Below are 57,671 nucleotides of genomic sequence, written 5' to 3'. Positions count from 1 at the left end.
GAAGCCGTTGACGAATTCGAAGCCGAGCGCGATCAGCAGCGCGGCGCCGAGCAGCAGGTACGGGAACAGCGTCCCTTCGCGGACCGGCGCCAGATCGTCGACCAGGTGCGTGGCGATATAGACGGCGCCGAGCACGAGCACCAGCAGGAACGCGGCATAGCCGATCTGCCGGGTGCGTGCGACGGAACCCGGATCGTTCGGGGCGGATGAAGCAGGTTGATTCATGACGGCATCTCGTGAGGGAACCGCGTCCGATCCTAGCTGCGGCTAGCAGTCAGTTTGATGACAGTCGGGACGACGAACGGTGTGTCTTACAGAGGTGTAAGGCGAGCGGTGGCATGCGACGCGTCGGCGCGCATCGTGCGCTCACATAGTGAACAGCACAGTGACCTACGCGCCGGCGTCGCGCGGGTCATTGCCCGTCTCGGCCAACGTCCAGCCGGCCGACGATGCGACGAATGTCGTGCACGACAGCGGCGCGACGTCGACACGCGCGGCCGCCTCGAGGCTCGTCCGCCGCACGTGCGCGATGGCCGCGCGGACGATCGGCGCATGCGTGATCGCGACGACATCGCGATCGGTCGGCAGCATGCTCAACCACGTGCCGACCCGATGCGCGGCGGCGTCGAACGATTCGCCGCGATGCGGCGACGCGGACGGCGTGCCGATCCACGCAGCAAGTTCGTCGGGCAGGTCGCGCGCGAGATCGTGCAGCCGTTTGCCGCGCCAGTCGCCGTAGTCGATGTCGCGTAGCGCATCGTCGATGTCGGCGTGCAGCCCGAGCGCTTCGGCGGTCTGCGTTGCGCAGCGTGCCGGGCTGCACAGCACGAGCGAGCCGGCAGCACCCGCCCACCGGCCGCGCAGCGCAGCGGCTTCGGCGAGCCCGTGCGCGTCGAGCAGGTCGTCGTCGGGAAACGTGCCGGTGCGCATCGCGCGGGTCGATGCGTGTGCGATCAGGCAGAGCGAGGCAGGCATGGTCATGTCGGTTGTCGGATGATCCGGAACGGGCCGCGCCGACTCGTGTGTCATCGCTTCAATACGCGAACGTTCGCGCGTACAATTCGCCCGATACGAAGCGCGGAAGCCGGTGCAATTCCGGCGCGGTCGCGCCACTGTAACCGGGGAATCGACGATCCCGGAAGCCAGACCTGCCTTCGTACCCATCCATCATTTGTCGGGGCGCGATTCCCCTGAGGTGCATCCATGAGCGAAGCAGTGCTGAAGCCGGCGGTCGTGCCGGCACCCATCCCCGTCCGTGAGCTGTTGCCGTGGGCCGTGTTCGTCGGCCTGATCCTGCTGCTCGCGCTGTATTTCGTCGGTGCGGAACAGGGCGCGACGTCGCTCGTGCCGGGCATGGTCGTCCACGAATTCGTCCACGACGGCCGCCATCTGCTCGGCTTTCCCTGCCACTGACGCGGAGCCTACGATGGTCGGAAAGCTGCTCATGCGCGGGATGCTCGCAGGCATCGCCGCGGGCCTCCTCACGTTCGGTTTCGCCAGGATCGTCGGCGAACCGCAAGTCGATCAGGCAATCTCCCTCGAAGAAAAAACCGCCGCCGCTCAAGGCGAGGCGCCGGAACCCGAGCTGGTCAGCCGCCATACGCAGGCCGGCCTCGGGCTGCTGACGGCCGTCGTGACCTACGGCGCGGCATTCGGCGGGCTGTTCTCGCTGGTCTTCGCGTATGCGTACGGACGCGGCAGCCGCCTGCCGGCACGGCCGCTGGCCGCGTGGCTCGCGCTGGCGGCGTTCGTCGCGCTCGTGATCGTGCCGAACCTCAAGTACCCGGCCAATCCGCCGTCGGTCGGCGACCCCGACACGATTGGCTATCGCACGGGGCTGTTCTTCCTGATGATCGCGATCTCGGTCGCGACGATGGTGTTCTCGGTCAGCGTGCGCCGCCATCTGCTGGCGAAGCTCGGCCAGTGGAACGCATCGATCGTCGCCGGGCTCGTGTTCGTTGCGATCATCGCGGCCGTGCAGATCGGGCTGCCGTCGGTCAGCGAGCTGCCCACCGATTTCCCGGCGGCCTTGCTGTGGAAGTTCCGCGTGGCGGCCATCGGCATGCAGGTGATCATGTGGACGACGATCGGCCTGCTGTTCGGCGCGTGGGTCGAGCGCGGCGAACGCGCCGGCATGCGCGCCGCCTGACGCGCAGGGCAACCGGGCGCGCCTAGCGCAGCATGCGCGGCGCGCTCCAGGTCGACTCGCGCGCCAGCGCGACGAACGCGGCCAGATAGTCGATTGCTGCGTCCGCCTCGCGGATGCCGAGGAAGATCTGCTTCGCGATGCCGTTCTTGCCGAGCTTGACCGGCACGACGGGCATCCGGTCCGCATACTCGTCGGCAAGCCACCGCGGCAGCGCAGCTACGCCGCGCCCGCTCGCGACCATCTGCAACATGATGTCGGTCGTCTCGATCGACTTGTGCCGCCGCGGCACGATGCCGGCCGGCGTCAGGAACTGGTTGTAGATGTCGAGCCGGTCGGTTTCGACCGGGTACGTGATCAGGATCTCGTCGGTCAGTTGCTCGGGCGTCACGTAGTCGACGTTCGCGAACCGGTGCGAATCCGCGACCACCAGCACCTGTTCGTAGTCGAACACCGGATCGAAGCGCAGCCCCGGCTTGTTCAGCGGATCGGGCGTCACGAGCACGTCGATGTCGTAACCGAACAGCGCGCCGATGCCGCCGAACTGGAAGCGCTGCTTCACGTCCACGTCGACGTCGGGCCAGCGCGACAGGTACGGCGACACGACCTTCAGCAGCCACTGGTAGCACGGGTGGCACTCCATCCCGATGCGCAGCGTGCCGCGCTCGCCCTTCGCGTACTGCTTCATCCGTTCCTCGGCGAGCTCGAACTGCGGCAGCAGGCGGTTCGCCAGCTTCAGCAGATACTGGCCGCCCTGCGTGAGCCGCAGGCCGCGGCCTTCCCGGTCCCAGATCGGTGTGCCGAGCTGCTGTTCGATTTTCCTGACGGTATGGCTGAGTGCCGATTGCGTGAGGTGCAGCGCGTTGGCCGCCGCGGTCAGCGAGCCCTGGCGCTCGACTTCACGAATGACGACGAGATGGAATCGTTCGAGCATGGATCGCGTGCATCCCATCGATACATGAAAAATGTTAATGGATGAATGAAATAATGCCATTTTATTTCATGGTTTGAAATCCCTATGATGGCTGCCGGATCTTCATTTTTTCTCTGGACGGCAGCTTCATGGTCACGACACACAACCTCGGTTTTCCGCGCATCGGCGCGAAGCGCGAACTCAAGTTCGGTCTCGAACGCTACTGGAAGGGCGAATCGTCGCGCGACGAACTGAAGGCGCTTGGCGCCGAGTTGCGCCGGCGTCATTGGCACGACCAGCGCGATCTCGATCTCGCGCCGATCGGCGACTTCGCGTTCTACGACCAGGTGCTCGACATGAGCTTCACGCTTGGCAACCTGCCGAAGCGCGTGCAGGATTTTCACGGCGATGCGCTCGACAACGCTTTCCGCGTCGCGCGCGGCCGTTCGGCGCAGTCGACGGAAGAGCATGCGGCATGCTGCGGCGGGGTGGCGGCCGGTGAAATGACGAAGTGGTTCGACACGAACTACCACTACATCGTGCCGGAGTTCCATGCGGACACGAACTTCTCGCTCGATCCGGCGCGTCTGCTCCAGCAACTCGCCGAAGCGAACGCACAGGGCGTGCGCGCAAAGCCGGTGATGCTCGGCCCCGTCACGTACCTGTGGCTCGGCAAGGCGAAGGACGATTTCGATCGCCTCGCGCTGCTGCCGAAGCTGCTGCCGGTGTACGGCGCGCTGCTCGACACGCTGACCGCGCAGGGCGTCGAATGGGTACAGATCGACGAGCCGATCCTCGTGACCGAGCTCGACGCCGAATGGCGCGATGCATTCCGCACCGCGTATGAGGCGCTGGAAACGCGCCGCATCAAGCTGCTGCTCGCCACGTACTTCGGCCAGCTTCAGGACAACCTGGCGCTCGCGGCGTCGCTGCCGGTCGACGGCCTGCATATCGACGCGATCAACGCACGCGACGAAATCGACGCGCTGGTGCGCGAGCTGCCGCCGGAGCGCGTGCTGTCGGTCGGCGTGATCAACGGCCGCAACGTCTGGAAGACCGACCTGAACGCCGCGCTCGACTGGCTCGAGCCGCTTGCGAAGCAACTGGGCGACCGGCTGTGGCTCGCGCCGTCATGCTCGCTGCTGCACGTGCCGGTCGATCTCGCGAGCGAGGAGACGCTCGACGCGGAAATCCGCTCGTGGCTCGCGTTCGCGCTGCAGAAGCTCGACGAGCTGAAGGTGCTCGCGACCGCGCTGAACGAAGGCCGGGACAAGGTGGCCGACGCGCTCGCCGCGAATGCCGCCGCGATCGATTCGCGCCGCCGCTCGCCGCGCGTGAACAACCCGGCGGTGAAGGCCGCGCTCGCGCGCATCGACGCGCAGCTCGGCAACCGCGCGAGCCCGTATACGCAGCGTGCATCGAAGCAGTCGGCGCGCCTGAACCTGCCGGCGTTCCCGACGACGACGATCGGCTCGTTCCCGCAAACCGCCGAAATCCGCCAGGCGCGCAGCCGGTTCAAGGCCGGCGCGCTGGACGAAGCCGGCTATCGCGCGGCGATGCAGGCCGAGATCGAACGCAGCGTGCGCGAACAGGAATCGCTCGAACTCGACGTGCTCGTGCACGGCGAAGCCGAGCGCAACGACATGGTCGAATACTTCGGCGAGCAGCTCGACGGCTATGCATTCAGCCAGTTCGGCTGGGTGCAGTCGTACGGTTCGCGCTGCGTGAAGCCGCCGATCCTGTTCGGCGACATCAGCCGCCCGAAGGCGATGACGGTCGAATGGATCGCCTATGCGCAGTCGCTGACGGACAAGCCGATGAAGGGCATGCTGACCGGCCCCGTGACGATCCTGAACTGGTCGTTCGTGCGCGACGACCAGCCGCGCTCGGTATCGTGCTACCAGCTTGCGCTGGCGATCCGCGACGAAGTGCTCGATCTCGAGAAGGCCGGCGTGCGCGTGATCCAGATCGACGAAGCGGCGCTGCGCGAAGGGCTGCCGCTGCGCCGCGCGCAATGGAGCGACTACCTGAAGTGGGCGGTCGAGTCGTTCCGCATCACCGCGAACGGCGTGCAGGACGATACGCAGATCCACACGCACATGTGCTATTCGGAGTTCAACGACATCATCGCGTCGATCGCCGACATGGACGCGGACGTGATCACGATCGAGACGTCGCGCTCCGACATGGAGCTGCTCGATGCGTTCGACACCTTCAAGTATCCGAACGAAATCGGCCCGGGCGTGTACGACATCCACTCGCCGAACATCCCGACGCAGGATCATATCGTCGGGCTGATGAAGAAGGCGGCCGAGCGGATTCCGGCGGAACGTCTGTGGGTGAACCCGGACTGTGGGCTGAAGACGCGTCAGTGGGCGGAAGTGATTCCGGCACTGACGAACATGGTCGCCGCCGCGAAGACGCTGCGCAGCGAGGTGCGGTAACCACGCAGCGAACGCCGTGCGGTGCCGTCGCGATCGACGATCGTCGATCGTCGATCGGATGGAAAAAAACGACCCGCGGAAGCGGGTCGTTTTGCGTCATGCATGCCTTTGCGACAGGCGCTACGCGGTGCGCGTGCCGCGCGGCAGCGCGTCGTCCGCCTTGCCGGGCGCGCCCGCATCGTCGATGCCGACGCGGCGCGAGATCAGCCACACGCACAGCGACGACAGCATGGCGGCGCTCGTGTACTGGAGCGCGAGCGGCCACCATTGCGGCGCGGTGTTCTGCGCGATGATGGTCGCGACGAGCGGCGTGAGACCACCGGCGAGCGCGCCGCACACCTGGTACGCGATCGAGATCGCCGTATAGCGGATTCGTGCGACGAAGATGCCGCTGACGAAGCCCGCGACGACCGAGTAGTAGCCCGATTCAGCGAGCGTCGCGAGGCCGACGCCGACCGTGATCGACACCGGCGTGCCCAGGTGCACGAGCGGCAACATCACGAACGGGACGATCATCGCCCATGCGCCGGTGATCAGCAGCACGCGCGTGGTGCCGAAGCGCTGCGCGAGGAACGCGGCCGCGAGCTGCACGACGAACTGCAGCACCGCGACGATGGTCATGCAATGCAGCACCATCGACCGGTCGAGCGACAGGAACTGGGTCGCGTAGCTGATCATGAAGATGTTGCTGAAATACACGCCGGCGATCCCGTACACGTTTGCGCCGATCGCGAGCAGCAGCAGCGGCCAGACCTTGAGCGCTTCGCGCAGCGGCTTTTGCGCGATGTTGCCGCTCTTCCTGACTTCCTCGAACTCGGGCGATTCCGACACGCTCGCGCGGATCACGAAGCCGACGATCAGCAGCACCGAGCTCGCGAGGAACGGCACGCGCCAGCCCCAGCTCATCATGTCGTCCTTCGACAGCGTGCTGATCGCGCCGAACGCGAGCATCGACAGGATCAGGCCGCTCGCGCTGCCCAGCTGCGCGAACGACGCGAAGAACGTGCGCTTGCCTTCGGGCGCATGCTCGCCGGCCAGCAGCACCGCGCCGCCCCATTCGCCGCCGACCGCGATGCCTTGCAGCACGCGCATCAGCACGAGCAGGATCGGTGCGATCACGCCGGCTTGCGCATGCGTGGGCAGCAGACCGATCGCGACCGTCGACACGGCCATCAGCATCAGCGTCGCGAGCAGCGACCGCTTGCGGCCGAAGCGGTCGCCGAGATAGCCGAACATCACGCCGCCGAGCGGCCGCGCGAAGAAGCCCACCGCGAACGAGCCGAACGACGCGAGCAGGCTGATGAAGCGATTTTCGCCGGGAAAGAACAGCGGCCCGAACACGATGGCGGCGGCGGTCGCATAACTATAGAAGTCGTACCACTCGATCGTCGTGCCGACGAACGAAGCGAGCGCCGCCCGCTTCGGTTGCTTGACGGAAGTCCCCATCTGTTATGTGCTCCTCTGGAATCCTCTGATTTGGAATGGGTCGTGTGGCGGGATCGGTCGTCAGTCGCGGTAAGCGACGCCCGGCAGCACGCACAGCAGCTCGTACGCGAGGTTCGCGCCGAGCAGCGCCGTGGTGCCGAACGGGTCGTACGGCGGCGCGACTTCGACGAGATCGCAGCCGACGATGTTCAGCCCCTTCGCGCCGCGGATGATCTCGAGCGCCTGCGGCACCGTGAGGCCCGCGATTTCCGGCGTGCCGGTGCCCGGTGCGTAGGCCGGGTCGATGCCGTCGATGTCGAACGTGATGTAGACGGGCGTGTCGCCGATGCGTGCGCGCACTTCTTCCATCAGCGGCGCGAGCGACTTGTTCCAGCATTCCTCGGCCTGGACCACGCGGAAGCCCTGCTCGCGGCACCAGTCGAAATCCTCGGCCGCGTAGCCGGTGCCGCGCAGGCCGATCTGCGTGACCTTGTCGCCGTGCAGCAGGCCTTCCTCGACGGCGCGGCGGAACGGCGTGCCGTGCGCGATCTTTTCGCCCATCATCGTGTCGTTCACGTCGGCGTGTGCATCGACGTGGATCAATGCAACCTTGCCGTGCTTGCGGTGGATCGCGCGCAGGATCGGCAGCGCGATCGTATGGTCGCCGCCGAGCGTGATCGGCTTGCAGTCGTGCTCGAGAATCGCGTCGTACGCGGCCTCGATGCGGGCGATCGAATCGTGCAGGTTGTACGGGTTGATCGCGACGTCGCCGATGTCGGCGATCTGCAGCGAATCGAAGGGTGCCGCGCGCGTGGCCATGTTGTACGGGCGCAGCAGCACGGATTCGGTGCGGATCTGGCGCGGGCCGAAGCGCGCGCCGGTGCGGTTGGACGTGCCGAGATCGAACGGCACGCCGACGAAACACGCGTCAAGGCCTTCGGCGCTCGACACGTGCGGCAGGCGCATCATCGTCGCGATGCCGCCGGAGCGCGGCATTTCATTGCCGCCGAGCGGCTGGAAATGGATGGGGTCGTTCATGGGGTCGTCTCTTCCGGTGTGGGGTTGCCGTATCATGCGACGCGGCCTGGCGCACAGTTTTACGCGCTCCGCCGGGAAAGAAGAATGCGAAGATATCGACGTAAACATCGATCTTCATCGATGTATGGAAGGGGATGAACGTGCTGGGGAACCTGTCGACCCTCGATCTGCGGTTGATCCGCGTGTTTCTCGCGGTCACGGACGCGGGCGGCGTGTCGGCCGCGCAGGCGATGCTGAACGTCGGCCAGTCGACGATCAGCGCGCAGTTGTCGTCGCTCGAGACGCGGCTCGGCTACCGGCTCTGCGAGCGCGGCCGCAGCGGCTTCCGGCTCACGCCGAAGGGCGAGCGGTTCCATGCGATGAGCCGCAAGCTGCTCGCGGCGCTCGACGAATTCGGGATGGCCGCGCGGCACATGGATCGCCAACTGGTCGGCACGTTGAACATCGGCCTGATCGGTCATACGCCGGTCAGCCAGAACGCGCGGATCGCCGAAGCGATCGCCGCGTTCCGCACGCGCGACGAGGCCGTGCGCTTCTCGATCTCGGTGCGCGCGCCCGGCGATCTCGAGGAAAAGCTGCTGAGCAACGAGATCCAGATCGCGGTCGGCTATTTCTGGCATCGCGTGCCGACGCTGCACTACACGCCGCTGTTCATCGAGCGGCAGGTCGCGTACTGCGGCCGCGGCCATCCGCTGTTCGATCGCGCCGGCACGCTGACACCGGCCGACGTCGCCGGCTTCGAGTGGGCCTGGCGCTCGTATCCGTTGCCGGAGGCGCAGATGTCGACGACGCCCGATCGCGTGACCGCGACCGCGGACAACATGGAGGCCGTCGCGCTGCTGATCCTGTCCGGCCATCACCTCGGCTACCTGCCGCAGCACTTCGCGGCGCCGTATGTCGCGCAGGGGCTGCTCGCGCCGCTCAATCCCGATCGACTGCGCTACGAGGTCACGTTCCACATGGTCGTGGCGCGCGACGGGCGTGGCGATCCGGTCGTCGAAGCGTTTCTCGAGGATCTCGAACGCGCGCATCAGGCGCCCGACGTGGTGTGACGCCTGCGCGGCCGACACCGTGAACGAGCGTTGCGCGCGGGCGGCTTGCCGGCCCGGCGTGCATCAGGGCACCGGCAACCCGGCGTCGTGCTTCACCTCGCGCAGCGACAGCGCCGATTCGATCGACGTGACGCCCGGCAGCATCCGCAGCGAATCCCGCAGGAACGTGCCGTAGTCGTCGAGATCGCGCGCGACCACCTGCAGCAGGTAGTCGGCCGTGCCCGCGACGTTGTGGCACGCAAGGATTCGCTCGATGCCGAGCACTTCCCGTTCGAACCTGTCGGCGACCTTGCGGTCGTGCGTCGCGAACCGCACGAGCACGAACGCGACCACGCCGAAGCCGAGCGCCTGGCGCGACAGCTGCGCGCGATAGCGCTCGATGTAGCCGTCGTTTTCGAGACGTTTCAGGCGCCGCGCGCAAGGCGTCTCGGACAGGCCGACGGATTCGGCGAGCCGCGCGATCGGCAGGCGGCCGTCGCGTTGCACCGCGGTGAGGATCGCGCGGTCGGTTTTGTCGAGGTCGGTCATATTGGCGGAATCCTTGTCGTGATTCCGTGATTGTGGCGGATTCCCCTATGAATCGCCATTCCTGAGCCAAAGTTGGCCAATAATCCCTCTGCCTTCAGCGGCAACATATCGTCATTGAAGGACGGGGCAGACCATGATTTCCACGCATTTGCTGTTGATTTATCTCGCCGCGCTCGCGGCCATTTACGCGGTGCCCGGGCCCGACATGGCGCTCGTGCTGCAGACCAGCATCGGCCGCGGCGTGCGCCCGGGAATGGCGGCGGCGGCCGGCCTGTCGCTCGCGCGCACCGCGCACGTGACGCTGTCGGCGTGCGGCGTCGCGGCGCTGATCCGCAGCGCGCCGTGGCTGTACGAGGTGATCCGCTACGGCGGCGCGGTCTATCTCGCGTATGTCGCGATCCAGGTGTTCCGCTCGCCGGTGTTCGCGCTCGGCGACGGCGACGCGGCGGCGGGAGCGTTGCGGCAATCGTTCGTGAAGGGGCTGCTGACCAACCTGCTGAACCCGAAGGCGCTGCTGTTCTGCTCGGTGCTGCTGCCGCAGTTCGTGCGGCCCGAGGCCGGGCCGGTCGTCTGGCAGATGTTCGAGCTCGGCGCGCTGCTGGTGGCGACCGGCGTGTGCTTCGACCTCGCGTGTGTGTTCGGCGCGTCGCGCATCGCGGCGTGGATGCGCGCGCATCCGCTCGCGCAGACGGTGCAACGCTGGACCTTTTCCGCTGCGTTGATCGGTTTCGCACTGCGGTTGTCGATGGACTGAGATTGAGCGCCGCTGCATGGCCGCCGCGCGGGTAGGTAGGCCGCGCGGGCACGCCATGCGTGAATCGACACAGGCCGCGCGCGATGCCGGCCTTCGCGCGTGCGCGTTGCCGCAGAAGGGCGTGCGCGCAAATCGTCTGACTGTTCTAAACTTCCTCTAGCTTCGCGATCGCAAACGCGCCGTCGCAAACGCGCCGTCGCGAGTCGACTGACCGAACGGAACCGTCTTCCGCGGGCTATGTCCGATTTCCTGGCTGTTCCGTGCAACGCGGTACCAAGGAGGGTCTGAACATGGCAAGGCATCTTCAAGCCGACCGTGAACCCCGTATCGTCGCCGAGTCCAAGTGTCTCGGCCGGTGCGATCCGGCAGAACGCATCCACGTCACGATCATGTTGCGGCGGCAGGAAGAAGGGCAACTCGATGCATTGGTCCACCAGCTCGCCACCGGCGACGCCGGCGCGAAACCGCTGTCGCGCGACACGTTCGCGCAGCGTTTCTCCGCCAATCCCGACGACATCCGCAAGACCGAGGACTTCGCACACCGTCATCAACTGACGGTCGATCGCGTCGACCCGGTCGAAAGCGTCGTCGTGCTGTCCGGCACGATCGCGCAGTTCGAAGCCGCGTTCAGCGTGAAGCTCGAGCGTTTCGAGCATCGGTCGATCGGCCAGTATCGCGGCCGTTCGGGCCCGATCGCGCTGCCCGACGAGCTCGGCGATGCGGTGACGGCCGTGCTCGGCCTCGACAGCCGGCCGCAGGCGCGGCCGCACTTCCGCTTCCGTCCGCCGTTCAAGCCGGCGCGCGGCGCGGCGGCCGTCACGTTCACGCCGATCCAGCTGGCGTCGCTGTACGACTTTCCGCCCGGCGACGGCGCAGGGCAATGCATCGCGATCGTCGAACTCGGCGGCGGCTATCGCGCGGCCGACATCCAGCAGTATTTCCGCGGGCTCGGGATCACGACGCCGCCGACGCTCGTCGACGTGAACGTCGGCACCGGCCGCAATGCGCCGACCGGCGAGCCGAACGGCCCGGACGGCGAAGTCGCGCTCGACATCGAGATCGCCGGCGCGATCGCACCGGCCGCGAAGATCGCGATCTACTTCGCGCCGAACAGCGACGCGGGCTTCATCCAGGCCGTCAACGCGGCCGTCACCGACAAGACCAACCGGCCTTCCGTGATCTCGATCAGCTGGGGCGGCCCGGAAGCGATCTGGCAGGCGCAGTCGGCGCACGCGTTCAACCGCGTGCTGCAGGCGGCTGCCGCGCAGGGCATTACCGTCTGCGCGGCGTCGGGCGACAGCGGCTCGGGCGACGGGCTGCAGGATGGCGCCGATCACGTCGATTTCCCCGCGTCGAGCCCGTACGTGCTCGGCTGCGGCGGCACGCAACTCGACGCGCTGCCCGGGCAGGGCATCCGCAGCGAGGTCACGTGGAACGACGAGGCGGCCGGCGGCGGGGCGGGCGGCGGCGGCGTCAGTTCGCTGTTCGACCTGCCGGCATGGCAGCAGGGGTTGAAGGTCGCACGCGCCGACGGCACCACCACGCCGCTCGCCAAGCGTGGCGTGCCGGACGTGGCCGGCGACGCGTCGCCGCAGACGGGTTACGAAGTGTCGGTCGCCGGCACGCCGGCCGTGATGGGCGGCACCAGCGCGGTCGCACCGCTGTGGGCCGCGCTGATCGCGCGGATCAATGCGGCGGCCGGCGCGTCGGCCGGCTGGATCAATCCGGTGCTGTACAAGCATCCGGGCGCGCTGCGCGACATCACGAAAGGATCGAACGGCACATATGCGGCCGCGTCCGGCTGGGACGCGTGCACCGGCCTCGGCAGCCCGAACGGTGCGCAACTCGCCACGATCCTCGCGCGCAAGCCGTCGAGCTGACGCGCCGGCGCGCGCCTTTCCGTTCGACGCGGGTGGTCTGCCCGCGTCTTTTTTCACCTCCAGGAGCAGCACGATGGGCATCGATTCCGCATCTTCCGGCGGCGTGTATCCGCTGCATCACGGCGATCACAATTCGCATGGCGTGCCGCCGACCATCAATCCGGTCGCGCTGAGCCACGGCCGCGACCAGCCGTTCTTCGATCCGGTCGCGTACGGCAACGGCCCCGACGACTCGGTGACGGACACGACCGAGGCGGCCGCGATCACGCATCACACGATCCTGATCGACGGCAAGCGCATCGCGTACACGGCGACGGTCGGCCACCTCGTGACGGTCGATCCGAGCAGTTCGCAGCCAGCCGCGAAGATCTTCTACGTCGCGTTCACGGCCGACGGCGCGAAGGAGGAAACGCGACCCGTGACGTTCTTCTATAACGGCGGGCCCGGTTCGTCGTCGGTGTTCGTGCTGCTCGGCTCGTTCGCGCCGAAGCGCATCAAGACGTCGATGCCGGGTTTCACGCCGCCCGCGCCGTACCAGATCGAAGACAACCCGGACAGCATGATCGACCACAGCGACCTGGTGTTCATCAACCCGGTCGGCACCGGCTATTCGGCGGCCGTCGCGCCGAACAAGAACCGCGACTTCTGGGGCGTCGACCAGGATGCGGATTCGCTGAAGCAGTTCATCAAGCGCTACCTGACGAAGAACAACCGGTGGAATTCGCCGAAATACCTGTTCGGCGAATCGTACGGCACCGCGCGCAGCTGCGTGCTCGCATACAAGCTGCACGAGGACGGCGTCGACCTGAACGGCGTCACGCTGCAATCGTCGATCCTCGATTACCGGCAGGCCGGCAACCCGGTGGGCGCGCTGCCGACCGCCGCGGCCGACGCGTGGTATCACAAGAAGCTCGGCATCAAGCCGGCGCCGAGCGATCTCGGCGCGTTCGTCGAGGAAGTCGCGCAGTTCGCGCGCACCGACTACCTGAGCGCGCTGCGCGCGGTGCCGCATGCAAACCCGGCCACCGTGCAGAAGCTGTCGGCATACACGGGCATCGATACGGCGACGCTGCAATCGTGGGGGCTCGACATCGCCGGCTACGACACGCGCGGCAATTCGCTGTTCCTGACGACGCTGCTGCATGCGCAGGGGCTCGCGCTCGGTTCGTACGACGGCCGCGTGACCGGGATCTCGTCGGGCATCGCCGGCAAGATCGACCCGAATTCGGGCGGCAACGATCCGACGATGACGGCCGTGACGGGCGTCTATACGGCGATGTGGAACAGCTACCTGAACGAGCAGTTGAAGTTCACGTCGAACTCGGCGTTCACGGACCTGAACGACCAGGCCTTCAAGAACTGGGATTTCAGCCACATCGACCCGACCGGCGCGCAGCAGGGCATCGATGCGCAGGGGAACGTGATCCTCTACACGGCCGGCGACCTCGCCGCGGTGATGGCGCTGAACGTCGACCTGAAGGTGCTGTCGGCGAACGGCCTCTACGACTTCGTCACGCCGTTCTACCAGACCGTGATCGATCTGCAGCAGATGCCGCTGGAGGACCAGAAGGTGCGGCAGAACCTGTCCGCGCGGTTCTATCCGTCGGGGCACATGGTGTATCTCGACGGCGGCTCGCGTACGGCGCTCAAGCGCGATCTCGCGACGATGTACGACGCGACGGTCAGCGATACGGGCGCGCGGCTGAGGATTCGTGCGCTGCAGGCGAAGAAGACGGGCGGGAACGCATAGCGTTGCCCGGCGCCGATGTGCCGCGCGCAGCCCTGACGGAGCGCGCGGCGATATGCCGGTAGCGGGGCGGCCGGCTTATGCAGCCGGCCAGTCGAACATCGTGTACGGCAGTGCGCGCTTGTGGCGCGAGCCGTCGTAGAAGCGCAGCACCGTTTCGTAGACGCGATCGGCGACCGGCTTGCCTTCGAGGAAATCGTCGATCTCGTCGTAGGTCACGCCATACGCGTGCTCGTCGGGGCGCAGCGGGCGCAGCTCCTCGAGGTCGGCGGTCGGCACCTTCATCACGATCAGTTCCTCGCCGCCGAGCGCGCGTGCGACACCGCGCACGCGACGCTTGCTCAGGCCCGCGAGCGGCAGGATGTCCGCGCCGCCGTCGCCGAACTTCGTGAAGAAGCCCATCAGCGATTCGGCCGCGTGATCGGTGCCGATCACGATGCCGCGCCGCGCGCCGGCCACCGCGTACTGCGCGATCATGCGCTCGCGCGCCTTGATGTTGCCGTGCACGAAATCCTGCTGCGCGGGAGTGTCGAATGCGTGGCCGGACGCGACCAGCGAACGGAGCATCGCATCGGCGGCCGGCTTCACGTCGACCGTCAATACCTCGTCCGCGCGCACGAACGCGAGCGCGCGCTGTGCATCCTCTTCGTCGTTCTGCACGCCGTTCGGCAAGCGCATCGCGATGAAGCGTGCGTCGTAGCCACCGGCGCGCAGCTGTTCGACCGCGAGCTGTGCCAGCCGGCCGGCCGTCGACGAGTCGACGCCGCCGCTGATGCCGAGCACGTAGGTCCGCAGGCCAGTCGAACGAAGGTATTGCGCGAGGAAATCGACGCGGCGGTCGATTTCGGCCTCGGCGTCGAAGTGCGGGGCGACGTTCAGTTCGGCAATGATCGCGCGTTGGCGGCTGGCGTAATCGGCGGATGTCATGACGGGAAGTTCCGGGACGAAATGCAAGGCGCTCATCATAAGCGCAATCGCGGCGCGCCGCCGCGCCGGGCCGGCGATCCGGCGGTTTCGCGTTGCATCGGCGAGACGCGCGCATCGCCGTGGTGCGCGGTGCGCCGGACGGGTGCGGGAGTGCCGCGCGAAGGGCAGCCGTGCGCGCGGCTTCGACGAGTCGGGATGGAGGCCCGATGACGGGCGTGGCCGGGCGTGGCCGCTCGATCCCGCATGGGTCTTCGCCCCGTCAGCGCCGCGCGAGCACGACGCCCACCAGCGCGAGCGCGAAGCCGGCGAGCTGGATCGTCGCGAGCGTTTCGCCGAACAGCGCGTAACCCTGCAGCGCGGCCAGCGGCGGCGCGAGAAACAGCAGCGACGTCGCGCGCGCCGCATTGCCGCGCCGCAGCATCCACATCAGCATCGTGACCGCGCCGCCGGACAGGAACACGACGCCCCACACGAGCGACACCCACAGCGCCGGCGCGTCGATCCAGCGGGTCTCATGGAGCAGCACGACGAAGACGGCCGCGACGATCGCCGCGCCGAAGTTCTGCACGGCGACCGCCGTGCGCAGGTCGCTCTGCGCGAGCTTGCCTTTCTGGTACAGCGAGCCGGCGGTGATCGCCCCGACCGCCAGGACCGACACGGTGACGACGAGCCACGCAGGCGCGGCACCCGGCGGCGGCGCGACGCCGCCGGTGACTTTCGGCGCGAGCACGAGCGCGACGCCGGCCAGCCCGAGCGCCATCCCGAGCCAGCCGCGCGCGGGCAGGCGTTCGTTGAACAGCGGAACCGCGAGCACGGCGGTGGCAAGCGGCTGCAGCGCGCCGAGCAGCGCCATCACGCCCGCATTCAGCCCTTGCGCGACGGCCCAGTAGCTCGCGCCGAGATAGACGCCTTGCAGCAGCGCGCCGGCGATCAGGTGGCGCGGCCATTCGCGGCGGGCCGGCCACGGTGCGCGCGCGGCGAGCGCCACCACGCCGAACAGCGCGGCCGTGCCCGCGAAGCGCGCGAGCAGGAACAGGTTCGGATCGGCGTAGGGCTTGATTGCCCGCGCAACGATGAAGCCGGTGGACCAGAGCGCGACGAAAACGGCGGCGACGATCGAGTTGAGCATGCGTGACGGGCCGCGACGCGGCCGGACAGAACCGGAAAGTCGGCCAGTATCGACCGAAGCGGCGTCGGCGTCTTGTCGAATCCTGCACTCATGCCGCGCGGCGCGTGAGCGGGCCGGCGGTCATCGCGCGCCGGTGCGCGGGGCGGCGGGGACGATTGTCCGTGGCACCGCACCGCACGGCGCTGCGCGGATGGGCGCGCAGCAGCGACGCTCAGTCGATCGAGAACGTGTCGAGCGGCTGGTTGGCGCGCGCGTCGGTCGCGAAGCGCGCGGCGAGCTGCTCGTAGAGCCGGCGCGCTTCGTCGAGCGTCAGGTCGATCCAGTACGGATCGCCTGCCGCGTCGTTGAGGCGTTCCGGCGGAAACTGGATTTCGATCACACTGCCTTTGCGATACATGGCGCAAGCCCCTTTGTCGGTCGGTCGTTCGGCGAAGCGCCAAGTGTAGCAACCGGCGCCACGCGGATTCGCGCGCGCCGGGCAATACAGAATTTCGCTTTCGGGCAACGCGCGCGGCCGCCGCCCGGCCGTGATTCCCGGCCCAGTCAAATGGTCGTCAAACGTCCGTAATACAATGGCCGGCTTACCCATTACCAGTCGCCTCGGGCGCACACGCGATGCTGGCGGAACAACGTCATCAATACATCCTGTCGGAGCTCGGACGCTCGGGCGCGCTGTCGGTCGCGGAACTCGTCCGTTCGCTCGACGTGTCGCGCGAAACCGTGCGACGCGACCTGAACGCGCTGGCCGCGCGCGGCCTGCTCGTGATGACGCATGGCGGCGCGCTGGCCACGGATCGCCGCGAGCCGAGCCTGTCCGAGCGCGAAGCCGCGAACGCCGACGCGAAGCGCACGATCGGGCGGCGCGCGGCGGAATTCGTGCCCGACGACGCATCGGTGCTGATCGATTCGGGCAGCACGCCGCACGCGGTCGCGCTGGCACTCGCCGACCGGCACCGGCTGTCGATCTACACGAACGACTGGCGCACCGCGTTCGTGCTCGCGCGGCGCAACGGCAACCGCGTGACGCTGCTCGGCGGCGAGCTGTCCGATGACGAGGACGCGACGTTCGGGCTCGACACGATCCACCAGCTCGCGCAATACCACGTCGATTTCGCATTCGTCGGCGCTGGCGGCATCACACCCGACGGCGAGTGCACCGACTACTCGCGGCTCGCCGCCGAAGTGCGCAGCAGGATGATCGCGGCGGCGGGCACGGCGATCATCGTCGCCGATCATTCGAAATTCGGCCGCGTGACGCCGGTGCGGATCAACGGCACGGCCGCCGCCCGCTATCTGGTGACCGAGCGCGCACCCGACAAGGCCGTGCGCCGCGCGCTGACGGCGCGCGGGATCGAGCTGCTCGTGTGCGACTGACGCGCGTCGGACATACAAGGTTCATCGAACGGTCATCGCGCGGGAAGAACCGCCATCAAGACTGACGCATTCATCTCGACCGGCCGCGAGGCCAGGGAGCAACGAATGACCGTCAGCGTGCGCAGCTATCTTTCCCCCACCCTGGTCCTGCTGGCTTTCGACTGGCCCGATGCGGCGTCGCGGTCGGATTTCCTCGGCTTCGCGATCCGGCGCACGCCGGGCTTCTGGTCGGCCGACGGCAAGACGCGTGCGCCGGACAGCTGGCTGCCCAACCGCCTGACGTTCGACGGCCCGGCCGCCGACACGCAGGGCGATGCGCCGACCGACCAGGCGCCGATCCAGAAATTCATGTGGTGGGACGCGCGCATCGATCCGCAGGACCGCGGCGCGTCGTTCCGCTACGACGTCTATCCGGTCGTCGGCACGCCGGCGAACCTGCAGGTGCTCGACGCGCAGGCCGGCGTGTGCGACGTCGTGCTGCCCGCGCACGTCGAGGACGGCATCGGTACGTGGTTCAACCGCGCGGTGGTCAGCTCGCAGGCGTTCGCGAAGCAGGTCGCGGCGCTCGGCCTCGCGCCGAACGCGGCGCCGAGCGCCGCCCAGGCGCTGAAGCTGCGCACGTGGCTCGCGAACGACATGGAACAGGTGTTCGCTCAGATGCTCGATCCTGCGTCACGCGCGGTGTCGGCCGTCTATCACCTGACCGACACGCTGTGGGCGCTGCCCGCGTTCGACGCGTTCGGCCGCAAGCACGGCGCAGCGTCGCTCGCGATCGTCTACGATGCGCACACCACGGCGCGCAAGGGCGGGCCGCCGCTGCCGTCGCCGAACCAGCCGGCCGTCGAGGCGCTGCAGGGCCTCGCGACGCTCGCGCCGCGCGACCGGACGCACATCATGCACGACAAGTTCATCGTGACCGATACGCCGTCGAGCCCGGCGCCCGCGCGCGTGCTGACCGGTTCCGCGAACTTCACGACCGAGGGGTTGACCGAGCAGGCCAACGTGCTGCATGCATTCGACTCGTCCGCGCTCGCCGCGCTGTACAACGATCGCGCGCATGCGCTGGCCGCGAATCCGTCGATTGCGGAGACCGCGCGGCTGTCGGCCGGCTGGTCGGCGCCGATCACGATCGGCAGCGCGCAGGTGCGCGTTGCGTACTCGCCGGAGCCGGCGGGGCAGCGTACCGAGATCGATACGATCGTCGCCGCGATCGCCGCCGCGAAGCATTCGGTGTCGTTTTGCCTCTTCATGCCGACCGACGCGGGGCTGCGCGATGCGTGCTTCGCGGCCGGCGACCGCGGGCTGATGATGTTCGGCCTCGTGAACCGGATCAACGTGGGCAGCGCGACGAAGGCCGACACGGCTCGGCAGGACGGCCGGACGCTCGATGCGGCGACGCTCGCGAACCTCGAGCTGTACCACCGCGGCCGCGACAACCACGACGTGATCGACGCGTCGTATTTCTCGCCGGCCACGGTGCCGCAGGGTTTCGAGCCGGAGTTGCGGCTTTTCCCGGGCGAACCGGCGCCGGCTTTTCCGCCCGTCGTGATCCATCACAAGTTCATCGTGATCGACGCGGAAGGCGCGAATCCGGTCGTCTATACGGGCTCGGCGAACATGAGCCGCAATTCCGAGCAGTACAACGACGAGAACCTGCTCGAGATCCGCGACAAGCGGATCGCGGCGATCTATCTCGCGGAATTCCTGCGGCTGTACGAGCACTACCGCGCCCGCGCGCTGGCGATCCATGCGAAGCAGCAGCACGGCACGGGTACGCATGGGCGGCTCGCGCTTGCGCCCGATTCGAGCTGGGCGAAGAAGTATTACGTGGCGGGCAGCCCGGAAGAGAAGGCGCGGATCGCGCTGGCGTCGACCGCACCGACGGACTGATGCGCTGACGTGCTGAATGAAGTGCGCGGGGGCGCGGATGCCGCGTGCCCCGGCCGGCGACTACCGCCGCTTACGCGGCGACGTAGCGGAGCACCGCGTCGGCGATCGTGTCGCGATGTCGCGCGCGCAGGCGCGGCGCCGACGGGTCGCGGCCGAATGCGGCGCCGAACGTGTAGCGGTTCGACACGCGGTGGAAGCAGAACGAGCTGATCAGCAGATGCAGGTCGAATGCGTCGATGTCCTTGCGGAACGCGCCGCTGGCCGCGCCGCGCTCGACCAGTTCCTCGAGCGTCTTGATGATGCTGACGTTGCGGTTCTTGAACGATTTCAGCTGTTCGAGATATTTCGCGCCGTGGATGTTTTCGATCGACACGAGGCGAACGAAATCGCGATGCTTGTCGTGATAGTCGAACGTGAATTCGACGAGACGGCGCATGCCTTCGCGCGGCTCCATGTCGCCGACGTGCAGTTCCTGCTCGAGCGCGCGGATGTCGCCGTACACCTTCTCCAGCACGGCCTCGTACAGGCCCTCCTTGCTTTCGAAGTAGTAATAGAGCATCCGCTTCGTCGTGTTCGTGCGCTCGGCGATCGCGTCGACGCGCGCACCGGCGAGACCCATCGCGGAGAATTCCTGCGTGGCGACATCGAGGATGTTGCGCTTGGTTTGCTCGGGATCGTATTTACGCCGCGCATCGGACGCAAGCGCGCGGGGGTCGGACGTGGCGGCCTTGCTTCCTGCTTTCATGTGACTTTGTTGTGGTTCGCGGCGGCTTGGAAAAGGCATTCTAGCATGTGGAAAATGCCCGCCCGGCCGACCTTCCGCTCTAATCGGCACGGCCGCGGCGGGCGCTCAGCGGCGGCAGGACGCGAGCGCGTCGCGGGCCTGGTACGCCGTATACGTGAGCTGCGCGGCGGCGAGGCCGGCCAGCCCGAACGTGCGTGTGAGCCCGAACGCGGCGAAGCCGTCCGGCACCGGCCGGCCCTCGGCCAGCGCGGCGGCGAGCGCCTCGCCGGCCACCGTGGTCGGCGCCATCCCGTGGCCGCCGAATGCGATCGCGTGCCACACGCCGTCCGCGTCGCGGCCGATTTGCGGCATCTTGTGCCGCGCGTAGCTCATCAGTCCACCCCACGCGTAGTCGACCTTCACGCCCTCCAGTTGCGGATACACGCGCAGCAGGTCGCGCCGCAGCAGGCGCTCGATCGCGCCGGGACCGCGGTCGAGCACCGAGATCCGGCCGCCCCACAGGATCCGCGTGTCCTTCAGCGGACGGTAGTAGTCGAACGCGAAACGCGTGTCGTAGATCGCGTACGGCGCATCGATCGCGTCGGGCAGGCGCGTGCCGAGCGGTTCGGTCGCGATCACGTAGGTCGCGATCGGCAGCACCGCGCGCTCGATGCGCGGCGACACGCCGCGCGCGTAGCCGCCGCCGGCAAACACGACGTCCTTCGCGCGCACCGCGCCCTGTGCCGTGCGCACGACGTAGCCGGCGCCGTCGCGCGCGATGCCGAGCGCGGCCGAGCGTTCGTACACGCGTGCGCCGCCGCGTGATGCCGCCGCCGCGACGCCGAGCACGTACTTGAGCGGATGGAAATGGAATGCGTTCGGCTCGAACAGGCCGCCGTAATAGCGCCGCGTCTTCAGCCGCTCGCGCAGCGCGCCGGTCGGCACGGGTTCCCAGTCGACGCCGAGCTCGTTCTTCATCAGCGTGCGCACGCTGTCGAGCCGCGACGGATCGTCGAACCAGTTCGCGAGCATCACGCCCTGGTCGACGATGTCGCAGTCGATCCCGTAGCGGGCGATGCGCGCGCGGATCAGGTCGACCGCGTCGACGGTGAGCCGGTACAGCCGGCGCCCTTCGTCGCGGCCGAGCGTGCGCAGCAGGTCGGCGTTGTCGAGGCTGTAGCCGCCGAACACGAAGCCGCCGTTGCGGCCCGACGCGCCGAAGCCGACCCGTTCGCTGTCGAGCACGACGACGTCGTGCACGCCGCGCTCGACGAGACCGAGCGCCGTGCACAGCCCGGCGAGGCCGCCGCCGACGATGCAGACCTGCGTATCGATCGTGTCGGTCAGTTGCGGGTAGGGCTGGCGGGTAACGGTGGCTTCGTAGAAGTTCTGCATGCGTGTTCGGTGACTCGTGACGGCGGAAAAGCGGACGGCGCGCGTCGATCTTGCCTGAACGCGCGCGCCGCGTCGAATGGGGTTTTCGGTGCGCCGGCCGCCGCGAAGGGCGGCCGGTGCGTTACAGGGCGTCAGGCGCCCGGCGTCGGGTTGGCCGGACGGACGACATAGGCCGGATAGCCGGCGTCGGCCTTTTCGGCAGCTTCATGCGTCGCGTTGCGTTCGATCCACGGCGCGATGTCCATGTCCTCGTAGCGCACCAGCCGGCATTTGCGCGCGAGCGCGTAGCCGAGCCAGATCGCGAGGAAGAACGGCAGGCCGATGTAGGTCGCGGCGACGCCGGTCCAGTCGATCTTGTCGGCGAGGAACGCCTGGTAGTCCTGGCCGAGCGCGACGGCCGCGCACAGCGCGAACGCGAACAGCGGGCCGAACGGGAACCACTTCGACCGGTACGGCAACTGGTCGAGCCGGTAGCCCTGCTTCAGGAAACCCTTGCGGAACCGGTAGTGGCTGACCGCGATGCCGAGCCACGTGATGAAGCCGGCCATGCCCGACGTGTTCAGCAGCCACAGGTAGACGGTCTTGTCGCCGTACAGCGACGTGAGGAAACACAGCGCGCCGATCGGGGTGGTCGCATACAGCGCGTTGCGCGGCACGCCGCCGGGCGACAGCTTCGCGAACAGCTTCGGCGCGCGGCCTTCGACCGCGAGGTTGTAGAGCATCCGCGTCGACGCATACATGCCCGAGTTGCCGGCCGACAGCACGGCCGTCAGGATCACCGCGTTCATCACGCCGGCCGCGAACGCGAGGCCCGCGTGGCGGAACACGAGCGTGAACGGGCTCACGCCGATGTCGGTTACGTCGCTCTTCAGCAGGCTCGGATCGGTGTACGGAATCAGCACGCCGATCACGAAGATCGCGAACACGTAGAACAGCAGGATGCGCCAGAAGATCTGGCTTACCGCGCGGGGAATCGTCGTGCGCGGGTTTTCCGATTCGCCGGCCGCGACGCCGATCATCTCGGTGCCCTGGAACGAGAAGCCCGCGATCATCGCGACGCCGAGCATCGTCGCCCAGCCGCCGACGAACGGCGCGTCGCCGATCGTGAAATTGCCCCAGCCGGCGCTCGGGCCGCCCTGCATGATCCCGAAGATCATCAGCAGGCCGACGCCGACGAATGCGAGCACCGTCAGCACCTTGATCAGCGCGAACCAGTATTCGGCTTCCCCGAAGCCGCGCACCGACAGCGCGTTGAGCGCGAAGATCAGCGTGAGGAACAGCGCGCTCCACCAGACGCCCGGCACGTGGGGGAACCAGTAGTGCATCACGAGCTGCGCGGCGACGAGCTCCACCGCCAGCGTCACGGCCCAGCTGTACCAGTAGTTCCAGCCGAGCGCGAAGCCGAAGCCTTCGTCGACGAACTTCGCGCCGTAGGTCGCGAACGAGCCGGACACCGGCATGAACGCGGCCATCTCGCCGAGGCTCGTCATCAGGAAATAGACCATCAGGCCGATCAGCATGTACGCGAGCATCGCACCGCCGGGCCCGGCCTGCGAGATCGACGCGCCGGATGCGACGAACAGGCCCGTGCCGATCGAGCCGCCGATCGCGATCATCCGTAGATGGCGGGCCTGGAGCGCGCGGTGGAGGGACGGCTTCGCGGGCGGCGGGCCGGACGGGCGGGACGAATCGGGGCGGGCGTCTGAATGCATGGCGGGCGCTGGGCGCTGTCTCCGGGATTGTTTTTCGGTGACGAAGCACGACGCGCTGCCGGCCGCGGGCCGGGCAGCGGTGATGCGGTGCGACGCGGGCCCGCTGAGCCGGGCCGTGGTGCGTGTCGCCTTCGTCGGTCGTCCGGCGGCGGTCGTGGCGGCCGGCGGCGCGCCGGGTGCGTTGCACCTCGACGTCGCACCGATTGTGTGGGGTCGAATGCGCGGGCGGCAAACGATATTTCCGCACAGGGTGATGCGGGATCGTCATCAACTTGTGTCGGATCGGGACGTGTCCGCGTACCCGTCCGTCGGCTTTGGAAGCGTCCAATATCGGCGCGGGAACCGGCCCGTCCGCGCGGCGGACTTCTTGCGTTTTTGGAATGAAGTCGTGAGTTAATATCAATAGCGGCCGGACTTGTGGCCATCGACAATGTGTTTCATGGATCGTGCCTCGCGAGGCTGGGGCGCGCCGTCCGGCCGGGCCTGCCGGCGGCGGCGGCGCAGCGCGATGCGCCGGATGGCGCACCGGGCCCGCCGCACGGCGCATCCGCTTGCACGAGGCGCTCGAACGCGCTCCAATCGAATCACGCGGGCGGCGCTGCCGCCGCACCGATCAATCTGTCCCTGAAGAGGAAGTGATGCAATTCAACGACATTCTTGCCGCGCTCGACATCGATCTCGCCCAGTGGAAAGGCAATGCGCTGACCGCGCGTTCGCCGCTCGACGGCGCGACGCTCGCGACGCTGGCCGTCGACTCGCCCGCCGACGCCGAGCGCAAGATCGACGCCGCGCACGACGCATTCCTCAAGTGGCGCACGGTGCCGGCGCCGGTGCGCGGCGAACTCGTGCGCGTGTTCGGCAACGTGCTGCGCGAGCACAAGGCCGAGCTCGGCCGCCTCGTCACGCTCGAGGCCGGCAAGATCACGTCGGAAGGGCTCGGCGAAGTGCAGGAAATGATCGACATCTGCGATTTCGCGGTCGGCCTGTCGCGCCAGCTTTATGGCCTCACGATCGCATCGGAGCGCCCGGGCCACCGGATGATGGAAACGTGGCACCCGATCGGCGTGTGCGGCGTGATTTCGGCGTTCAACTTCCCGGTCGCGGTGTGGGCGTGGAATGCGGCGCTCGCGTTCGTGTGCGGCGATTCGGTCGTGTGGAAGCCGTCCGAGAAGACGCCGCTCACCGCGATCGCATGCCACGTGCTGCTCCAGAAGGCGCTCCGCGAGTTCGAGAAGACGCATCCGGGCGTCGCGCCGGCGGAGCTGAGCCAGCTGGTGCTCGGCATGCGCGATGTCGGCGAGGTGCTGACGGCGTCGAAGAAGGTGCCGGTCGTCAGCGCGACGGGCAGCGTGCGGATGGGCCAGGAAGTCGCGAAGGTGTTGAGCCAGCGCCTGGCACGCGGCATTCTCGAACTCGGCGGCAACAACGGGATGATCGTCGCGCCGAGCGCGGATCTCGACCTCGTCGTGCGCGCGGTCACGTTCGCGGCGGTCGGCACGGCCGGCCAGCGCTGCACCACGCTGCGCCGCCTGATCGTCCATCGCAGCCTCGTCGAGCAACTGCTGCCGCGCATCGAGAAGGCTTACGCGTCGGTGAAGGTCGGCAACCCGCTCGAGGAAGGCACGCTGGTCGGCCCGCTGGTCGATCGTGCGTCGTTCGACGCGATGCAGAAGGCGCTGGCCGATGCACGCGAGCAGGGCGGCGAAGTGAAGGGCGGCGAGCGCGTCGACGTCGGTCACGCGGATGCGTACTACGTGCGTCCGGCCATCGTCCGGATGCCGAAGCAATCGGCGGTGGTCGAGCGCGAGACGTTCGCGCCGATCCTGTACGTGATGGTCTACGACAACTTCGAAGACGCGATCGACGTGCACAACGCGGTGCCGCAGGGCCTGTCGTCGGCGATCTTCACGAACGACATGCGCGAGGCCGAGCAGTTCATGTCGGCGGCCGGCAGCGATTGCGGGATCGTCAACGTGAACATCGGCACGAGCGGCGCGGAAATCGGCGGCGCGTTCGGCGGCGAGAAGGAAACGGGCGGCGGGCGTGAGTCGGGTTCGGATGCGTGGAAGGCGTATATGCGCCGTGCGACGAATACGATCAACTACAGCCGGCAGTTGCCGCTGGCGCAGGGGGTGAAGTTCGACGTGTGATGCAGGCGCCCGGCCAGGGCGCTTCGACAGTCGAATGAAAGGGCCGGTTGCCGCGGAAGCGGTAACCGGCCCTTGTCGTTTATTGCGATGCGTGCGGCGCGCCGATCGATCGTGAGCGTCGCCGCGCAATGGCTCGCTTACGATTCGGGCCGCGTGGAACCATCGTTCGTCGGCATGTTCTGCACGACCAGCATCTGCGGGCTCGACAGCGTGATCCCCGCCGCGCGCAACTGCTTGAGGATCTCGAACAGCAGGTCGCTCTTCGTCGAACTCGCGATCCGCGGGCTCGACACGTAACCCGTCACGCTCAGCGTGATCCCGTCCGGCGCGAGCTGGCTGAACGTCACCGACGGCGCCGGTTTGTCGAGAATCGCCGGGTGCTCGCGATACGCATCGAGCAGCAGGTCGCGCACCTGCTCGGGATCGGTGTTCAGCGGGAACGTCAGCACCAGCGTCGCGACGCCCTGCGTGCTGTTGCCCATCGTCACGTTGCGCACGTTCTGCGAGATCAGCTGCGAATTCGGCACGATCACGGTCGAGCGGTCGCTGAGCTGGATCTCGGTCGCGCGCACGTTGATGCGACGGATGTCGCCTTCGACGCCCGCGATGCTGACCATGTCGCCCACCTTCACCGGGCGCTCGGTCAACAGGATCAGCCCCGACACGAAGTTCTTCACGATTTCCTGCAGGCCGAAACCGATACCCACCGACAACGCGCTGACGATCCACGCGAGATTGCTCCACCGGACGCCGAGCAGCCCGAGCGTCATCAGCACGAGCAGCACGTAGCCGACGTTGGTGAACAACGTGATCAGCGACACGCGCATGCCCGTATCCATGCCGAGCGCGGGCATGAACTCGCCGTCGAGCCAGCGGCGCAGCGAGCGCAGCAGGTAGAAGCCGATCGCGAAGCCGATCACGGCGTTCATGATCCGGTCGGGCATGATGTTCAGGCTCTGCAGCCGCTGGCTGCCGATCATCGCGACCGCGCTGTCGAGCAGGTCGCCCGGCGTCGTGCCGAAGCCGCCCGTCAACAGCGCGATCGCCGCGATCAGCATCAGCAGGCTCGTGCCGAAGCCGGACAGCACCGTACGCGCCTGGTCGAGGTGGCGATCTTCGAGCGCGAACAGGTGCTTGATCTGCTGGCCCGTCGACAGGCTCGACGAGAACAGGCTTTCGCTCGCGTCGCGCGTCAGCTGGATCAGGATGTAGGTCGCGCACAGCACGATCTCGAACCACACGAGCTCGTACGTGATGAAGCGCGCGACCGTGATGTAACCGATCAGGAGTGCGATCAACGACGCGACGATCGCGAGCGTGACGCCGGCATGGATCAGGCCCGCGAGCGTCGAGCGTTGCTCGGGCGCCTCGCCTGCCGCCGCGAGGGCGCTGCGCGCGCGGTTCGCGCGCAACAGCGACGCGCCGACCGTCAGTGCGACGACGAGCGATACGATGCCGCGCCCGAACAGCGTGACCGACAGGCTGGTATCGACGATCCGGTTGATCGATTCGAGCGTGCCCGACACCAGCAGCAGCCCGGCCAGGACGGCGGGGAACGGCTTCATCGCGAGCGCGACGGGATCGGCCAGCGCGGGCAGGCGCCACGACGGATGCTTCGTGCAGAGCAGTGCGCGGCCGAGCCCCGCGATCAATGCGCAGGTCGCGGCGAGCTTCGCGAACTGGTCCCACAGATCGGTCAGCGACGGCGTGAGCTCGTAGTGGCGCGCGACGGCGAGGTAAAGGATCTGAATCGCGACGGCCGTCGCCAGGAAGGTCGACAACGCGGTCGACAGCGCCAGCGCACTGCGGCGCAAGCGGGTGGGCGGCAGGCGGTTCAGCGCGATCCAGGCGAGCCCGCGCTCGATGAGCCGGCGGCCGCCGAGCCATGCGGCGAACGCGGCGATCAGCAGCAGCGTGGTGAGCACCCGTTGTCCGGGCACCCACGACGAGCGCAGCATGTCGAACAGTTCGCCGTTGAAATCGTCGAGCCGCTGACGGTCGTCCGGCGACAGGTGGAACAGCGGCAGCCAGAACTGCGCGCTGAAGATGCTGCCCGAACGGAACGCGAGCTGGTTCTTGAGCAGGCTGCGGTGCAGCTTCGCGAATTGCTCGGTCAGGTTCGTGAGGCTCGTCTTCTGGTCGGCGGCCTGCTTCAGCGCCGCATCGATCTGCGTCTTGCGTGCGTCCAGCGCGGCCCGCTGCTTTGCGACGGCCGGCGTTTCCGGCGCGGCGCCCTCGGCCGGCGGCGGGCCGAGCACGTCGAGTTGCGCCTGAACCTGCGTGCGTTGCAGTGTGAGATCGCTCTGCAATTTCGCGACATCGGTGCTCAGCTCTTGCGCCGAGTCGTCGAGCCCGTCCAGCTCCTTGCTGTTGGACGCGGTCGAGGTCTGCTGCTTGATGCGGTCCAGCTCGGCCTGCATCTGCTTGAGCTGCGCGATGGCGTCGGGCAGCGAGATGGCGGGCACGGTCGCGCCGACGCCGCTCGCGACGGGCGCGGAAGCGGCCGCCGGAAACGCCGACGCGGTCGCGATCGCCGCGAACTGCAGCAGCGCGATCAGCGCGATCCGGCGGGCATACGTGGATAGTCGTTGTATGGACATGGAATGCTTACGATTTGCCGACAATGCCGGTTGCCGAAAGGCAGCCGGAAGCCGGTAGTTGGCCCGGTAGCATGTTACCGGGGTGCGGAACGCGTGGTTGTACCGATTGCGTATCCTCGGTCGCGGCGATTCGGACGGTGCGCGCCTGTGCGAAACAGCGCGGTAGACCCGTTGTTGCCGGCCTGCGCGGCCGGCGCGCGAGAGCGGAAGGCCCGGGAACGGCCCGCCGGCGCGCTTTCCGAAGCGGACAGACGGTTACGCAATTTACACAATGTCCCGGCGGAAAACGGGGCGTCGAACGGTTTCGGCGCCCGGCGCCGCCGTCCTGCCGGCTTGCCCGTGCGCCGGACGGGCGTGCCGGTACAATGCAGCGATTCGCCCGGCGGCGGTTCGGTGATCCGCCCGAGAACGACGCACAACACGACACGACACGATCAGGAGACGCGCCCAAGATGGCCTCAACGGACAGCCTTTCCCAGGCACCTGCCCAATTCCCCTCCATCGACCCCGGCTCCATCTCGGCCCGTCTCGACCGCCTGCCGCCGACGCGCAGCGTCTGGAAGCTCGTCGTGTTGCTGAGCCTCGGCTTCTTCTTCGAGCTCTACGACCTGCTCTACAGCGGCTACGTCGCACCGGGCCTCGTGAAAAGCGGCATCCTGTCCGCGACGACGCACGGCCTGTTCGGCACCACGGGCGTCGCGAGCTTCATCGCCGCGCTGTTCTCCGGGCTCTTCATCGGCACGATCGCGTGCGGCTTCCTCGCCGACCGCTTCGGCCGCCGCGCGATCTTCACGTGGTCGCTGCTGTGGTACACGGCCGCCAACGTCGTGATGGCGTTCCAGGACACCGCCACCGGACTGAACTTCTGGCGCTTCGTCGTCGGTCTCGGCCTCGGCGTCGAGATGGTGACGATCGGCACGTACATCTCCGAACTCGTGCCGAAGCAGATCCGCGGCCGCGCGTTCGCGTGCGAACAGGCGGTGGGGTTCGTCGCGGTGCCAGTGGTTGCGTTCCTCGCTTACCTGCTCGTGCCGCACGCGCCGTTCGGCCTCGACGGCTGGCGCTGGGTCGTGCTGATCGGCGCGCATGGCGCGCTGTTCGTGTGGTGGATACGCCGTGAACTGCCTGAAAGCCCGCGCTGGCTCGCGCAGCAGGGGCGGGTCGACGAAGCCGACCGCATCATGCGTGCGCTCGAGGCGAAGGTCGAAGCCGAATACGGGCGGCCGCTGCCGCCGCCCGCGCCGGCCGAACCCGTGCCGCCGCGCGGCAGCTTCCGCGACATGTGGGTACCGCCGTATCGCAGCCGCACGATCATGATGACGATCTTCAACGTGTTCCAGACGGTCGGCTTCTACGGCTTTGCGAACTGGGTGCCGACGCTGCTGATCAAGCAGGGGATCACGATCACGTCGAGCCTGATGTATTCGAGCGTGATCGCGCTCGCGGCGCCGATTGGCCCGCTGATCGGCCTCGTGATCGCCGACCGCTTCGAGCGCAAGTCGGTGATCATCGCGATGGCGGCGGCGATCGTCGTCTGCGGGCTGCTGTTCAGCCAGACGACGGTGGGCGCGTTCCTGATCGTGCTCGGCATTGGCCTCACGCTCGCGAGCAACATCATGTCGTACAGCTTCCATGCATACCAGGCCGAGCTGTTCCCGACGTCGATTCGCGCGCGGGCCGTCGGCTTCGTCTATTCGTGGAGCCGCTTCTCGGCGATCTTCTCGTCGTTCGTGATCGCGGCCGTGCTGCGCGGTTTCGGCACGTTCGGCGTGTTCGCGTTCATCGCGGGCGCGATGGTGGTCGTGATGGCCGCGATCGGGGGGATGGGGCCGCGCACGAAGGGCATCGCACTCGAAGCCATCTCGAAGTAGTCGGCAGGTGCGCACGCATGTCGCACGATTCGTGCGGGATGCGTGCGACACGGTTGCGTCCCGGTGCGCCGCATCGTCAAAATGATTTGCGGTGCGAATCAACACGCAAACGCTATCGAATCCGGGTGAAGCACGCAAACTTTCGGACGCGCGCCGACAACGTCCAGCACGCCAACCTGCCACGCAAAGAAAATCCCGGCGGCAACGAGTTGAAACAAAGCGTGACGAAGCGCAATTACACGTAAAAGCGCGCGTCCGGGCGCTGCCGATTCGCGCATCGACGAGTAGAATGAAGGGCCTGACGACTCATTAGCCGCCATCGGAGCACCCGCGTTGCATCAGCGAACGGCTCCGCCGCGAAGAGGCGTCGGCGCCGGGCGTGCACGATGCGCCGGACGTGTCGATGGCTTGCGCGGAAGATGCGCCGCTCGCACCAGCAGCATGCGGCGGCCGGATCGGCCGATGGCTTCGAACGTATGATTCTTGTCCCTCTGGCGCGGCGCTTTGCGAAGCCGCGTTGCCTCAACCGTGCAGTTGCCGCATACGTGTGGCTCGCTGTCGCGATATCGATTTCCGTTCTCGCCGAGCAGCCTGCCTTTGCCGCGTCCGACGCTGCATCGTCTGCTGCGTCATCTTCGTCCGCTGCGTCGCCTGCTTCGGCAGCGTCCCGCACGCAGCCGTCTTCGTCTGCGCATGCGGTGTCGGGTGCATCGGCCGCAGCGCCGGCATCCGCCGCGTCACACGCGAATCACATGAATCACGCGGAACCCGCGAATGCGGCATCGGGGGCGTCGCCCGCTTCCTCGGCTTCCGCCGCGTCGGCCGCCGCGCCTGCATCGGCCGCATCCGGCGCGCCCGCCAGCGAGGCCGAGCCGCCTCCGCCCACCCCGCCGCGCCGGCATCCGCCGCTGTCGGCCGAGGAGGCGCAAAACGCGACGACCCGTGCGCTCGACATGCGCAAGCGCTTCACGCAGGAAGTCACGCGACGCCTGAACGTACCCGCGAACGAACAGCGCGCGTACGGCGACCGCCTTCAGAAAGCGCTCGCCGATGCGGATCTCGGCGATCTCGCCGGCGAATACGTCGCGATGGTCGATCGCGCGCCGAACGTGCAGGCGCTGTTCATCTATTTCCGGGCGACGCCGGCCAATGCGTGGCTGATGATCGGCGCGTCGCCGGTCGGCACCGGGCTGCCGGGCCAGTACGACCATTTCCTGACGCCGCTCGGCGTGTTTCATCACTCGCCCGACACGATGGATTTCCGCGCGGAAGGCACGACGAACGAGAACGGCATTCGCGGCTACGGCCGCCGCGACATGCGCATCTACGACTTCGGCTGGGTGGATGGCGAGCGCGGCTGGGGCAAGGGCGGCGTGTCGCCGATGCGCTTCCAGATGCATGCGACCGACCCCGACCGGCTCGAAGCGCTGCTCGGCATCCGGCATTCGAAGGGCTGCGTGCGGATTCCCGCGTCGCTGAACACGTTCCTCGACCAGCACGGGGTGCTCGACGACGACTATCAGGCACGCGTCGAGACCGGCAAGTCGCTGTGGGTGCTGCGTCGCGATCGCGACGTCACGCCGATCGCGGGCCGCTACCTGGTCGTGATCGACAGCGCCCGCAAGACCCGCCCGGCCTGGTCGCCGATGCCGGGGCGCGGCGCGTGGTCGAAGCTGCCGAAGGGCGGCGACACGGCGGACTGAGCGTCGGTTCGCCGAGAGCGGATTGCGCGCGGATGAGAATAAATCCGATTTATTGACATATAAGGAAAGCAAACTTTTATTATCCGATCCGGGTTCGTATAGTCGAGTCCAGTTTCGCGGAACCCCTGCCGCGCCTGGACCACCACCGACAACACGACCCGCATGAAAACTCTCTACAAGCTCGCCCCGCTCGCGATGCTCGGCGCTTTCGCGACCCATGCCGGTGCGCAAAGCAGCATCACGCTGTACGGTCTCATCTCGGCCGGCGTCGGGTTCGCGACGAACCAGGGCGGCAAGAACGCGTGGCAGGCGTTGTCCGGCACGAACCAGAACCCGCGCTGGGGGTTGAAGGGCAAGGAGGATCTCGGGCAGGGGCTGTCCGCGGTCTTCCAGCTCGAGAACGGCTTCAACGTGATGACGGGCACGGCCGCACAGAACGGCCGCGAGTTCGGGCGCATGGCGTACGTCGGGCTCGCCGATCGTACCTACGGTTCGCTGACGTTCGGTCGCCAGTACGATGCGATCCACGACTACATCGGGCCCGTGATCATCGCGAGCAATGGCGTGAACATCGGCGACAACGACAACGGCTACAACGACATCCGCGTGCAGAACTCGGTGAAGTACGTGAGCCCCGTCTACTCCGGGCTGAAGTTCACCGCGCTGTATGGCTTCAGCAATGCGACCGGTTTCGCGAACAACAGCGCGTACAGCTTCGGGCTCGGTTATGAGCGCGGCCCGCTGCGCTGGAGCGTGGTCTATGCGCAGTACAACCATCCGTACAGCGCGACGAACCAGGATGGCGCGATCGCGAACGACTATGCGTCGCCGCTGCTGATCTTCAGCAAGAGCGCGATGTCGCCGGCCGCATACGCAAGCCGGCAGCGGATCGCGGGCACGGGCGGCTTCTACACGATCGGCCGCGCGCAGTTCGCGGCGATGTTCACCGACGTGCGCTACGATTACCTCGACAATTCGCACCTGCACCTGCAGAACCTGGGCGTGAACGTCGTCTACACGATGACGCCGCAACTCTTTCTCGGCGCCGCGTATGCGTTCACGAACGGCAAGTACGACGTGATCGACAAGCGTCCGAAATGGCATCAGGTGAACCTGCAGGCCGATTACTTCCTGTCCAAACGCACCGACGTCGCGCTGACGGTGATCGTACAGCAGGCGGCTGGCGACGCGGACCATGCGCAGATCTTCGCGTATGCGCGTTCGACCGGCACGCGCCAGATGATGGCGACGCTCGGCGTCCGGCACGTGTTCTGAGCGCCCGACCATGACTCATTCGATCGCCTCCCGCCGCACCTTCCTGAAACTGTCCGCCGCGCTGGCCGGCACCGCGCTGCTGCCCGAAACGGGCGCATTCGCGGCCGGCGCCGACGCCGCGCGCCGCACGGTGATCATCGACACCGACCCTGGGCAGGACGACGCCATCGCGATCCTGTTCGCGCTCGGCGCGCAGGACCGCCTCGACGTGCGCGCGCTGACGGCCGTGGCCGGCAACGTGCCGCTCGACCTGACCGAACGCAATGCGCGGATCATCCGCGACTGGGCCGGCCGCACGAACGCGCTGCCGGTGTACGCGGGCTGCCCGCGTCCGCTCGTGCGCGATCTGGTGACGGCCGCGAACGTGCACGGCAAGACCGGGCTCGAAGGCGTCGAACTGCACGCGCCGCGCGCGCCGCTCGCCGCCGGCCACGCGGTGTCGTACCTCGTCGATACGCTGAGCCGCGCGGCGCCGAACAGCGTGACGTTGTGCGCGCTCGGCCCGCTGACGAACCTCGCCACCGCGCTGGTCGAAGCGCCGCAGATCCGCGGCGCGCTGCGCGACATCGTGCTGATGGGCGGCGCGTTCTTCGAGCGCGGCAACATCACGCCGGCCGCCGAGTTCAACATCTACGTCGATCCGCAGGCGGCCGACGTGGTGTTCGGCAGCGGCGTGCCGATCGTCGTGCTGCCGCGCGACGTCGCGGTGAAGGCGCCGATCACGCCGGCGCGCGCCGCGCCGTTCCGTGCGCTCGGCAACCGCTGCGGCGCGATCGTCGCCGACATCATGGAGGCCGAGCTTGCATACAACAAGAAGCGGCGCGGCGTTGAAGACGCGCCGATGTACGACCCGACGGCCGTCGGCTATCTCGTCGATCCGACGCTGTTCGGCGGCCGCAAGGTGAATGTCGTGATCGAGACGACCGGGCAGTGGACGCTCGGCGAGACGATCGTCGACTGGAACGGGCGCAGCGGCCGTACGGCGAATGCAACGTGGATCAACGAGGTCGACGCGGACCGCTTCTACGCGACGCTCGTCGCACGCATCGCGAATCTTCCCTGAGTGCGGGCGGCCGCGCGCGGCGAACGGAATCAGATGTGCTTCTCGATCCACTCGCGGCACGCCCGCACGTGCGGGCCGCGATCGTCGGCGGCGAGCGAGATCAGCGAGATCGCACGCGTGACGCGCGGCTTGTCGACGCGCAGCGCGACGAGTTCGGGATCGTGCAGATGCATCGTGTAGAGGCTCGGGAGCACGGCGGTCGCGAGGCCGTTGCGCGCGAGCGCGTAGAGCGGCTCCGTGTATTCCATCCGGTACGTGACGTTCAGGCGCAGCTTCCCGGCGCCGCCGGTGCGATGCAGCGATTCGCTGACGCTGCCGCGCACGAACACCGCGAGGTCGCGATCGACGAGCTTCGCCCACGTGACGCTCTTCGCGCGGGCGAGCGGATCGTCGTGCCGCACGACGATCACGATCTCGTCCTCGAACAGTTGCCGGTAGCGCAGCGTGCCGTCGTCGCCGTCGGGCTCGCGCACGCCGATGCCGAGATCCGCGACGCCGTCGCGCACCGCTTCGACGAGCGCGCTGTTCGGCAAATCGGTGAGCGTGAAGCGCAGCGTCGGATGCGTGCCGCGCAGTGCGTTGAGCGCGGGCAGCAGGCGGCCCGCGACCGACGGGATGAACGCGATGCGCACGGTCTGGATGCGTTCGCCGATGAGCCGCGTCATGTCGTCGAAGGTGCCGCGCGCCTGGTTGAGCAGACGCTCGGCGAGCGGCAGCACGGCTTCGCCCGCGGTGGTCAGCGTGAGCCGGTGTGCGGTGCGTGCGAACAGGCGGCCGCCGAGCAGGAACTCGATCTGGCGGATCGACGCAGTGAGCGCGGGCTGCGTGAGCGACAGCGCTTGCGCGGCTTGCGTGAAGCTGCGTGCGTGTGCGAGGACGACGAAGTGCTGGACCTGCCGCAGCGTGAGCGCGGGGAGTAGCGACGAGCGGTCGGACATCGGGCAATGACGGTCGGGATGCGGTACGCGGCAGTATAAGACCGCGCTGCACGCCCCGACACAGGACAATATTCGGAATCACAGGAGAACCACCATGTCAGCGACTGACACGATGCCGGCGCGCGCGCCGGCCAACTGGCTCGAGCGGCGCTTCGCGCTCGCCGCGCGCGGCACGAGCGTGCGCACCGAGACGATCGCGGGCGTCACGTCGTTTCTCGCGGCCGCGTACCTGCTCGTCGTGATCCCGTCGCTGCTCGCGACGGGCGGCATGGACCGCGGCGCGGCCACGACCGCGACGATCGTCGTGTTCGTGCTGTTCACCACGCTGATGGGGCTCTACGCGAATCTGCCGTTCCTCGTCGGCCCCGGTATCGGCGGCTCGGTGATCATCGGCGTGACGCTCGCGACGACCGAGCACGTCGGCTGGCAGACGGGCCTCGGCATCGCGTGCGTGTCGGGCGTGCTGTTCTTCCTGCTGACGATCGTCGGCGCGCGCGGTGTCGTGGTGCGGCTGATTCCGGTGCAGATCAAGCTCGGGCTCGGCGCGTCGATCGGACTGTTCGTCACGATGCTCGGGCTGCGCAATGCGGGGATGGTCGTCGCGAACGCGAAGACCAACGCGTTCGCGCTCGGCGACTTTTCGCGGCCGGGCGCGCTCGTCGCGCTGATCGGCCTCGCGGTCGCGATCGTGCTGCAGGCGCGCAAGGTGCCCGGCGCGATCCTGATCGCGATTCTCGTCGCCGCCGCGGCCGGCGTGCCGCTCGGCGTCACGCACCTGCCCGCGTCGTTCGTGTCGCTGCCGCACGGCATCGCGCCGATCGCGTTCAAGCTCGACATCGGCAGCGCGTTGAGCCTGGCCGCCGCACCGTACCTGTTCGCATTCTTCGCGGCGGAGTTCTTCTCGACGCTCGGCACCGCGCTCGCGGTCGGCGCGAAGGCGAATTTGCTCGACGAGCACGGCAACCTGCCGAACATCAACCGGCCGTTTCTCGTCGACTCGCTCGCCGCGACGCTCGGGCCCGTGTTCGGCATTCCCGCGCTGACCGCGCTGATCGAATCGGCGGCCGGCGTCGAGGCCGGAGGCCGCAGCGGGCTGTCGTCGGTGGCGGCGGCCGTGCTGTTCGCCGCGATGCTGCTGTTCGTGCCGGTCGCGCTCGCGATCCCGAAGGAAGCGACGGCGCCGGCGCTGATCCTGATCGGGCTGTCGATGTTCGCGACGATCCGCCATACGCATTTCGACGACTTCACCGACGCGCTGCCCGTGATGTCGATGGTGCTGCTCACGCTGATGTCGAACAGCTTCGGCACCGGCATTGCCGGCGGCCTGTTGTGCTACGTGCTCGTCAAGCTGCTGGCCGGCCGCTGGCGCGACGTATCGTGGGGGCTCGTCGTGCTCGCGATTCCGCTCGGCTATTACTTCTGGACCGTCGTGAAGCCGCACTGAGAGACGGCTTCGCGACGCAATGGCACTACCGAAAAGAGACTGACATGAAGGGAACACCAGGCAACGTCCCGGCCGCGCGCACGGGTATCGACATCACGCCGGCCCATCGGGCCTTCTTCCGCGCGCTGCCGAAAATCGAACTGCATTGCCACCTGCTCGGCGCGGTGCGGCATGACACGTTCGTCGCACTGGCCGAACGCAGCGGCGCGCCGATCGAGCGTGCGGAGATCGACGCGTTCTACGCACGCGGCGAGAAACCGGTCGGCGTGCTGCACGTGCTGCGCGCGCTCGACAAGTATTTGCTCACACGCCCCGACGATTTGCGGCGCATCGCGTATGAGTATCTGGAAGACGCAGCCGCCCACAACGTGCGGCACGCGGAATTCTTCTGGAATCCGACGGGAACGGTACGCGTGTCGGGCATCGCGTATGCGGATGCGCAGGCCGCGATCGTGACCGGGATCCGCGATGCCGCGCGCGACTTCGGGATCGGCGCGCGCCTGATTCCGAGCATCGACCGTGAGCAGGATCCTGATGAAGCCGTGGCGATCGTCGAGTGGATGACGGCCAATCGCGCGGACGAAGTCGCAGGGATCGGCATCGACTATCGCGAGAACGACCGGCCGCCGGAACTGTTCTGGAAGGCATATCGCAACGCGCGCGCGGCCGGCTTTCGCACGACCGCGCATGCCGGCGAGTTCGGGATGCCGTGGCGCAACGTCGAGACGGCCGTCGACCTGCTGCAGGTCGATCGTGTCGATCACGGCTATACGATCGTCGACAACCTTGAGCTGTGTGCACGCTATGCGGAGCGCGGCATCGTGTTTACCGTCGTGCCGACGAATTCGTACTACCTGCGCACGCTGCCGCCGGAGCAATGGGCCGAACTGCATCCGATGCGCAAGATGCCGGGGCTCGGGTTGAAGATCCATCCGAACACCGACGATCCGGCGCTGCACAAGGTCAATCCGAGCGAGGCGTGGGAACTGATGCTCAGCCATTTTGGCTTCACCGTGGCCGAGTTGAAGCAATTCATGCTGAACGGGATCGACGGCGCATGGGTCGACGATGCGACGAAGGCGGTGTGGCGTGCGACGTGGGCGCCGGAGTTCGATGCGCTGGCCGATACGCTCGCGGCGGGCTGAGCGCGCCCGGTCGGCACTTCGTCCAGACGGCCTCGGGCCGTGCACGGCGGGAACAGGATGCCGCGCACGCGTCCTGTCGTCTGTCCGCACCACGCTGTGCGTGTCGGGTTGGCATACCTCGATCGCATTCGCTATATTGGCGTCCGGCAGCGCTCGAGCGTGTCGCTGCCGCCGCGCGCGCCCGCGCCGGCATTCCGACAATAATTCGAATCCGAGAGGCTCCACGTGCGTATCCCTGTCTTCTGTCTGATGTTGTTCGTCTCGCTGTCCGCGCGAGCCGGCGGTGCCTGCGATGGGCTGCTCGGCGATTACGCGCCGGCCGCCGGCAAGCCCGCGACCATGCGGGTCGAGAAGGTGGGGGGCGACATCGTGCTGCGCGGCCGCGAAGCTGGCCAGTGGAGCGCCGAAACCGCACCGACGCACGTGGCGGAACGCGATATGGACGGGCCGGAGAAGCTGCCTGCGGACGCATGCGTGCTCGAGGTGCCGGGCGGCCAGCTGATCAGGATGCGGATCGGGACCCCGTATCAGGTCACGTCGATCACGGGCAGCAACTTCACGACGAAGCATTCAACCACCGGCGTTCTGCTGCTGATGACACAAGGCTTCCAGGTCGACGGCATCGAGCTGTATCGGGTCGCGCGCAGCGGCGATTCGCCGACGGCGCCGTGAAGGCGGGCGCCGCGCGCTGACGGCGAGCGGGCCGGCATGTTGCTGCACACGACGACACAACAACGAGGCGACCCCTTCCGATGGGCAATCGAGCATGGCTGTATCTCCAGTCAGGTGACGGAGACGACGCGCGAACGATCGGGTTCGCGGAATCCAACAATCACTTCCCGCTTCTGTGGCGCGTGCTGCTCGCCGACGGCGGCGCGGGCGGCGCGATTACTGACCAGCGTGTGTTCGGCGACGCAGGCACGCCGAATCTCGCCAGCGACGCGCGGGCCGCGCATGCGCGCCTGAGCCGGCTCGCATCGTTCGTCGTCGCGCATCCGCTGCACGGCGACGATCCCGCACTCGCGCGTCAGTTCGATGCGCTCGTGCGTCATCTCGGCGAATCGATCGACGCGCTCGGCGATGCGCATGGCGCGCCGCGGTTATCCGCGAACCTCGACGAACTGTCATGGCTCGACGACGGCGATCCGAACGACTACATCGACGAGGAGCGCGATGCCTGTACGCGCCTGTGGTGGCGCGTCGCGAACTGCATGGACTTCCGAGACGTGCGCGGCGTGCGCGAGGTACTCGAGATCGACACGCCGGCCGACTGGCGCGACTGGGCGTGGGGCTTCGGGTTCGGCGGGGTGTCGCATCACTATTTCGTCCGTCAGAATCCGCCGCGCCGCGTGACGTTCGCCGAGATGTTCGACGCCGGCGAGCTGCACGGCAACTGGCTCGGTCACGGCACGTTCAGCTTTCGCGGACGCAACGGCCTCTGGGGCGTGCGGCGCGAAACCGACGACGCGTGGGACGTGATCGTGCCGCCCGAGTGGACGAACCTGTGGGCCAGTGGCGCGCGTGACGACCGGCTGTTGTGGGCCGCGCGCGACGGCAAGGTCGGCCTGCTGCTTGCCGATGGCGACGATGAAGGCGACGGTGTCAGGATCGTGCGCGAACCGGCGTTCGACGCGGTGTGGGATTTCAACGGCGACGTCGCCTGCGTACGCGTGGGCGAGCGGTTCGGGCTCCTGCGCACGGATGGCGTGTGGGCGCTCGAACCGTTGCTCGACAACTTCGGCGAATTCACGGGCGGGATTGCGTCCGCGAGCATGGACGGCCGCTGGGGCTTCGTCGATACGCATGGCGCGTGGGCGATTGCGCCGCGCTTCGACGATGCGCACGAATTCGTGAACGGCGCCGTCGCGGCGGTCGCCGAAGGCGAGCAGTGGGGGCTGATCGGGCGCGACGGAAAATGGCGCGCGGAGCCCGAGTGGGCGGCGCTCGAATGGTCGTCCGAGTGCGGCGCGTTCGTCGCACGGCGCGACGGTCGCGTCGGTCTCGTCGATGAGAAAGGTCGGATGATCGTCGAACCGCATTACGCGGAAGTCGCTCCACTGACCGACGGCGAACGAGCGGAGATGCTCGACGAACTCGGCGCGATCCGCCATATCGTGCGGCGCGAAGACGGCCGTTGCGCGATCGTCGACGGGCAGGGCCGCGTGCTCACGCCGTTCGACTTCGTCAACATGGGCGCGCTGTCGTGGCTGCCCGACGACGAGATGGTGCCGGGCGAGCTGTTCACGCGTTACGCGATCGGCGTCCTACCGGGCGAGCCGGTGCAACTGGCGATTTGCGATCTCGAGACGGGCGCGACGATCGCCCAGGGGCGCTACGACGATGTGGCCGGCCTGTTCTGGGGCGCCGACCATGGCTGGCTCGCCAGCGTGCAGGACGACGACGGCCACGACGTGCGCGCGACGGCATTGCGCGCGGACGGCACCGTGCTGCATCCGGCGCGTTACACGCGAATCGGCGACGATGCGCTGTTCGACGACGATCGCGACGACGATGCACGGCATGCGACGTTGATGCCGTGGTTCGTTCGCCGTGTCGAGATCGCGCGGCGCTGGAGCACGGACGAACCGGTCGCCGCATTGCGCGACGACGGCGTGCCCGTGTGGCTGTACGCGGACGGGCACGTGACGACGACGCCTCGGTAGCCCGGTACGCAGCCACCCCGATCAGCGAAACAACCTCAGCCAGTCGAACAGGCCTGAATGCTGCGGCGCGCGCCGCCTCGACGCCGGCGCGCTGCGCGGCCGGAAATCGGGCGAGAACTGCACGTGCGGGTCGATCGCCTGCGCACGCAGCGCCGCATCGTAGAACGACCCGACGATCGGCAGCGCGCTGTGCGCGCCCGCGCCCCAGTAGTCGCTGCGCAGCGTCACGCTGCCGTCGTCGAAGCCGACCCATGCGCCGGCCACCAGTTGCGGATGCATCAGGATGAACCAGCCGTCCGTGTTGTCCTGCGTCGTGCCGGTCTTGCCCGCGACGTCGATCCGGATCCCGTAGCGCGAGCGGATGTCCGCGCCGGTCCCGTAATCGACGACGCCACGCATGGCGTCGACGAGCGTCTGCGCGGCAGGCGCGGGCAACGCGCGTTCCGGCGGCGCGCTGCCGAACGCGGCGAGCACCTTGCCGTCGCGATCCTCGATGCGCGTGATCATCTGCGGCGCGACGTACACGCCGCGGTTCGCGATCGTGCCGTACGCGGACACCATCTCCTTCAGCGTGACGGGGCTCGTGCCGAGCGCGAGCGACGGCACCGCATCGAGCGGGCTGTCACGCACGCCCATCGCGCGTGCAAGCTGCGCGACCTTTGCGGCGCCTTCGTGCTGCATGACCTGTGCGGTGATGCGGTTGCGCGACAGCGCGAGCGCGTCGCGTAGCGTCATCGGCTCGCCGGTCGGCGGTTCCGCATCGGTCGGCCGCCACACGGCGCGACCGTCGATCGGGATCGCGACGGGGCGGTCGACGAACGTATCGCCCGGCCGCATCCCGTCCGCGAACGCGGCGCCATAGACGAACGGCTTGAACGTCGAACCCGGCTGGCGCCGCGCCTGCACCACGTGATCGAACGGCTCGCTGCCGAAATCGGGGCTGCCGACCCACGCGCGAATCGCACCGTTGCGCGGATCGATCGCGACGAAGCCGGCCTGCACCTGCGTCTTGCGCTCGCACAGTGCACGCATGAATTCGCGATTCGCGCCGAGCTGCTTCAGCGCTGCCCCATCGGCGAGCCCCGTATCGCGCGCCTGGCGATACTCGGGCGTCTGCCGAACGAAGCCGAGGAACAGGTCGTTGCGCAGCCCGCAACCGGACGGCCCGCGCCATGCGCTGTCGGCGACCGCCTGCAGTCGTTCGGTCTGCCGCGTCAGCGCCTGCGTGGCCATGTCCTGCAGACGCGCGTCGAGCGTCGTGCGCACGACGAGGCCGTCCGAGTACAGATCGTAGTTGTTGCGGTCGGCCCATGCGATCAGCCACTTGCGCAGTTGCACCGCGAAATGCGGCGCGAGGCCCGGCTGCGCCGTCTGCGGTTCGAAGTCGACGCGCAGCGGCCGGCGCTGCAGTTTCGCGAGCTGCTGCGGCGACAGCATGCCCATCTGCGCCATCCGGCCGAGCACGATGTTGCGCCGCTGGGCCGCGCGTTCCGGGTTCAGCACCGGGTTGTAGTAGCTGTTGCCCTTCAGCATTCCGACGAGCGTCGCGCTTTCCGTGATGTCGAGCTGGTCCGCCGACTTGCCGAAGTAGGTGCGCGCGGCCATTTCGACGCCGTACGCGTTGTACAGGAACGGCACGGTATTCAGGTAGGTTTCGAGGATTTCGTCCTTGCTGTACACCGCTTCGATCTTGAACGCGGTGATCAGCTCCTTCAGTTTGCGCGTGAGCGTCGGCGCGCGGCCGACTTCGTCGGGATACAGATTGCGCGCGAGCTGCTGCGTGATCGTCGAGCCGCCCTGGCGGTCGCCCGAGAACGTACGCAGCCCGGCCGCGAGCGTGCGACGCCAGTCGATGCCGTGATGCGCGTAGAAGCGGTGATCCTCGGTTGCGATCAGCGCATCGACCATGTGCGGCGAGATCTGCTTGAGCGGCACCCATTCACGGTTCACGGGCCGGAATTCGGCGATCAGCTGGCCGTCGGCCGACAGCACGCGCGCGGGGCGGTCGATGCGCGCCTTGCGGATGTCGCCGATACTCGGCGTGAACGGAACGAACGCGAGCAGGGCCAGCAGGCCCAGCACCGGGATCGCGGCGAGCGTCAGCGCGACGCCGCGTCGAGTCGGATGGCGCAGGCGATGCAGCGCGCCGGCGCCCAGCGCGCGGACGCGCGTGCGGCACGCGGCGGCGAGCGGCGCGACACGGGCGCGGCAACGGAGCCACGCGTCTCGGAGAAACGGCACGAAGCGGTTCAAGGCGGCAGGGGCGCGGATGGAAGACGCGCGATCCTAGCAAACGGAACCCGCGCGCCGACGGCCGAAACGGCCGTTTGCTTGCAGGATTTACAGACGATTACGTTTGTTGCCCGCCGCCAACCTTTTACCGCGCGCGGGGCCGCGATTCCGCCGACGAAACGACGTCCGCGAGCCGCTGCGCGGCCGCTTCCATCTGCGCGCGGCCGAACCCGCCGAAGCCGAGCACGAGCCCGGGGCGCGCGGTGCCGGGCGCGAACATCGGCGACACCGCGCGCACCGCGACACCGGCCCGGGCGGCGCGCGCGACCACGTCGAGATCGTCGATGCCTTGCGCGAGCCACAGCACGACGTGCATCCCCTGGTCGCCGGGCTGCACCCACGCGCGTTCGCGCGGCAGGCGCGCGCCGAGCGTGTCGATCAGCAGCGCGCGCTGCTCAGCATAGACGCCGCGCACGCGGCGGATGTGGCGATCGAGGTGACCCTCCGCGATGAACGCGGCGAGCACGTGCTGATCGGCGGTCGGCGCATGGCGGTCCATCAGCACGCGCGCGCCGCAGAACGCGGGCACGAGATCGTCGGGGGCGATCACGTAGCCGAGCCGCAGCGACGGAAACAGGATCTTGCTGAAGGTGCCGAGATAGATCACGCGGTCGGGCGCGAGGCCTTGCAGCGACGGGAACGGATAGCCTTCGTAGCGCAACTCGCTGTCGTAGTCGTCTTCGACGACCCAGGCGCGGTGCGCGCGCGCCCACGCCAGCAGCGCATTGCGCCGCGCCATGCTTAGCGGCATGCCGAGCGGGTACTGGTGCGACGGCGTGACGAATGCGGCGCGCGCATCGGGTGCGACGCGGATGCCGGCGTCGACGTCGAGGCCGTCGGCGTCGACCGGCACGCGCACCATCGCATCGCGTCGCCCGGTGCTTTCGAGCAGGGCGGTGATGCCGCGATAGGCCGGATTCTCGACCCATGCGCGGTCGTTTTCGCCGAGCAGCACCTGGCTCGCGAGATGCAGCCCTTGCTGCGTGCCGCTCGTGATCACGACCTGGCCGGCGTCGCAGCGCACCGAGCGCGACCGGCGCACGTAATCGGCGATCGCGTCGCGCAGCGGCAGCGCGCCTTGCGGGTCGGCATAGCCGGACGGTGCGCCGGCGCCGCGGGCGCGCAGGCGATTGCCGAGCCGGCGCCAGATGTCGTCGGGCGCGGTGAGGCCGACCGGCACCGAGATCGCGAACGGCATGGCCGGCAGCGGACTGAATTCGCGGGCGATCCGCGCGAAGGTGGCGGCCGGCTCGGGCAGGCCGTCGCGTGCCGCGTGCCGACGGCTGGCAGCGGGAGCGGGGGCTTCGACGGGCGGCGGTTCCGCGAGCGCGTTCGCCACCCGCGTGCCCGCGCCGCCGCGCGATTCGAGAAAGCCTTCGGCGATGAGCTGCGCATATGCGTCGACGACGGTGCCGCGCGCCACCTGCAGCGACGCGGCCAGCAGCCGCGTGGACGGCAGCGCGTCGCCGGGCCGGACGTCGCCGCGGCGCACCGCGTCGCGCAGCGCCTGCGCGAGTTGGCGGCTCAGGTCGCCGGCCGCGCGGTCGAGCGCGCCGAGCGACGGGATTTCGACGATCCGGGCCGTTCTTGCCATGATTCTGGTCCGCTGAAATTGTTTCAAACCGGCTCTACAGAATAAACCAGTTCGGGCTCACAATCGGCGCATGACGGGCCAGCACCCGCGCCATTTCCCACCCCGCACGATCGTGGAGCCGACATGTACGTCCCCGCCGATTTCAACGAACCGAACCCCGACGTACTGCGCGAGCTGATCGTGCAGCACCCGTTCGGCAGCCTGATCACGCACGGCAAGAGCGGGCTCGACGCGAACCACCTCCCGTTCGAGCTGATGCCCGACGACGGCGGGCTCGGCGAACTGCATGCGCACGTCGCGCGCGCGAATCCGGTCTGGCACGACGTCGCGGACGGCGACGAGGTGCTCGTGATCTTCCGCGCCGGCGACGCATATATTTCGCCGAACGGGTATCCGAGCAAGCACGTCGCGCACCGGCAGGTGCCGACGTGGAACTACCGGGTCGTGCATGCGCACGGCCGCATCACGGTGCGCGACGACGCGAAGTTCGTGCGCGGCGTGGTCGCACGGCTGACGCGCACGCACGAAGCGTCGCAGCCGGTGCCGTGGAAGATGGGCGATGCGCCGCCGGACTATATCGATACGATGCTGCAATCGATCGTCGGGCTGCAGATCAAGATCACGCGGTTCGTCGGCAAGCGCAAGCTCGGGCAGAACAAGGCCGAGGCTGATATCCGCGGCGCGGGCGAAGCGCTGGTCGCGGCCGGCAATCTTGCGATCGGCGAGGCGATGCTCGCGGAGGCCGACGCGAAGCGCGAATGAGCGCGCGACGCGAGCGGGCGCGGCGAGTATCGCGCCCGCTCGCCGCTCGGGTCACTGCGTGCGCGTCGAACCCTTCGCCCCTTCGCCCGCCTGCGCGAGCGCCCCCCGAATCGCCGCCTCCGTCTTGTCGTACCCGCCCTCGCCATACCGCGTATAGACGATCTTGCCGTTCGCATCGATCAGGTACAGCGCGGGCCAGTACTGGTTGCCGTACGCGCGCCACGTGTCGTAGCGGTTGTCCTGCGCGACCGGATAGCGGATGTCGAAGCGCTTGATCGCATCGGCGACGTTCTTCGCGTCGCGTTCGAACGGATACTCCGGCGTATGCACGCCGACCACGACGAGCCCCTGGTCGCGATATTTCCGATACCAGTCGTTCACGTACGGAATCGTATGAATGCAGTTGATGCACGAGTACGTCCAGAAATCGACGAGCACGACCTTGCCGCGCAACTGGTCGAGCGTCAGCGGCGGGCTGTTGTGCCAGCGGTCGATGCCGGTGAAACCGGGCGCCGTCATGCCGGCCGGCGACGCCTGGATGCCCGCGTCGTCGCGGGTGCCGGCGAACGCGGCAAGCCCGGCCGTGGCGGCGAGGGCGAGGACGAGGGCGGCGGTCTTGAGTCGGGGCAGCATGGCGTTCTCCTGATCTTTGGCGGCCGCGGCGCGAGGGCGGCGGCCCGACGTGTTTCGACAGGCCCCATTAGGCGGCGCCGACGTATCTGCGATGTGTCCGGCCGGTCGCGCGTGTGCAATGTTGTGTGTCGTCGCGGTCGCGCGATACATTGGGATACAAACGCGTGCCCGCCGTGCGGTATAAAAGCGGACATCGCCCGCCCGAACCCCGATACCGATACCGACCACGACTCATGGACAAGATCGACCACGTGCTGATCGTCGACGACGATCGCGCGATCCGCGAACTGATCGCGGACTACCTTGAGAAGAACGGCATGCGCGTGTCGCTCGCCGCAAACGGCCGAGAGATGCGCAACGTGCTGGACGACGGCGCGCCCGACCTGATCGTGCTCGACCTGATGCTGCCCGGCGAGGACGGCCTGACGCTGTGCCGCGACCTGCGCGCCGGCAAGTTCCGCACGGTGCCGGTGCTGATGCTGACCGCCCGCGGCGAGGAAACCGACCGCATCATCGGCCTCGAGATGGGCGCCGACGACTACCTGGCCAAGCCGTTCGCGGTACGCGAGCTGCTCGCGCGGATCCGCTCGGTGCTGCGTCGCGCGCGCATGCTGCCGCCCGGCATGCAGGTGACGGAAACGGCCGCGCTGCTCGCGTTCGGCGAATGGCAGCTCGACACGACCGGGCGCCACCTGCTCGACGCCGAAGGGACGCTGGTCGCGCTGAGCGGCGCCGAATACCGGCTGCTGCGCGTGTTCCTCGACAACCCGCAGCGCGTGCTGACGCGCGACCAGTTGCTGAATCTCACGCAAGGGCGGCAGTCCGATCCGTTCGACCGCTCGATCGACCTGCTCGTGAGCCGGTTGCGCCAGCGCCTGCGCGACGGCGCGCGCGAACCGCGCTACATCAAGACGCTGCGCAACGAGGGCTACGTGTTCTCGTCGACCGTCACCGCCGTCGACGGTACGCCATGAGCGCGCGCACGCCGTGGCATTGGCCGCGTTCGCTGTTCGCGCGGCTCGCGCTGATCCTGTGCGTGGGCCTCGCGCTCGCGCAGACGCTGTCGTTCTGGCTCACCGTGACCGAGCGCGACCAGGCGACCACGAACCTGATGATGGGCTACATCGAGCGCGAGGTCGCCAGTTCGGTCGCGCTGCTCGACCATCTGCCGCCGGCCGAGCGGGCCGCGTGGCTGCCGCGCCTCGCGCGGCGCAGCTATGCATTCATCCTCGGGCCCGGCCAGACCGGCACGCCGCCGGAAGCGCGGCTGTCGGCGCGCGTCGAGCGCTCGATCTCGGACGGCATCGGCGGCGACTACCCGTTGACCGCGAATTCGATCCCCGGCGACAGCGAACATCTGCAGGTGCATTTGCGGCTGACCGACGGCTCGCCGCTGACGATCGACATCCACCCGATGCCGACGGTGCCGCTGTCGGGCTGGCTGCCGGCCGTGCTCGTGGTGCAGCTCGCGGTGCTGGCCGCGTGCTGCTGGCTCGCGGTGCGGCTCGCGACGCGGCCGCTCAAGCAGCTCGCGCAGGCCGCCGACGCGCTCGGCCCCGACCTGAAGGGCGAGCGGTTGAACGAAGACGGGCCGTCGGAAGTCGCGCGGGCCGCGCGGGCATTCAACGCGATGCAGGACCGCATCGCGCAGTACATGGCCGAGCGCATGCAGATCCTCGCGTCGATCTCGCACGATCTGCAGACCCCGATCACGCGGATGCGGCTGCGCGTCGACGTGATGGACGACGACGCGCAGGGCGCGAAGCTGCGCCAGGATCTGCTGGAGATGGAGCATCTGGTGAAGGAGGGCGTCGCGTATGCACGCACGCTGCACGGCACCGAGGAAGCCGCGCGCCGCATCGATCTCGATGCGCTGCTCGACAGCATCGTGTACGACTACACGGATGCGGGGCAGGACGTCGCGCTGCACAGCGATGCGCCGCTCGCGCTCGTCACGCGGCCGAAGGCGCTGCGCCGCATCGTCGGCAACCTGGTCGACAACGCGCTGAAGTTCGCGGGCGCGGCCGAGATCGACGTGCGGGCGGCGCCGGACGGCGGCGCGGTGATCGCGGTGCTCGACCGCGGGCCCGGCATTCCGGACGATCAGCTCGACGCGGTGTTCGAGCCGTTCCGGCGCGTGGAGACATCGCGCAATCGCGACACGGGCGGCACGGGGCTCGGCCTCGCGATCGCGCGGCAACTCGCGCTTGCGATGGGCGGCACGCTTACGCTGAACAACCGGGCGGACGGCGGCGGGCTCGAAGCGCGGCTGACGCTGAGGAACGCCGGGTGATGCGACGCGGCGCGCGAGCGTCGCGGTGTCGGACGCGTGCCGAACCGTGCAAGGTATGCGGCGTCACACGCGTTGCAGATGTGCGTCGACGAGCGGCGCGAGCGCTTCCGCGTGCACGGCCGCGAGATCGTGCCGGCCGCCCGGCACGACATGCAGCTGCGCATCGGGCAGCCGTTCGAGCAGGCGCCGGCCGGCCGCGACAGGGCTGATCGGATCGTCGTCGCCCCACAGCAGCAGCGTCGGCTGCGCGATACGGCCGATGTCCTGCGACAGGTCCGCGCGAAACGTGATGAACCAGTCGGGCAACTGCGGGTTCGCTTCAGCGAAACCGGCGCGCCAGTCCTGCGCGCCCAGCCTGGCCATGTCAAGGCCGCCGGACGTGACCGTCAGCACGAGATGCGTGACGAGATCCGGCTTGTCGAGCGCCGCGCGCATCGCGATCACGCCGCCCATCGATTGCGCGATCACGGCGGTCGGCCGATCGACGCTTGCGAGCACATGACGCACGAGACTGTCGAAATCGTCGACGGCCGGGTCGTGCGGCGTGTCGCCGAAACCCGGATACGTGATGATCCGCCGCTCGGCCGGATGCGCGAGCATGCCGGCCAGCGGCTGCCAGAACGCGGTACTGCCTGATGCGCCGGGCAGGAAGAGCAGTTGAGACGGAACGGGCATGACGTTTCGTGTTCCTGTAATCGAAGCGAAGCGGGAGGGGCGGGCGGTACGCGCGCGTCAGCAGCGGCCGGTGCGCAGCGCGACGGTCCAGTCGTCGCGTCCCCGCGACGCCGCGATGGCGGCGGCCGTGTGCCAGTCGTATTCGACCGCATGGAAGTCGACGTTCCAGCCGGCCGCCGTGCGCGACACCATCGCGTAGCGCGCATGCGGCGAGCCCGTCTCGATCCGGTGCGGATGCGGCAGATCGTCCGCGTACGCCTGCAGCCCGACACTGCCCGGATTGACGATCAGCCGGCCGTCGTCGAGCTTCGCGGTGCGCGGCACGTGCGTGTGGCCGCACAGGATCAGCGAGGCCGCCGTGTCGCCCGCGCGTTGCGCGACTTCATCGGGCGTGGCCGCGCGGCAGCCGTCGGGCGTGACCGTTTCGAGGAAATAGACGAGGTCGCTGGCCGGCGTGCCGTGCACCATCAGCACGTCGTCGTCGAGCATCAGGCGTTCGGGCAGCGCGGCGATCCACGTGCGGTGGTCGGCGCGCAGCGTGTCATGCGCCCAGCGATCCGACAACCCCATCGCGTCGCGCTCGAGCGTCAGCAGTTGCCGTTCGTGATTGCCCTTGATGGTCGGCAGGTCGAGCGCGATCAGGCGATCGGCCGTCTCGGCCGGATGGAGCGCGCCCGACAGGATGTCGCCGAGGTTGACGATCACGTCGGCGCCGCGGCGGCGGACGTCGTCGAGCACCGCGTCGAGCGCGGCGAGGTTGCCGTGAATGTCGGACAGCGCGGCGATTTTCATGGCGGAGCGTCGATGAGGGGAACGGCGATTGTCGCCAATTCGGCGCGGCGCGTCCAATTGCGTCACGGCATTGGCGCGCGATGCGCGGCGGCGTGGCGTGTCAGTCGGTCGCGAGCCGCGCGTACATCGCGAAATCGCCCGGTGTGCCGCGCACCATCTTGTATGCGCGCAGCAGCCCTTCGTAGCGGTAGCCGCACTTCTGCAGCACGCGCGCGGAGCCCGCGTTGCTGGTCAGCACGACGGCCTGCATGCGGTTGAAGCCGCCTTCGGCGAACGCCCACGCGGTCACGGCTTCGCACACCGCGCTCGCGATGCCGCGCCCCCAGTGCGACGGCGCGAAGTCGTACGCGAGCTCCGCCGAGCGGTTTACGGTGGACACCGTATGCAGTCCGATCGTCCCGGCGAGCGCACCCGATGCGGTGTCGACGATCGCGAGGCGCCGGATCGAATCGGGATCGGCCGATTCGACGTTGTCGAACAGCGGCAGCAGGTCGTCGGGCGAGCGCAGGTTCCAGCTCGTGTGGCGCAAGACGTCGGGATTCGACAGGTACGCGTACCACGCGTCGAGGTCCGCGCGTTCGAGTTGCCTGAGCGACAGGCCGGGGAATCCGGCGTCGGGCGGTGCGGCGATTCTCATCGAACCGAGCGCCTACGTGGCATGGCGCCGGTACAGCGCGAGCGAACCGGCGAGCGCGAGCAGCATCGCGCCGCACGTGCGTTCGAGCCACAGCGCGCCCGAGCGCTTCAGCAGCCGCACCGCGCGTGCGCCGAGCAGCGCGTAGCCGAACATCACGATGCCGTCGAGCAGCGCGAACGTGACCGCGAGCGCGACGTACTGCGGCGCGAGCGGCGCCAGCGGATCGAGGAACTGCGGCAGGAACGCGGAGAAGAACAGATAGCCCTTCGGGTTCGTCACCGCGGTCAGGAAGCTCTTCGCGAAGATCGACGCGTTGCGCCCGGAGGCCGTGGCTGTGCCGCCCTGGGCGGCCGCGACGTCGAGCGACCCTTTCGACGTCAGCAGCCGGATGCCGACATAGCCGAGATACGCGGCGCCGAGCCACTTCACGACCGAGAACCAGAACGCCGACGCCAGCAGCAGCGCGCCGAGGCCGAGCGCGACCGCGACGATCAGCACGAAGTCGGACAGCATCGCGCCCGCGAAACCGTAGGCCGCGCGGCGCACGCCGTAGCGCGAGCCGTTGGTCAGCGCGAGCAGCACGGTCGGGCCGGGTGTCGCGATGCCGACGAACGCGACGGCGGCGAAGATCAGCAAGGTCGTTTCGTGCATGAAGAAGCTCCCGGTGGACGGCGCGCAGCCGATTATCGTCCGCGTCGCCCCGCGCTGTACAGGCGCGGCAGTCGCGCTTCCGGCCGCTCGCCGACTATCTCAATTTTGACAAGAAACTGTTGCCATTATTCCGCTTTGGAACGGAACCGGTTCCAACTACCATACCGGCCGCAGCGGGCGTGCCCGCCGCGTCGTCGCGCGCGGACGTCGCCGGGCTCGGACCGCCGGCGGATGTCGGCGCCCGCGCGTGCCACTCGCAACAGCCAGAACAACGGGTTCAGCGCCCGGAGACACCAAACCATGAACAAGCAACTGATCGCAGCGCCGCTGCTGCTCTCGCTCGCGGGTATCGCCGCCGCGCAAAGCTCCGTCACGCTGTACGGCATCGTCGATGCGGGCGTGACCTATCGCAGCAACGAACGGGTCGGGTCGGCGGGCGCGTACACCGGGCATTCGAGTGTCGGGCTCACGACCGGCAACCTGTCCGGCAGCCGCTGGGGCATCAAGGGTTCCGAGGATCTCGGCGGCGGGATGCGCGCGCTGTTCGTCCTCGAGAACGGCTTCGACATCACCAACGGCACGTCGGGCCAGGGCGGCCGCCAGTTCGGCCGGCAGGCGTTCGTCGGCGTCGGCAGCGACCGCTACGGCACGATCACGCTCGGCCGCCAGTACACGTCGCTCGACGATTTCGTGAGCCCGGTCGGCCCGTCTTCGTTCATCGGCGGCTTCGGCGCGCATCCGGGCGACATCGACGATCTCGACCAGACCGCGCGCGTCGACAGCGCGATCAAGTACACGAGCGCGAACTACTCGGGCTTCACGTTCGGCGCGCTGTACGGCTTCGGCGGCCAGCCGGGCAGCATGAAGCAGCGCAACACATGGAGCGTCGGCGCCGCATACGCGGCCGGGCCGCTGCGCGTGGGCGTCGGCTACGAGCGCTCGGACAACAGCAAGACCGGCGCGACCGATCCGACGGCGGGCAAGTGGCAGAGCACCGACGACGGCCTGTTCAATTCGTCGATCAACGAAGGCTATGCGAGCGCGCAGTCGCAGCAGGTGATCGCGACCGGTGCGACGTACGACTTCGGCCCGGCCGTCGTCGGCGTGAACTACAGCAACGTGCAGTACCGCGGCGGCGGCCAGTCGCTGTTCTCCGGGCATGCGACGTTCAACGTCGCGGGCGTGTTCACGCGCTGGAACGTGCAGCCGCAGACGCAGCTGTTCGCCGGCTACAGCTACACGCGCGGCAGCGACGTCGACGGCATCGACAACCGCGCGCAGTATCACAACGTCACGCTCGGCGCGGTGTACGACCTGTCGAAGCGCACCAGCGTGTATCTGCTCGGCGCGTACCAGCATGCGTCCGGCACGACGCTCGACGCGCTCGGCCGGCCGGTGGCGGCAACTGCGTCGGCGTCGGACAAGGCGAACGGCCATTCGTCCGACTCGCGCTCGCAGGCGATCGTGAGCCTCGGGCTGCGCCAGAAGTTCTGACGCGGCGATCGTTGCGCGTGCAACGGCGCCCGTGGCTACGGCGGGCGTCGTTGTCGGCATGCTCGCCAGCAACCGACGATGCACCTGTTCTCCGGGCAACGCGTGATCGACGTCGTCGATACGCCGACGAAATACGTCGACGGCTGGGACGGCCCGACGCTCAACCCGCCGCGCTGAACGATCGCCGCCGCGTGCCGGTCCGGCCGGCGCGCGGCTTTTCCCGCCACATTCCTCCTTTCCCTGCCGCTTTCCCTTCCGTGTCCGAAATCGCGAAAAGCCGATCGCGCCGCACAATAATTTTTCTCTTTCATTTTAATTTCGATTTGTAATAATCGAAAAGAATTCCGGGATGAAAAGGCGATACGGCATGTCAGAAAAAATGACGTATTTGCATTGGCGGTCCGGAAGAAAATGCCGGGGAATGCGCCGAAACCGCGCGGCTGGCAGGCCGTCGTGGCACGGTTTCGAAGATTTTGCGATCGTTGACGAAAAAGCGCCGGACGGCAAAGGGCGTGGAGTGAATAATTCGATGGAACGGCGAATACGCATTTGTCGGAATCACCAATATTTCATGCGCCGCGATTTACAGTGTCGACCATTGTTCGTCTGGGAGCATTATTCATGTCAATGAAACAAATCCGCGCAGCGTTGCTGGGAATGTGCATGGCGATGCTGGCCGCGGCAAGCCATGCGCAGGCGCAATACTCGACCGACTGGCTCGCGAACACGTACGGCACGCTGGCCTCGCACGTCGGCAACGGCGCGCGCTCGATGTGGGTCGCGCCCGAAGGCGTGATCTACACGGCGTCGCGCTGGGACGAGAACGCGGGCGGCGTCGCGATCTACCAGAACGGCCAGCCGCTCGGCACGATCGGCATCCACGACGAATTCCAGGGCGGCGCGATCACCGGCAATTCGACGTCGCTGTTCGTCGCGCTCGGCTACAACCGCACGTTCGGCAGCGGCTCGGTGGGCCGCTACAACCGCAGTACGAACCAGCGCGACCTGCGCATTCCGGTCAGCACGTGGACGGGCATCCAGTATGCGGACGTGATCACCGGCCTCGCGACGGGCGGCAACCTGCTGTACGTGAGCGACTTCTACGGCAACCGCGTGCGCGTCTATACGACCGACGGCGTGTGGCAGCGCGACATCGGCGTCACGGGCCCCGGCGCGCTGGCGCTCGATGCGGCCGGCAACCTGTGGGTCGCGCGCAAGAGCGCGGGCGTCGTCGCGCAGTTCAGTGCGACCGGTGCGGCGATGAACACGCTCCAGATGGCGGCCGGCGCGCGGCCGGCGTCGCTGTACTTCGATGCGTCGATGGGCCGGTTGATGGTGGGCGACGAAGGGCCCGACATGAACATCAAGGTGTACGGCGGGCTGCCCGGAATGCCGGTGCAGGTCGGTACGTTCGGCGTGCAGGGCGGCTATCTCGACACGACGACGGGCATCAAGGGGCAGGTCGGCGACAAGCGTTTCACGCGCGTCGCGGCGCTCGGCAAGGATGCGGCGGGCAACCTGTACGTACTGAACAACGCGTGGGGCGGCGGCTGGGATCTCGGCCGCAACGGCAGCACCGATCTGCATGCGTACAGCCCGGTCGGCACGCTGCAATGGAAGCTGCAGGCGCTGAACTTCGAGGGGATCGCCGCACCCGATCCCGCGACCGACGGCGCGTTGTTTTTCAGCGGCAACAACGTGTATACGGGCACCGCGGGCGGCACGTTCGTCGCGAACACGGTCGACCCGTTCACCTATCCGAAGGACCCGCGCCTCGACATGAACGACTATCAGCGCGGCCAGCACTTCGGCCAGCTCGTGACGGTCGGCGGCAACCGGATCCTCGTCGCGTCGGGCCAGAACCCGGGCAACTTCAACTTCTATTACTTCACGCCGGCGACCGGTTATATCGCGATTCCGGCCGGCTCGCTGCCCGGCAAGCCGTTCAACACGACGCTGCAGGTGACGGCCGGCTTCGACATCGACGGCAACGGCGACGTGTGGGCCGGACTGAACGGCTCCAACGTGATCACGCGCTACCCGATGACGGGCTTCGACGCGACCGGCAAGCCGTCATGGGGCAAGCCGGTGACGACGGCCGTGCCGAGCAGCGTGGCGCCCGTGACGCGCATCCTCTACCAGGCCGACAGCGACACGATGATCCTCGCGCAGGGCCTCGCGGGCAACTGGGACTGGACCGCGATGAACGGGCACATCGAGGTCTATCGCGGCTGGAAGAACGGCAACACGAGCACCCCGAACCCGGTGATCAACCTGACGAGCGCGAACCCGAAATCGATCGCGGCGGCCGGCCACTACCTGTTCGTCGGCTATGTGCATACCGTGCCGAACATCGACGTATTCGACCTGAACACCGGCGCGCTCGTCACGACGCTGACGAACTCGAACGCGTCGGCGATGGACGTCGGCAACGACGTCGACTCGATGTACGGCGTGCAGGCGTACCTGCGCTCGACCGGCGAATACGTGATCACGAAGGACAACTACAACGGCTCGAGCATCGTCGTGTATCGCTGGCGTCCGTGAGCGCGCCGGGGCGTCAGAACGATACCGTCGTCGTTAGCGTGACGAGCCGCGGCTCGCCGACCGCGACGATCAGGTTGCTGTTGCTCGACGGATAGTAGGTCTTGTCGAGCAGGTTCTTCACGTTGAGCTGGAAGCGGGTCGGGAACTTGCCGATCGTCGTTTCGTACGCCGCGAACGCGTCGACGGTCACGTAGCCGGGCAGCGAGAAGCTGTTCGCGGTGTCGCCGGGCCGCGCGCCGACGAGCCGGGCGCCGCCGCCGAAGCGCCAGCGCCCGGGCAGATGCGCGATGGCCGTGTCATATACCGCGAACAAGCTGCCCGTGTGGCGCGCGACGTTGACGAGCGGCGTGTTGCTGTCGCGATCGTTCGCGTTCGTATACGCATAGCTGCCGATCACGCTCAGGTGGCGCGTGATCTGCCCGGCGACGTCCAGCTCGACCCCGCGCGAGCGCGCGGTGCCGATCGTCGACGTGATGTCGCCGACCGTGACCGCGACGTTGCGCTTGTCGATCTGGTAGACGGCGAGCGTGCCCGTGATCGCGGGCTTCAGGCTGAACTTCAGCCCGGCCTCGAGCACGCGGCCGTATTCCGGCGCGAGCGGCGCCGCGACGTTCGACGCGACGTTCGGCTTGAACGAGCGGCTCACGTTCGCGTAGGCGGTCAGCGCCGGCGTCAACGCATACGCGAGCCCGAACTGCGGCAGCCAGACGCTGCCGCGCGAGCGGTCGGCGAACGCGAACGGCCGGCCCATCCCCGATTCCTGCTGCCAGTTTTCCCAGCGCAGCCCGCCTACCGCGGTGAGGCGATCGGTGATCTTCACCGAGTCCTGCACGATCGTCGAATACGCATGCACGACCGAGCGCGAATCGCTCTGCTTCGGATTCGGCACGCCGCCCGGCGCGAGCAGGCCGTACACGGGATCGTAGAGATTGAAGCCCGTCGTCGCCTTGCCGCGGATCGTGTCGCCGCGGAAGCTGCGCTGCCGCTCGTATTCGCCGCCGACGTAGATCGCGTGTTGCATGCCTGCGAGCGTCACGTTGCCGAGCAGGCCGAGCGTCGCGATCTGGTCCGAATCGTTGCGCCCGAGGTTCGCATCGGACGAGCGCGTGAGCGCGCCGGTCCTGCTGTTGAACGCGGTGGCGCGGGTGAGGTATTGGTCGTAGCGGTCGCGGCCCCAGCCGTAGGTCGCGCGCACGCGCCACGCATCGGAGAAGCGGTGCTCGATACGCGTACGCAGCGTTTCCTGGATGCCGCTGCTTTGCGACCACGCCTCCTCGTAGCGGCGATAGCGCAGCGCATCGTCGAGCTGGCCGTTGACGAGCACGGTGCCGCGGTCGAACGGCGTCGTGTAGTCGACGTACTGGTAGCTGACGTCGATCGACGTGTTCGCGTCGTGCCACGACAGTGCGGGCGCGATCAGCGCATTGCGTTCGCGGCCGAAGCTGCGCCAGTAGCGACTCGTGTCGTATTCGCCGGTCAGCCGGAATGCGAGCGTGCCGCCCGCGACCTGCCCGGGCTTGCCGAGCGGCCCCGTGAGATCGAACTGGGCGGTGCTGCCGCCGTGGTTCGTGCGCGACGCGGAGATCGAGCCGCCGAACGTATCTTCCGGCTTGCGCGTGACGAGATTGATCACGCCGCCCGGGTCCTGCATCCCGTACAGCAGCGAGGCCGGGCCCTTCAGCACTTCGACGCGATCGATCGTCGCGAGATAGCTGTGCAGCACCGGCGTGCGTACGCCGTCGACCAGCACCGAGCCGTCGTTGTTCGACCCGAAGCCGCGCTTGATGAACGCGTCGCGCGTGCCGCCGAGCGTGTTCGTCTGCGTGACGCCGCTGACGTTGCCGAGCACGTCGTCGAGCGAGCGCGCCTGCTGGTCCTGCATCACGCTGCTGCTGACCACCGCGACCGATTGCGGGATCTCCTTCAGCGGCCGGTCGTCGCCGCCCGCGATGCTCGTCGTGCGCGGCTGATAGCCGATCGTCGGATCGACGGTGGCCGATGCATTGACGCTGATCGCCGGGAGTTCGTGTTCGGCGGCGGTCGCCGGAGCCGATGCGGGGGCAACGGGTTCGGCGCCGGCCGCATGCGCACCGGTCGCGGCACACAGGGTGAGCAGGGCAGGCAGGCGCGTGCGCCACGGACGCGGGGTCCGGACACGGCAGGGCGTTCGACGGGATGGCATGAATCGATGCGGGAAGAGGAAGGCGAAGGATCGTGGCGTGGGCCGCGACATTGCGTTGCGTACAGGACGCGCATGATATATGTAATGAGAACCATTTGCAATTGTAATGGGGCGACCGGGCAATGCGCGGCCGTCGGTTGCCGCCCTGTCGGCCGTCTGCTACCGTAGCGGCCAAAATCAGACGCAGTGAAATTCAACGAGAGAGCCGGGGGCCGCACCATGTCATCTTCCTGTCACGTCGCGCTCGGCGCGACGCCATGCGCCGCGCACGACCGCGTGGGCGACGAAGTGATCGCAGCCGTTTACCGCCGTTCGAACGATTAAAGCGACGCAAGCGAATTCAACCGGCATCGCGCCGGGCTTCGATCATTTCAACCACCACGCTAGACGGGAGAGACCACCCATGAAGAAGATTTCCGCGCCGTTCGCGGCGGCCGCGCTTGCGGCCTGCGCGCTGCTGGCGGGCGTACACCAGGCCGCGCGTGCGGCTTCGAACGCCGAACCCGCGATCGACGCGCACTACGGCGCGATGATCGAGGCCTATACGCAGGACATGGCCGCTGCGAAGACGAAGTACGACGGCAAGCGCGTCGCGTTCGTCGGCGCCGTGATCCGGATGGGCAGCGACCCGGGCGGCACGTACTTCGGCGCGCTGACGGCCGACGGCGAGCAGTTCGACACGCATTTCGACGTGGCCGACCAGGAGGCGCTGAAGCCGAAATTCCCCGGCGGCGAGATCAAGCCGTTCGTCACGTCGGCGGCGTTCCGGTTCAGTTGCGTGAACGAAGGCTATGTCGATGCGCCGGTGCTGCCGGGGTTGAAGCTGTCGCATTGCCGGCTCGCCGATTGAGCTGAGCGATGGACGGGGGCGGCGTGCGATGGTCAGGCGGGTTCGGGTTGCAGCACCATCGATCGTCGCCATGACGGCGGCTGGCCGCCGCGTGTCGGGCGGTCCGTCTACCGATCTACAGATCGAGGACCAGCAGGTCGGTTCGCGATCGCGAGCAGCACGGCATGAACTGGTCGCCGGCCGCTTTTTCATCGTCGGTCAGATACGCATCGCGATGATCGGGCTCGCCTTCGAGCACGCGGGTCAGGCAAGTGCCGCACACGCCTTGCTCGCACGACGTCAGCACGTCGACGCCGTTCGCCGCCAGCGCCGCGATCACCGTGCAGTCGGCCGGCACGT

Annotated in this window: 48 protein-coding genes and 1 riboswitch (2 of these 49 cut by a window edge); of the genes, 25 read left to right on the top strand and 23 right to left on the bottom strand. The window is 68.1% G+C overall.

Annotated elements, in window-relative coordinates; translation table 11 throughout:
* Together CFB49_RS26810 and CFB49_RS26805 are read right to left on the bottom strand one after the other, a co-directional pair.
* Positions 1-225 carry the 5' end (the start) of an inorganic phosphate transporter gene (locus CFB49_RS26810; RefSeq protein ID WP_089437031.1) on the bottom strand. The gene continues 1,368 nt to the left of window position 1, outside the view, so 225 of the gene's 1,593 nt are visible here — the first part of the coding sequence; its start codon is at positions 223-225; its stop codon lies off the left edge, out of view.
* A gap of 165 nt (positions 226-390) precedes the next feature.
* Complete coding sequence (locus CFB49_RS26805) at positions 391-981, bottom strand: histidine phosphatase family protein (protein ID WP_089492760.1); 591 nt, start codon at positions 979-981, stop codon at positions 391-393.
* Positions 982-1,031: 50 nt separating this feature from the next.
* Positions 1,032-1,170, top strand: a riboswitch (cobalamin riboswitch).
* Between the two features lie 33 nt (positions 1,171-1,203).
* Between CFB49_RS26805 and CFB49_RS26800 the strand changes: the two genes are divergently transcribed.
* On the top strand, positions 1,204-1,413 hold the full coding sequence (locus tag CFB49_RS26800) for a CbtB domain-containing protein (protein ID WP_034175140.1): 210 nt from the start codon (positions 1,204-1,206) through the stop codon (positions 1,411-1,413).
* 13 nt (positions 1,414-1,426) lie between these two features.
* Complete coding sequence (locus CFB49_RS26795) at positions 1,427-2,149, top strand: CbtA family protein (RefSeq protein ID WP_069620860.1); 723 nt, start codon at positions 1,427-1,429, stop codon at positions 2,147-2,149.
* A gap of 22 nt (positions 2,150-2,171) precedes the next feature.
* Here the strand turns inward: CFB49_RS26795 and CFB49_RS26790 are convergent, their stop codons facing one another.
* Entirely contained in the window at positions 2,172-3,080 is a 909-nt protein-coding gene (locus tag CFB49_RS26790) for a LysR family transcriptional regulator (protein WP_069620861.1), read from the bottom strand.
* A 128-nt stretch (positions 3,081-3,208) separates the two neighbouring features.
* On the opposite strand from CFB49_RS26790, the gene metE reads away from it, so the two are divergent.
* Complete coding sequence (gene metE / locus CFB49_RS26785; RefSeq protein ID WP_089492759.1) at positions 3,209-5,503, top strand: 5-methyltetrahydropteroyltriglutamate--homocysteine S-methyltransferase; 2,295 nt, start codon at positions 3,209-3,211, stop codon at positions 5,501-5,503.
* A gap of 120 nt (positions 5,504-5,623) precedes the next feature.
* Here the strand turns inward: metE and CFB49_RS26780 are convergent, their stop codons facing one another.
* Positions 5,624-6,949, bottom strand: coding sequence for an MFS transporter (locus CFB49_RS26780; RefSeq protein ID WP_069620863.1), 1,326 nt, complete (start codon positions 6,947-6,949; stop codon positions 5,624-5,626).
* 60 nt (positions 6,950-7,009) lie between these two features.
* The gene (gene speB / locus CFB49_RS26775) at positions 7,010-7,966 is read right to left on the bottom strand and encodes an agmatinase (RefSeq protein WP_050016317.1); all 957 of its coding nucleotides are present in this window, start codon (positions 7,964-7,966) and stop codon (positions 7,010-7,012) included.
* Positions 7,967-8,100: 134 nt separating this feature from the next.
* Between speB and CFB49_RS26770 the strand changes: the two genes are divergently transcribed.
* The gene (locus CFB49_RS26770) at positions 8,101-9,018 is read left to right on the top strand and encodes a LysR family transcriptional regulator (protein WP_176730255.1); all 918 of its coding nucleotides are present in this window, start codon (positions 8,101-8,103) and stop codon (positions 9,016-9,018) included.
* 63 nt (positions 9,019-9,081) lie between these two features.
* Here CFB49_RS26770 and CFB49_RS26765 read toward each other — a convergent pair whose 3' ends face one another.
* Positions 9,082-9,546 (bottom strand): Lrp/AsnC family transcriptional regulator, encoded by a 465-nt coding sequence (locus CFB49_RS26765; protein WP_089492758.1) that lies wholly within the window; start codon positions 9,544-9,546, stop codon positions 9,082-9,084.
* 133 nt (positions 9,547-9,679) lie between these two features.
* On the opposite strand from CFB49_RS26765, the gene CFB49_RS26760 reads away from it, so the two are divergent.
* From CFB49_RS26760 to CFB49_RS26750, 3 genes are all read left to right on the top strand, one after another.
* Positions 9,680-10,300: a LysE family translocator gene (locus CFB49_RS26760; protein ID WP_089492757.1), complete on the top strand. Its 621-nt coding sequence runs from the start codon at positions 9,680-9,682 to the stop codon at positions 10,298-10,300.
* Between the two features lie 290 nt (positions 10,301-10,590).
* On the top strand, positions 10,591-12,180 hold the full coding sequence (locus CFB49_RS26755; protein ID WP_089492756.1) for a S53 family peptidase: 1,590 nt from the start codon (positions 10,591-10,593) through the stop codon (positions 12,178-12,180).
* Between the two features lie 73 nt (positions 12,181-12,253).
* On the top strand, positions 12,254-13,930 hold the full coding sequence (locus tag CFB49_RS26750) for a S10 family peptidase (protein ID WP_089492755.1): 1,677 nt from the start codon (positions 12,254-12,256) through the stop codon (positions 13,928-13,930).
* Positions 13,931-14,005: 75 nt separating this feature from the next.
* Here the strand turns inward: CFB49_RS26750 and nadE are convergent, their stop codons facing one another.
* From nadE to CFB49_RS26735, 3 genes are all read right to left on the bottom strand, one after another.
* On the bottom strand, positions 14,006-14,854 hold the full coding sequence (gene nadE, locus CFB49_RS26745) for an ammonia-dependent NAD(+) synthetase (RefSeq protein ID WP_089437024.1): 849 nt from the start codon (positions 14,852-14,854) through the stop codon (positions 14,006-14,008).
* Positions 14,855-15,113: 259 nt separating this feature from the next.
* Positions 15,114-15,983 carry a DMT family transporter gene (locus CFB49_RS26740; protein ID WP_089492754.1) on the bottom strand — a complete coding sequence of 290 codons (870 nt, stop codon included), beginning with the start codon at positions 15,981-15,983 and terminating at the stop codon, positions 15,114-15,116.
* A 211-nt stretch (positions 15,984-16,194) separates the two neighbouring features.
* The gene (locus CFB49_RS26735) at positions 16,195-16,380 is read right to left on the bottom strand and encodes a hypothetical protein (RefSeq protein WP_006480515.1); all 186 of its coding nucleotides are present in this window, start codon (positions 16,378-16,380) and stop codon (positions 16,195-16,197) included.
* A 218-nt stretch (positions 16,381-16,598) separates the two neighbouring features.
* Here CFB49_RS26735 and CFB49_RS26730 point away from each other — a divergent pair, with 218 nt between their 5' ends.
* Positions 16,599-17,357 (top strand): DeoR/GlpR family DNA-binding transcription regulator, encoded by a 759-nt coding sequence (locus tag CFB49_RS26730; RefSeq protein ID WP_089492753.1) that lies wholly within the window; start codon positions 16,599-16,601, stop codon positions 17,355-17,357.
* Between the two features lie 105 nt (positions 17,358-17,462).
* The gene (locus CFB49_RS26725; protein WP_089492752.1) at positions 17,463-19,247 is read left to right on the top strand and encodes a phospholipase D-like domain-containing protein; all 1,785 of its coding nucleotides are present in this window, start codon (positions 17,463-17,465) and stop codon (positions 19,245-19,247) included.
* Between the two features lie 70 nt (positions 19,248-19,317).
* Here the strand turns inward: CFB49_RS26725 and CFB49_RS26720 are convergent, their stop codons facing one another.
* The 3 genes from CFB49_RS26720 to CFB49_RS26710 all read right to left on the bottom strand — a co-directional run bounded on the left by CFB49_RS26720 (position 19,318) and on the right by CFB49_RS26710 (position 23,078).
* Complete coding sequence (locus CFB49_RS26720) at positions 19,318-19,992, bottom strand: TetR family transcriptional regulator (RefSeq protein ID WP_089437020.1); 675 nt, start codon at positions 19,990-19,992, stop codon at positions 19,318-19,320.
* A 105-nt stretch (positions 19,993-20,097) separates the two neighbouring features.
* A complete protein-coding gene (locus tag CFB49_RS26715) occupies positions 20,098-21,366 on the bottom strand; it encodes an NAD(P)/FAD-dependent oxidoreductase (RefSeq protein ID WP_089492751.1) in 1,269 nt (422 codons plus the stop codon).
* 131 nt (positions 21,367-21,497) lie between these two features.
* Positions 21,498-23,078 carry an amino acid permease gene (locus CFB49_RS26710; protein ID WP_089492750.1) on the bottom strand — a complete coding sequence of 527 codons (1,581 nt, stop codon included), beginning with the start codon at positions 23,076-23,078 and terminating at the stop codon, positions 21,498-21,500.
* Between the two features lie 638 nt (positions 23,079-23,716).
* Here CFB49_RS26710 and amaB point away from each other — a divergent pair.
* Positions 23,717-25,228 carry an L-piperidine-6-carboxylate dehydrogenase gene (amaB, locus tag CFB49_RS26695; protein ID WP_089492747.1) on the top strand — a complete coding sequence of 504 codons (1,512 nt, stop codon included), beginning with the start codon at positions 23,717-23,719 and terminating at the stop codon, positions 25,226-25,228.
* A gap of 137 nt (positions 25,229-25,365) precedes the next feature.
* On the opposite strand, the gene CFB49_RS26690 is transcribed toward amaB, so the two are convergent.
* Positions 25,366-27,828, bottom strand: a complete 2,463-nt coding sequence (locus CFB49_RS26690; RefSeq protein ID WP_089492746.1) for a DUF3772 domain-containing protein — start codon at positions 27,826-27,828, stop codon at positions 25,366-25,368.
* 452 nt (positions 27,829-28,280) lie between these two features.
* Here CFB49_RS26690 and CFB49_RS26685 point away from each other — a divergent pair, with 452 nt between their 5' ends.
* From CFB49_RS26685 to CFB49_RS26670, 5 genes are all read left to right on the top strand, one after another.
* The gene (locus CFB49_RS26685) at positions 28,281-29,699 is read left to right on the top strand and encodes an MFS transporter (protein ID WP_069620636.1); all 1,419 of its coding nucleotides are present in this window, start codon (positions 28,281-28,283) and stop codon (positions 29,697-29,699) included.
* Between the two features lie 17 nt (positions 29,700-29,716).
* Entirely contained in the window at positions 29,717-29,944 is a 228-nt protein-coding gene (locus tag CFB49_RS35980) for a hypothetical protein (RefSeq protein ID WP_143329324.1), read from the top strand.
* Between the two features lie 141 nt (positions 29,945-30,085).
* Entirely contained in the window at positions 30,086-31,402 is a 1,317-nt protein-coding gene (locus tag CFB49_RS26680; protein ID WP_089492745.1) for a hypothetical protein, read from the top strand.
* Positions 31,403-31,564: 162 nt separating this feature from the next.
* The gene (locus CFB49_RS26675; RefSeq protein WP_069620638.1) at positions 31,565-32,677 is read left to right on the top strand and encodes a porin; all 1,113 of its coding nucleotides are present in this window, start codon (positions 31,565-31,567) and stop codon (positions 32,675-32,677) included.
* Positions 32,678-32,687: 10 nt separating this feature from the next.
* Positions 32,688-33,740 (top strand): nucleoside hydrolase, encoded by a 1,053-nt coding sequence (locus CFB49_RS26670; RefSeq protein WP_089492744.1) that lies wholly within the window; start codon positions 32,688-32,690, stop codon positions 33,738-33,740.
* Between the two features lie 29 nt (positions 33,741-33,769).
* On the opposite strand, the gene CFB49_RS26665 is transcribed toward CFB49_RS26670, so the two are convergent.
* Positions 33,770-34,678 (bottom strand): LysR family transcriptional regulator, encoded by a 909-nt coding sequence (locus CFB49_RS26665; RefSeq protein WP_069620640.1) that lies wholly within the window; start codon positions 34,676-34,678, stop codon positions 33,770-33,772.
* A gap of 94 nt (positions 34,679-34,772) precedes the next feature.
* Between CFB49_RS26665 and CFB49_RS26660 the strand changes: the two genes are divergently transcribed.
* The 4 genes from CFB49_RS26660 to CFB49_RS26645 all read left to right on the top strand — a co-directional run bounded on the left by CFB49_RS26660 (position 34,773) and on the right by CFB49_RS26645 (position 39,930).
* Positions 34,773-36,122, top strand: coding sequence for an NCS2 family permease (locus tag CFB49_RS26660; RefSeq protein WP_089492743.1), 1,350 nt, complete (start codon positions 34,773-34,775; stop codon positions 36,120-36,122).
* A 44-nt stretch (positions 36,123-36,166) separates the two neighbouring features.
* Entirely contained in the window at positions 36,167-37,267 is a 1,101-nt protein-coding gene (gene add / locus CFB49_RS26655; protein WP_089492742.1) for an adenosine deaminase, read from the top strand.
* A gap of 225 nt (positions 37,268-37,492) precedes the next feature.
* Positions 37,493-37,939 carry a hypothetical protein gene (locus CFB49_RS26650; RefSeq protein WP_256979915.1) on the top strand — a complete coding sequence of 149 codons (447 nt, stop codon included), beginning with the start codon at positions 37,493-37,495 and terminating at the stop codon, positions 37,937-37,939.
* Positions 37,940-38,019: 80 nt separating this feature from the next.
* Complete coding sequence (locus CFB49_RS26645; RefSeq protein ID WP_089492740.1) at positions 38,020-39,930, top strand: WG repeat-containing protein; 1,911 nt, start codon at positions 38,020-38,022, stop codon at positions 39,928-39,930.
* A 21-nt stretch (positions 39,931-39,951) separates the two neighbouring features.
* On the opposite strand, the gene CFB49_RS26640 is transcribed toward CFB49_RS26645, so the two are convergent.
* Positions 39,952-42,183, bottom strand: coding sequence for a penicillin-binding protein 1A (locus CFB49_RS26640; protein WP_089492739.1), 2,232 nt, complete (start codon positions 42,181-42,183; stop codon positions 39,952-39,954).
* Positions 42,184-42,307: 124 nt separating this feature from the next.
* A complete protein-coding gene (gene pdxR, locus CFB49_RS26635) occupies positions 42,308-43,816 on the bottom strand; it encodes a MocR-like pyridoxine biosynthesis transcription factor PdxR (protein ID WP_089492738.1) in 1,509 nt (502 codons plus the stop codon).
* Between the two features lie 123 nt (positions 43,817-43,939).
* Between pdxR and CFB49_RS26630 the strand changes: the two genes are divergently transcribed.
* The gene (locus CFB49_RS26630; protein ID WP_089492737.1) at positions 43,940-44,578 is read left to right on the top strand and encodes an FMN-binding negative transcriptional regulator; all 639 of its coding nucleotides are present in this window, start codon (positions 43,940-43,942) and stop codon (positions 44,576-44,578) included.
* A 51-nt stretch (positions 44,579-44,629) separates the two neighbouring features.
* On the opposite strand, the gene CFB49_RS26625 is transcribed toward CFB49_RS26630, so the two are convergent.
* Positions 44,630-45,211 carry a thioredoxin family protein gene (locus CFB49_RS26625; RefSeq protein ID WP_089492736.1) on the bottom strand — a complete coding sequence of 194 codons (582 nt, stop codon included), beginning with the start codon at positions 45,209-45,211 and terminating at the stop codon, positions 44,630-44,632.
* A gap of 233 nt (positions 45,212-45,444) precedes the next feature.
* Here CFB49_RS26625 and CFB49_RS26620 point away from each other — a divergent pair, with 233 nt between their 5' ends.
* Entirely contained in the window at positions 45,445-46,185 is a 741-nt protein-coding gene (locus CFB49_RS26620) for a response regulator (protein ID WP_050016245.1), read from the top strand.
* Positions 46,182-47,504, top strand: coding sequence for an ATP-binding protein (locus CFB49_RS26615; RefSeq protein ID WP_089492735.1), 1,323 nt, complete (start codon positions 46,182-46,184; stop codon positions 47,502-47,504). Before CFB49_RS26620 ends, CFB49_RS26615 begins: the two co-directional genes overlap by 4 nt.
* 63 nt (positions 47,505-47,567) lie before the next feature.
* On the opposite strand, the gene CFB49_RS26610 is transcribed toward CFB49_RS26615, so the two are convergent.
* The 4 genes from CFB49_RS26610 to CFB49_RS26595 all read right to left on the bottom strand — a co-directional run bounded on the left by CFB49_RS26610 (position 47,568) and on the right by CFB49_RS26595 (position 50,259).
* The gene (locus tag CFB49_RS26610) at positions 47,568-48,179 is read right to left on the bottom strand and encodes an alpha/beta fold hydrolase (RefSeq protein ID WP_089492734.1); all 612 of its coding nucleotides are present in this window, start codon (positions 48,177-48,179) and stop codon (positions 47,568-47,570) included.
* A gap of 57 nt (positions 48,180-48,236) precedes the next feature.
* Positions 48,237-48,971, bottom strand: coding sequence for a metallophosphoesterase family protein (locus CFB49_RS26605; RefSeq protein WP_089492733.1), 735 nt, complete (start codon positions 48,969-48,971; stop codon positions 48,237-48,239).
* A 100-nt stretch (positions 48,972-49,071) separates the two neighbouring features.
* Positions 49,072-49,608, bottom strand: coding sequence for a GNAT family N-acetyltransferase (locus CFB49_RS26600; RefSeq protein WP_089492732.1), 537 nt, complete (start codon positions 49,606-49,608; stop codon positions 49,072-49,074).
* A gap of 12 nt (positions 49,609-49,620) precedes the next feature.
* Positions 49,621-50,259 (bottom strand): LysE family translocator, encoded by a 639-nt coding sequence (locus CFB49_RS26595; protein WP_089437003.1) that lies wholly within the window; start codon positions 50,257-50,259, stop codon positions 49,621-49,623.
* A gap of 300 nt (positions 50,260-50,559) precedes the next feature.
* Here CFB49_RS26595 and CFB49_RS26585 point away from each other — a divergent pair, with 300 nt between their 5' ends.
* Together CFB49_RS26585 and CFB49_RS26575 are read left to right on the top strand one after the other, a co-directional pair.
* Positions 50,560-51,753 carry a porin gene (locus CFB49_RS26585; protein WP_089492731.1) on the top strand — a complete coding sequence of 398 codons (1,194 nt, stop codon included), beginning with the start codon at positions 50,560-50,562 and terminating at the stop codon, positions 51,751-51,753.
* 621 nt (positions 51,754-52,374) lie between these two features.
* On the top strand, positions 52,375-54,300 hold the full coding sequence (locus tag CFB49_RS26575) for an SMP-30/gluconolaconase/LRE-like region family protein (protein WP_089492730.1): 1,926 nt from the start codon (positions 52,375-52,377) through the stop codon (positions 54,298-54,300).
* Positions 54,301-54,313: 13 nt separating this feature from the next.
* On the opposite strand, the gene CFB49_RS26570 is transcribed toward CFB49_RS26575, so the two are convergent.
* A complete protein-coding gene (locus CFB49_RS26570; protein ID WP_089492729.1) occupies positions 54,314-56,482 on the bottom strand; it encodes a TonB-dependent siderophore receptor in 2,169 nt (722 codons plus the stop codon).
* A gap of 403 nt (positions 56,483-56,885) precedes the next feature.
* Between CFB49_RS26570 and CFB49_RS26565 the strand changes: the two genes are divergently transcribed.
* Positions 56,886-57,332 carry a hypothetical protein gene (locus CFB49_RS26565; RefSeq protein WP_069620657.1) on the top strand — a complete coding sequence of 149 codons (447 nt, stop codon included), beginning with the start codon at positions 56,886-56,888 and terminating at the stop codon, positions 57,330-57,332.
* Between the two features lie 115 nt (positions 57,333-57,447).
* On the opposite strand, the gene CFB49_RS26560 is transcribed toward CFB49_RS26565, so the two are convergent.
* Positions 57,448-57,671 carry the 3' end of a PDR/VanB family oxidoreductase gene (locus CFB49_RS26560; protein WP_089492728.1) on the bottom strand. 742 nt of this gene lie beyond the right edge of the window, so the window shows 224 of its 966 coding nt (coding positions 743-966); the start codon falls outside the window, past its right edge; its stop codon occupies positions 57,448-57,450.

The sequence above is a fragment of the Burkholderia sp. AU17457 genome, from assembly GCF_002223255.1.
GTDB classification, from domain to species: domain Bacteria; phylum Pseudomonadota; class Gammaproteobacteria; order Burkholderiales; family Burkholderiaceae; genus Burkholderia; species Burkholderia sola.
Note: the sequence above shows the minus strand (reverse complement) of the source record. Positions and strands in the feature narration are given on the sequence as shown.

Coding starts and splice junctions, on each gene's coding strand:
- CFB49_RS26805 (WP_089492760.1), bottom strand. CDS start 981: ATGACCATGCCTGCCTCGCTCTGCCTGATCGCACACGCATCGACCCGC.
- CFB49_RS26675 (WP_069620638.1), top strand. CDS start 31,565: ATGAAAACTCTCTACAAGCTCGCCCCGCTCGCGATGCTCGGCGCTTTC.
- CFB49_RS26685 (WP_069620636.1), top strand. CDS start 28,281: ATGGCCTCAACGGACAGCCTTTCCCAGGCACCTGCCCAATTCCCCTCC.
- CFB49_RS26760 (WP_089492757.1), top strand. CDS start 9,680: ATGATTTCCACGCATTTGCTGTTGATTTATCTCGCCGCGCTCGCGGCC.
- CFB49_RS26570 (WP_089492729.1), bottom strand. CDS start 56,482: ATGCCATCCCGTCGAACGCCCTGCCGTGTCCGGACCCCGCGTCCGTGG.
- CFB49_RS26780 (WP_069620863.1), bottom strand. CDS start 6,949: ATGGGGACTTCCGTCAAGCAACCGAAGCGGGCGGCGCTCGCTTCGTTC.
- CFB49_RS26740 (WP_089492754.1), bottom strand. CDS start 15,983: ATGCTCAACTCGATCGTCGCCGCCGTTTTCGTCGCGCTCTGGTCCACC.
- CFB49_RS26605 (WP_089492733.1), bottom strand. CDS start 48,971: ATGAAAATCGCCGCGCTGTCCGACATTCACGGCAACCTCGCCGCGCTC.
- CFB49_RS26800 (WP_034175140.1), top strand. CDS start 1,204: ATGAGCGAAGCAGTGCTGAAGCCGGCGGTCGTGCCGGCACCCATCCCC.
- CFB49_RS26665 (WP_069620640.1), bottom strand. CDS start 34,678: ATGTCCGACCGCTCGTCGCTACTCCCCGCGCTCACGCTGCGGCAGGTC.
- CFB49_RS26690 (WP_089492746.1), bottom strand. CDS start 27,828: ATGTCCATACAACGACTATCCACGTATGCCCGCCGGATCGCGCTGATC.
- nadE (WP_089437024.1), bottom strand. CDS start 14,854: ATGACATCCGCCGATTACGCCAGCCGCCAACGCGCGATCATTGCCGAA.
- CFB49_RS26625 (WP_089492736.1), bottom strand. CDS start 45,211: ATGCTGCCCCGACTCAAGACCGCCGCCCTCGTCCTCGCCCTCGCCGCC.
- CFB49_RS26725 (WP_089492752.1), top strand. CDS start 17,463: ATGACCGTCAGCGTGCGCAGCTATCTTTCCCCCACCCTGGTCCTGCTG.
- CFB49_RS26585 (WP_089492731.1), top strand. CDS start 50,560: ATGAACAAGCAACTGATCGCAGCGCCGCTGCTGCTCTCGCTCGCGGGT.
- CFB49_RS26595 (WP_089437003.1), bottom strand. CDS start 50,259: ATGCACGAAACGACCTTGCTGATCTTCGCCGCCGTCGCGTTCGTCGGC.
- CFB49_RS26765 (WP_089492758.1), bottom strand. CDS start 9,546: ATGACCGACCTCGACAAAACCGACCGCGCGATCCTCACCGCGGTGCAA.
- CFB49_RS26755 (WP_089492756.1), top strand. CDS start 10,591: ATGGCAAGGCATCTTCAAGCCGACCGTGAACCCCGTATCGTCGCCGAG.
- CFB49_RS26670 (WP_089492744.1), top strand. CDS start 32,688: ATGACTCATTCGATCGCCTCCCGCCGCACCTTCCTGAAACTGTCCGCC.
- CFB49_RS26735 (WP_006480515.1), bottom strand. CDS start 16,380: ATGTATCGCAAAGGCAGTGTGATCGAAATCCAGTTTCCGCCGGAACGC.
- CFB49_RS26720 (WP_089437020.1), bottom strand. CDS start 19,992: ATGAAAGCAGGAAGCAAGGCCGCCACGTCCGACCCCCGCGCGCTTGCG.
- CFB49_RS26630 (WP_089492737.1), top strand. CDS start 43,940: ATGTACGTCCCCGCCGATTTCAACGAACCGAACCCCGACGTACTGCGC.
- CFB49_RS26610 (WP_089492734.1), bottom strand. CDS start 48,179: ATGCCCGTTCCGTCTCAACTGCTCTTCCTGCCCGGCGCATCAGGCAGT.
- CFB49_RS26730 (WP_089492753.1), top strand. CDS start 16,599: ATGCTGGCGGAACAACGTCATCAATACATCCTGTCGGAGCTCGGACGC.
- add (WP_089492742.1), top strand. CDS start 36,167: ATGAAGGGAACACCAGGCAACGTCCCGGCCGCGCGCACGGGTATCGAC.
- CFB49_RS26770 (WP_176730255.1), top strand. CDS start 8,101: ATGAACGTGCTGGGGAACCTGTCGACCCTCGATCTGCGGTTGATCCGC.
- CFB49_RS26790 (WP_069620861.1), bottom strand. CDS start 3,080: ATGCTCGAACGATTCCATCTCGTCGTCATTCGTGAAGTCGAGCGCCAG.
- speB (WP_050016317.1), bottom strand. CDS start 7,966: ATGAACGACCCCATCCATTTCCAGCCGCTCGGCGGCAATGAAATGCCG.
- CFB49_RS26620 (WP_050016245.1), top strand. CDS start 45,445: ATGGACAAGATCGACCACGTGCTGATCGTCGACGACGATCGCGCGATC.
- CFB49_RS26600 (WP_089492732.1), bottom strand. CDS start 49,608: ATGAGAATCGCCGCACCGCCCGACGCCGGATTCCCCGGCCTGTCGCTC.
- metE (WP_089492759.1), top strand. CDS start 3,209: ATGGTCACGACACACAACCTCGGTTTTCCGCGCATCGGCGCGAAGCGC.
- CFB49_RS26645 (WP_089492740.1), top strand. CDS start 38,020: ATGGGCAATCGAGCATGGCTGTATCTCCAGTCAGGTGACGGAGACGAC.
- CFB49_RS26715 (WP_089492751.1), bottom strand. CDS start 21,366: ATGCAGAACTTCTACGAAGCCACCGTTACCCGCCAGCCCTACCCGCAA.
- CFB49_RS26660 (WP_089492743.1), top strand. CDS start 34,773: ATGTCAGCGACTGACACGATGCCGGCGCGCGCGCCGGCCAACTGGCTC.
- CFB49_RS26710 (WP_089492750.1), bottom strand. CDS start 23,078: ATGCATTCAGACGCCCGCCCCGATTCGTCCCGCCCGTCCGGCCCGCCG.
- CFB49_RS26750 (WP_089492755.1), top strand. CDS start 12,254: ATGGGCATCGATTCCGCATCTTCCGGCGGCGTGTATCCGCTGCATCAC.
- CFB49_RS26680 (WP_089492745.1), top strand. CDS start 30,086: ATGCGCCGGACGTGTCGATGGCTTGCGCGGAAGATGCGCCGCTCGCAC.
- pdxR (WP_089492738.1), bottom strand. CDS start 43,816: ATGGCAAGAACGGCCCGGATCGTCGAAATCCCGTCGCTCGGCGCGCTC.
- CFB49_RS26795 (WP_069620860.1), top strand. CDS start 1,427: ATGGTCGGAAAGCTGCTCATGCGCGGGATGCTCGCAGGCATCGCCGCG.
- CFB49_RS26575 (WP_089492730.1), top strand. CDS start 52,375: ATGTCAATGAAACAAATCCGCGCAGCGTTGCTGGGAATGTGCATGGCG.
- CFB49_RS26615 (WP_089492735.1), top strand. CDS start 46,182: ATGAGCGCGCGCACGCCGTGGCATTGGCCGCGTTCGCTGTTCGCGCGG.
- CFB49_RS26565 (WP_069620657.1), top strand. CDS start 56,886: ATGAAGAAGATTTCCGCGCCGTTCGCGGCGGCCGCGCTTGCGGCCTGC.
- amaB (WP_089492747.1), top strand. CDS start 23,717: ATGCAATTCAACGACATTCTTGCCGCGCTCGACATCGATCTCGCCCAG.
- CFB49_RS35980 (WP_143329324.1), top strand. CDS start 29,717: ATGTCGCACGATTCGTGCGGGATGCGTGCGACACGGTTGCGTCCCGGT.